Source organism: Pseudomonas sp. B7 (genome assembly GCF_016735645.1).
GTDB classification, from domain to species: Bacteria; Pseudomonadota; Gammaproteobacteria; order Pseudomonadales; family Pseudomonadaceae; genus Aquipseudomonas; species Aquipseudomonas glycinae.
The window spans coordinates 1-57,671 of sequence record NZ_JAERRE010000016.1; the positions used below are offsets into that span (position 1 = coordinate 1).

General features: G+C 60.7%; 47 protein-coding genes (1 of these 47 running past the window's edge). 30 read left to right on the forward strand and 17 right to left on the reverse strand.

What is annotated here, in order from left to right; all coding sequences use genetic code 11:
• Window positions 1–282: 282 nt before the first annotated feature.
• Window positions 283–2,175 carry a penicillin-binding protein 2 gene (mrdA, locus tag JKA62_RS27220; RefSeq protein WP_011335218.1) on the forward strand — a complete coding sequence of 631 codons (1,893 nt, stop codon included), beginning with the start codon at window positions 283–285 and terminating at the stop codon, window positions 2,173–2,175.
• A gap of 12 nt (window positions 2,176–2,187) precedes the next feature.
• Here mrdA and JKA62_RS27225 read toward each other — a convergent pair whose 3' ends face one another.
• Complete coding sequence (locus JKA62_RS27225; protein WP_011335217.1) at window positions 2,188–3,147, reverse strand: LysR family transcriptional regulator; 960 nt, start codon at window positions 3,145–3,147, stop codon at window positions 2,188–2,190.
• A gap of 144 nt (window positions 3,148–3,291) precedes the next feature.
• On the opposite strand from JKA62_RS27225, the gene JKA62_RS27230 reads away from it, so the two are divergent.
• From JKA62_RS27230 to JKA62_RS27240, 3 genes are read left to right on the forward strand one after another with little or no spacing between them, the layout of a single operon-like run.
• Window positions 3,292–4,593 (forward strand): MFS transporter, encoded by a 1,302-nt coding sequence (locus JKA62_RS27230; RefSeq protein ID WP_011335216.1) that lies wholly within the window; start codon window positions 3,292–3,294, stop codon window positions 4,591–4,593.
• Entirely contained in the window at window positions 4,590–5,345 is a 756-nt protein-coding gene (locus tag JKA62_RS27235) for a class II aldolase/adducin family protein (protein ID WP_011335215.1), read from the forward strand. The genes JKA62_RS27230 and JKA62_RS27235 overlap by 4 nt, the downstream gene beginning before the upstream one ends.
• Entirely contained in the window at window positions 5,342–6,271 is a 930-nt protein-coding gene (locus JKA62_RS27240) for a 2-hydroxyacid dehydrogenase (protein WP_011335214.1), read from the forward strand. The genes JKA62_RS27235 and JKA62_RS27240 overlap by 4 nt, the downstream gene beginning before the upstream one ends.
• Here JKA62_RS27240 and JKA62_RS27245 read toward each other — a convergent pair.
• The gene (locus JKA62_RS27245) at window positions 6,265–7,200 is read right to left on the reverse strand and encodes a LysR family transcriptional regulator (RefSeq protein WP_011335213.1); all 936 of its coding nucleotides are present in this window, start codon (window positions 7,198–7,200) and stop codon (window positions 6,265–6,267) included. The genes JKA62_RS27240 and JKA62_RS27245 overlap by 7 nt on opposite strands.
• A 161-nt stretch (window positions 7,201–7,361) precedes the next feature.
• Here JKA62_RS27245 and JKA62_RS27250 point away from each other — a divergent pair, with 161 nt between their 5' ends.
• Genes JKA62_RS27250 through JKA62_RS27260 form a run of 3 tightly spaced genes read left to right on the forward strand, consistent with a single transcriptional unit; the run spans window position 7,362 to window position 10,962 of the window.
• Complete coding sequence (locus JKA62_RS27250; protein ID WP_011335212.1) at window positions 7,362–8,672, forward strand: MFS transporter; 1,311 nt, start codon at window positions 7,362–7,364, stop codon at window positions 8,670–8,672.
• 22 nt (window positions 8,673–8,694) lie between these two features.
• Complete coding sequence (locus tag JKA62_RS27255; RefSeq protein WP_011335211.1) at window positions 8,695–9,933, forward strand: Zn-dependent hydrolase; 1,239 nt, start codon at window positions 8,695–8,697, stop codon at window positions 9,931–9,933.
• 3 nt (window positions 9,934–9,936) lie between these two features.
• Window positions 9,937–10,962: a histone deacetylase family protein gene (locus tag JKA62_RS27260; RefSeq protein ID WP_011335210.1), complete on the forward strand. Its 1,026-nt coding sequence runs from the start codon at window positions 9,937–9,939 to the stop codon at window positions 10,960–10,962.
• 139 nt (window positions 10,963–11,101) lie between these two features.
• Here the strand turns inward: JKA62_RS27260 and JKA62_RS27265 are convergent, their stop codons facing one another.
• Window positions 11,102–11,506: a lysozyme inhibitor LprI family protein gene (locus JKA62_RS27265; protein ID WP_011335209.1), complete on the reverse strand. Its 405-nt coding sequence runs from the start codon at window positions 11,504–11,506 to the stop codon at window positions 11,102–11,104.
• A gap of 55 nt (window positions 11,507–11,561) precedes the next feature.
• Window positions 11,562–12,482, reverse strand: coding sequence for an ADP-ribosylglycohydrolase family protein (locus JKA62_RS27270; protein ID WP_011335208.1), 921 nt, complete (start codon window positions 12,480–12,482; stop codon window positions 11,562–11,564).
• 196 nt (window positions 12,483–12,678) lie between these two features.
• Here JKA62_RS27270 and JKA62_RS27275 point away from each other — a divergent pair, with 196 nt between their 5' ends.
• Together JKA62_RS27275 and JKA62_RS27280 are read left to right on the forward strand one after the other, a co-directional pair.
• On the forward strand, window positions 12,679–13,167 hold the full coding sequence (locus JKA62_RS27275; RefSeq protein WP_007953087.1) for an SRPBCC family protein: 489 nt from the start codon (window positions 12,679–12,681) through the stop codon (window positions 13,165–13,167).
• Window positions 13,160–13,975 (forward strand): aminoglycoside phosphotransferase family protein, encoded by an 816-nt coding sequence (locus JKA62_RS27280; RefSeq protein WP_201820400.1) that lies wholly within the window; start codon window positions 13,160–13,162, stop codon window positions 13,973–13,975. The genes JKA62_RS27275 and JKA62_RS27280 overlap by 8 nt, the downstream gene beginning before the upstream one ends.
• Before the next feature lie 289 nt (window positions 13,976–14,264).
• Here the strand turns inward: JKA62_RS27280 and acnA are convergent, their stop codons facing one another.
• Entirely contained in the window at window positions 14,265–17,006 is a 2,742-nt protein-coding gene (acnA, locus tag JKA62_RS27285) for an aconitate hydratase AcnA (RefSeq protein ID WP_011335206.1), read from the reverse strand.
• 221 nt (window positions 17,007–17,227) lie between these two features.
• Between acnA and rlmM the strand changes: the two genes are divergently transcribed.
• Together rlmM and tusA are read left to right on the forward strand one after the other, a co-directional pair.
• Window positions 17,228–18,301, forward strand: a complete 1,074-nt coding sequence (gene rlmM, locus JKA62_RS27290; RefSeq protein ID WP_041475377.1) for a 23S rRNA (cytidine(2498)-2'-O)-methyltransferase RlmM — start codon at window positions 17,228–17,230, stop codon at window positions 18,299–18,301.
• A 65-nt stretch (window positions 18,302–18,366) separates the two neighbouring features.
• On the forward strand, window positions 18,367–18,618 hold the full coding sequence (gene tusA, locus JKA62_RS27295) for a sulfurtransferase TusA (protein ID WP_011335204.1): 252 nt from the start codon (window positions 18,367–18,369) through the stop codon (window positions 18,616–18,618).
• A 50-nt stretch (window positions 18,619–18,668) separates the two neighbouring features.
• Here the strand turns inward: tusA and JKA62_RS27300 are convergent, their stop codons facing one another.
• A complete protein-coding gene (locus JKA62_RS27300) occupies window positions 18,669–20,078 on the reverse strand; it encodes an MATE family efflux transporter (protein ID WP_041475594.1) in 1,410 nt (469 codons plus the stop codon).
• Window positions 20,079–20,256: 178 nt separating this feature from the next.
• Between JKA62_RS27300 and pdxB the strand changes: the two genes are divergently transcribed.
• On the forward strand, window positions 20,257–21,399 hold the full coding sequence (gene pdxB / locus JKA62_RS27305; protein ID WP_011335202.1) for a 4-phosphoerythronate dehydrogenase PdxB: 1,143 nt from the start codon (window positions 20,257–20,259) through the stop codon (window positions 21,397–21,399).
• Window positions 21,400–21,456: 57 nt separating this feature from the next.
• Here the strand turns inward: pdxB and JKA62_RS27310 are convergent, their stop codons facing one another.
• A complete protein-coding gene (locus tag JKA62_RS27310; RefSeq protein WP_041475376.1) occupies window positions 21,457–21,636 on the reverse strand; it encodes a PA1571 family protein in 180 nt (59 codons plus the stop codon).
• Window positions 21,637–21,895: 259 nt separating this feature from the next.
• Between JKA62_RS27310 and JKA62_RS27315 the strand changes: the two genes are divergently transcribed.
• A complete protein-coding gene (locus JKA62_RS27315; RefSeq protein WP_011335200.1) occupies window positions 21,896–23,689 on the forward strand; it encodes an ABC transporter transmembrane domain-containing protein in 1,794 nt (597 codons plus the stop codon).
• A gap of 93 nt (window positions 23,690–23,782) precedes the next feature.
• Here JKA62_RS27315 and JKA62_RS27320 read toward each other — a convergent pair whose 3' ends face one another.
• Window positions 23,783–25,711, reverse strand: coding sequence for a transglycosylase SLT domain-containing protein (locus tag JKA62_RS27320; protein ID WP_041475375.1), 1,929 nt, complete (start codon window positions 25,709–25,711; stop codon window positions 23,783–23,785).
• A 215-nt stretch (window positions 25,712–25,926) separates the two neighbouring features.
• On the opposite strand from JKA62_RS27320, the gene JKA62_RS27325 reads away from it, so the two are divergent.
• Window positions 25,927–27,849: an ATP-binding cassette domain-containing protein gene (locus JKA62_RS27325; protein ID WP_011335198.1), complete on the forward strand. Its 1,923-nt coding sequence runs from the start codon at window positions 25,927–25,929 to the stop codon at window positions 27,847–27,849.
• A 75-nt stretch (window positions 27,850–27,924) separates the two neighbouring features.
• Here the strand turns inward: JKA62_RS27325 and JKA62_RS27330 are convergent, their stop codons facing one another.
• Window positions 27,925–28,362 (reverse strand): universal stress protein, encoded by a 438-nt coding sequence (locus JKA62_RS27330; RefSeq protein WP_011335197.1) that lies wholly within the window; start codon window positions 28,360–28,362, stop codon window positions 27,925–27,927.
• 103 nt (window positions 28,363–28,465) lie between these two features.
• Here JKA62_RS27330 and JKA62_RS27335 point away from each other — a divergent pair, with 103 nt between their 5' ends.
• From JKA62_RS27335 to JKA62_RS27365, 7 genes are all read left to right on the forward strand, one after another.
• On the forward strand, window positions 28,466–28,903 hold the full coding sequence (locus JKA62_RS27335; protein WP_011335196.1) for a hypothetical protein: 438 nt from the start codon (window positions 28,466–28,468) through the stop codon (window positions 28,901–28,903).
• 541 nt (window positions 28,904–29,444) lie between these two features.
• A complete protein-coding gene (gene fadB, locus JKA62_RS27340; RefSeq protein ID WP_007953061.1) occupies window positions 29,445–31,592 on the forward strand; it encodes a fatty acid oxidation complex subunit alpha FadB in 2,148 nt (715 codons plus the stop codon).
• Between the two features lie 29 nt (window positions 31,593–31,621).
• Window positions 31,622–32,797, forward strand: coding sequence for an acetyl-CoA C-acyltransferase FadA (gene fadA / locus JKA62_RS27345; RefSeq protein WP_007953060.1), 1,176 nt, complete (start codon window positions 31,622–31,624; stop codon window positions 32,795–32,797).
• 99 nt (window positions 32,798–32,896) lie between these two features.
• A complete protein-coding gene (locus JKA62_RS27350; RefSeq protein ID WP_007953059.1) occupies window positions 32,897–33,133 on the forward strand; it encodes a DUF1653 domain-containing protein in 237 nt (78 codons plus the stop codon).
• Between the two features lie 114 nt (window positions 33,134–33,247).
• The gene (gene topA, locus JKA62_RS27355) at window positions 33,248–35,878 is read left to right on the forward strand and encodes a type I DNA topoisomerase (protein ID WP_007953057.1); all 2,631 of its coding nucleotides are present in this window, start codon (window positions 33,248–33,250) and stop codon (window positions 35,876–35,878) included.
• 171 nt (window positions 35,879–36,049) lie between these two features.
• The gene (locus tag JKA62_RS27360) at window positions 36,050–36,574 is read left to right on the forward strand and encodes a DUF6586 family protein (protein ID WP_011335194.1); all 525 of its coding nucleotides are present in this window, start codon (window positions 36,050–36,052) and stop codon (window positions 36,572–36,574) included.
• A gap of 106 nt (window positions 36,575–36,680) precedes the next feature.
• Window positions 36,681–36,914, forward strand: coding sequence for a hypothetical protein (locus JKA62_RS27365; protein ID WP_007953047.1), 234 nt, complete (start codon window positions 36,681–36,683; stop codon window positions 36,912–36,914).
• A gap of 86 nt (window positions 36,915–37,000) precedes the next feature.
• Here the strand turns inward: JKA62_RS27365 and sulA are convergent, their stop codons facing one another.
• Window positions 37,001–37,474, reverse strand: coding sequence for an SOS-induced cell division inhibitor SulA (gene sulA / locus JKA62_RS27370; RefSeq protein ID WP_011335193.1), 474 nt, complete (start codon window positions 37,472–37,474; stop codon window positions 37,001–37,003).
• A 10-nt stretch (window positions 37,475–37,484) separates the two neighbouring features.
• Window positions 37,485–38,093 (reverse strand): transcriptional repressor LexA, encoded by a 609-nt coding sequence (gene lexA / locus JKA62_RS27375; protein WP_007953044.1) that lies wholly within the window; start codon window positions 38,091–38,093, stop codon window positions 37,485–37,487.
• A gap of 230 nt (window positions 38,094–38,323) precedes the next feature.
• Here lexA and JKA62_RS27380 point away from each other — a divergent pair, with 230 nt between their 5' ends.
• The 3 genes from JKA62_RS27380 to JKA62_RS27390 all read left to right on the forward strand — a co-directional run bounded on the left by JKA62_RS27380 (window position 38,324) and on the right by JKA62_RS27390 (window position 40,950).
• Complete coding sequence (locus tag JKA62_RS27380) at window positions 38,324–39,031, forward strand: TetR/AcrR family transcriptional regulator (RefSeq protein WP_011335192.1); 708 nt, start codon at window positions 38,324–38,326, stop codon at window positions 39,029–39,031.
• Between the two features lie 170 nt (window positions 39,032–39,201).
• On the forward strand, window positions 39,202–40,200 hold the full coding sequence (nagZ, locus tag JKA62_RS27385) for a beta-N-acetylhexosaminidase (RefSeq protein ID WP_181457897.1): 999 nt from the start codon (window positions 39,202–39,204) through the stop codon (window positions 40,198–40,200).
• A 12-nt stretch (window positions 40,201–40,212) separates the two neighbouring features.
• A complete protein-coding gene (locus tag JKA62_RS27390; RefSeq protein ID WP_011335190.1) occupies window positions 40,213–40,950 on the forward strand; it encodes an S-methyl-5'-thioinosine phosphorylase in 738 nt (245 codons plus the stop codon).
• Between the two features lie 42 nt (window positions 40,951–40,992).
• Here JKA62_RS27390 and JKA62_RS27395 read toward each other — a convergent pair whose 3' ends face one another.
• From JKA62_RS27395 to mfd, 3 genes are read right to left on the reverse strand one after another with little or no spacing between them, the layout of a single operon-like run.
• The gene (locus JKA62_RS27395; protein ID WP_201820403.1) at window positions 40,993–43,683 is read right to left on the reverse strand and encodes a DEAD/DEAH box helicase; all 2,691 of its coding nucleotides are present in this window, start codon (window positions 43,681–43,683) and stop codon (window positions 40,993–40,995) included.
• Window positions 43,684–43,694: 11 nt separating this feature from the next.
• Window positions 43,695–44,261, reverse strand: coding sequence for a CsiV family protein (locus JKA62_RS27400; RefSeq protein WP_007953029.1), 567 nt, complete (start codon window positions 44,259–44,261; stop codon window positions 43,695–43,697).
• Between the two features lie 10 nt (window positions 44,262–44,271).
• Window positions 44,272–47,721 (reverse strand): transcription-repair coupling factor, encoded by a 3,450-nt coding sequence (mfd, locus tag JKA62_RS27405; protein WP_011335188.1) that lies wholly within the window; start codon window positions 47,719–47,721, stop codon window positions 44,272–44,274.
• Window positions 47,722–48,075: 354 nt separating this feature from the next.
• Between mfd and JKA62_RS27410 the strand changes: the two genes are divergently transcribed.
• Entirely contained in the window at window positions 48,076–49,539 is a 1,464-nt protein-coding gene (locus tag JKA62_RS27410) for a glyceraldehyde-3-phosphate dehydrogenase (protein ID WP_011335187.1), read from the forward strand.
• A gap of 65 nt (window positions 49,540–49,604) precedes the next feature.
• On the opposite strand, the gene JKA62_RS27415 is transcribed toward JKA62_RS27410, so the two are convergent.
• Window positions 49,605–50,897 carry an MFS transporter gene (locus tag JKA62_RS27415; protein ID WP_011335186.1) on the reverse strand — a complete coding sequence of 431 codons (1,293 nt, stop codon included), beginning with the start codon at window positions 50,895–50,897 and terminating at the stop codon, window positions 49,605–49,607.
• Between the two features lie 53 nt (window positions 50,898–50,950).
• On the opposite strand from JKA62_RS27415, the gene JKA62_RS27420 reads away from it, so the two are divergent.
• Both JKA62_RS27420 and sthA read left to right on the forward strand, forming a co-directional pair.
• Window positions 50,951–52,000 carry an FAD:protein FMN transferase gene (locus JKA62_RS27420; RefSeq protein WP_011335185.1) on the forward strand — a complete coding sequence of 350 codons (1,050 nt, stop codon included), beginning with the start codon at window positions 50,951–50,953 and terminating at the stop codon, window positions 51,998–52,000.
• A gap of 197 nt (window positions 52,001–52,197) precedes the next feature.
• Window positions 52,198–53,592 (forward strand): Si-specific NAD(P)(+) transhydrogenase, encoded by a 1,395-nt coding sequence (gene sthA, locus JKA62_RS27425; protein WP_007953019.1) that lies wholly within the window; start codon window positions 52,198–52,200, stop codon window positions 53,590–53,592.
• A gap of 42 nt (window positions 53,593–53,634) precedes the next feature.
• Here sthA and JKA62_RS27430 read toward each other — a convergent pair whose 3' ends face one another.
• Together JKA62_RS27430 and JKA62_RS27435 are read right to left on the reverse strand one after the other, a co-directional pair.
• Window positions 53,635–54,357 carry a glycerophosphodiester phosphodiesterase gene (locus tag JKA62_RS27430; protein ID WP_064381085.1) on the reverse strand — a complete coding sequence of 241 codons (723 nt, stop codon included), beginning with the start codon at window positions 54,355–54,357 and terminating at the stop codon, window positions 53,635–53,637.
• 14 nt (window positions 54,358–54,371) lie between these two features.
• Window positions 54,372–54,953, reverse strand: coding sequence for a PilZ domain-containing protein (locus JKA62_RS27435; protein WP_011335183.1), 582 nt, complete (start codon window positions 54,951–54,953; stop codon window positions 54,372–54,374).
• A 94-nt stretch (window positions 54,954–55,047) separates the two neighbouring features.
• Here JKA62_RS27435 and JKA62_RS27440 point away from each other — a divergent pair, with 94 nt between their 5' ends.
• The 3 genes from JKA62_RS27440 to JKA62_RS27450 form a co-directional block, all read left to right on the forward strand.
• Window positions 55,048–56,298 (forward strand): lipoprotein-releasing ABC transporter permease subunit, encoded by a 1,251-nt coding sequence (locus JKA62_RS27440; protein WP_011335182.1) that lies wholly within the window; start codon window positions 55,048–55,050, stop codon window positions 56,296–56,298.
• A gap of 7 nt (window positions 56,299–56,305) precedes the next feature.
• Window positions 56,306–56,989, forward strand: coding sequence for a lipoprotein-releasing ABC transporter ATP-binding protein LolD (gene lolD, locus JKA62_RS27445; RefSeq protein WP_162831788.1), 684 nt, complete (start codon window positions 56,306–56,308; stop codon window positions 56,987–56,989).
• A 63-nt stretch (window positions 56,990–57,052) separates the two neighbouring features.
• On the forward strand, window positions 57,053–57,671 hold the 5' portion of the coding sequence (locus tag JKA62_RS27450) for a lipoprotein-releasing ABC transporter permease subunit (protein WP_011335181.1). The gene runs 626 nt beyond the window's last position; 619 of the gene's 1,245 nt are visible here — the first part of the coding sequence; its start codon is at window positions 57,053–57,055; the stop codon falls past the right edge of the window.

Here is a 57,671-nt window from a genome sequence, read left to right on the forward strand (position 1 = left end):
AAGTGAAACGATGCATCGCCGATGGTAGTGTGGGGTTTCCCCATGTGAGAGTAGGTCATCGTCAAGATTAAATTCCGAAACCCCAATTGCGAAAGCAGTTGGGGTTTTGTTTTGCCCGCAGGAAAGTGCCTGGAGAAACCTCCAGCCGTCTCGACCGGAACCATTGGGGAAATCCTTCTGAAATGACCGCCCGGTTTTTGGTATGGTGCAGCTCGTTTTTTAACGGACTGATGTCATGCCCAAGGATCGGCGCTTATTTTTTGTCAAAGAGTGGCTGCAGAAATGCCTGAACCCATCCCTATCAAGGACCACGAAAAAGAAACGCGGCTGGTCAACAAACGCCTGATCGCCTGTGCCTTGTTCGTTTTCGCCATCAGTTGTGCCCTGGTGGTACGCCTGTACATCCTGCAAGTCGTCGAGTTCGATTACCACTCGACCATCTCTGAAAACAATCGCGTCCATGTCCTGCCGATCCCGCCGACACGCGGCCTGATTTACGATCGCAACGGCGTGTTGCTGGCCGATAATCGTCCCAGCTACAACCTGACCATCACCCGCGAACGGGCGACTGACGTCAATCAAGAGCTGGATGAAGTCATCAACCTCCTGCACCTGCCCGCCGAAGACCGCGCAGTCTTTGACAAAGCCATGAAGCAGTCGCGTCATCCGTTTACACCCGTAACGCTGTTCTATGAGCTAACCGAAGAACAGATCGCCGTGCTGGCAGTTAACGAGTTCCGTCTACCGGGCCTGGATGTCGAGCCACAATTCGTTCGTAACTACCCGTTGGGTGCGCACTTCGCACACTCGATCGGTTACGTTGGCCGTATCAACGAAAAAGAATCCAAAACCCTCGACTCCGTCGAATACCGTGGCACCCAATCCATCGGCAAGACGGGTATCGAACGCTTCTACGAGCCACAGCTGCACGGCCACGTCGGTTACGAGGAGGTAGAGACCAACGCACAAGGTCGAGTACTACGGGTCCTGAAACACACCGATCCAATACCAGGCAAAAACATTGTCCTGAGCCTCGACGTCAAACTCCAGGAAGCCGCCGAAGCCGCACTGGGCGACCGTCGCGGCTCGGTCGTTGCACTGGACCCCTCTACCGGCGAAGTGCTGGCCATGGTCAGCAACCCGAGCTTCGACCCCAATCTGTTCGTGACCGGTATCAGCTCCAAGGAATATTCCGCGCTGCGCGACTCCATCGACCGTCCGCTATTCAACCGCGTGCTGCGCGGTCTGTATGCACCCGGTTCGACGATCAAGCCGGAAGTGGCCATCGCTGGCCTCGACGCCGGTGTCGTCACTCCACAAACCCGAGTCTTCGATCCGGGCTACTACCAACTGCCGGATTTCGACCACAAGTATCGCAACTGGAACCACAGCGGCGACGGTTGGGTAGACATGGATGCAGCGATCATGCGGTCCAACGACACCTACTTCTACGACCTGGCGCACAAGCTCGGCATCGATCGCCTTCACGACTACATGGCGATGTTCGGCCTTGGCGAGAAAGTCTCGCTCGACATGTTCGAGGAGTCACCGGGCTTGATGCCGTCCCAGGCGTGGAAGCGCGCCACCCGGCGTCAGGCCTGGTTCCCCGGCGAAACCGTGATCCTCGGCATAGGCCAGGGCTATATGCAAGTCACGCCGCTGCAACTGGCTCAAGCCACCGCACTGATCGCCAACAAGGGCGTCTGGAACCGTCCGCACCTGGCCAAGACCGTCGACGGTGTGGCGCCGGTGGACGAGCACCCGATGCCGAACATCCTGCTCAAGGATCCGCGTGACTGGGAGCAGGTCAACCACGGCATGCAGATGGTGATGCACGATGCCCGCGGCATTGCTCGTGCGGCAGCGGCCGGTGCGCAATACCGCATCGCCGGCAAGAGTGGTACGGCGCAAGTGGTGGCGATCAAGCAGGGTGAGCGCTACAACCGCGAGAAAACCCTCGAACGTCACCGTGACAACGCCTTGTTCGTTGGCTTTGCGCCCGCCGAACATCCGAAAATCGCGATCTCGGTAATGATCGAAAACGGCGAGGCTGGTGGCCGAGTCGCAGGTCCGGTGGTGCGGCAGATCATGGACGCCTGGCTACTCGACCAGGACGGTCACCTCAAGCCGCAATACGCGGCGCCGACCAAAGCGCCGGGCGATCCTCACGTGTAACCCGCTAAAGCTTCACAGCACAGGCTCACGCAAGCTGAGCATGTGCTGGAAGCTGTCGAGGAATACCGTTTCCGCCTGAGTCATCTTCTGCTCGCGGTTCCACAGCAGCTGAATATCGAAATCCACCACCCCATCCTCCGGCGGCAAGCGCCACAGCAAACCCTGTTCGACATCCCGTCGCACCAGGTGAATCGGCAAGCAACCAATCCCGAACCCCGCACAGATCAGGCGATAAATCTCTTCGAAACTGGTGGAGGAAGCAACGATCTTGCCGGTAAACCCCTGCTGGTCACGAAACAGCGTCAATGGCGAAAGATTGCCACCGAGCTGATCGCTGGTGAAGCTGACGAAGTTCTCCGCCGCCAGTTGCTCCAGCGTCAGATTCTGCTGCCCGAACAATCGATGTCGCTGTCCGCAAAAGTACGCATAGCGCTCACGAAACAGTACCCGTTGCTCCAACCTTGGTTGGGGCAATCGACACAGTCCGACCCCCACCGTAGCAGTCTTTTGCAGCAATGAACTGATGATGTTCGAGCTGCCCATCACCTCGACTTCCAGCTCGATTTTCGGGTGAGTTTCGTGGAAGTCCGCAAGAAACTCATCGTAATGCCGCGCCTGAACGCCACTGACGGTGAGGATACGGATCTTGCCCACCACGTCGTCATGGCGATTCTCGACCACGGTGCCCAGACGGGAAATATCCCCATAGATGTCCGCCGCAATCCGCAGGACTTCCTCCCCGGTTTCCGTCAGATCAAAGCGCCGTCCGCTGCGCGCAATCAACACACAATCCAGTTGTTCCTCGAGACGTTTCAACGCCTGGCTGACGGCTGATTGGGTGATGTGCAATCGCGCAGCAGCACGGCTCATGCTGCCTTCCTGACCGATCACCAGATACGTGCGCAGCAGGTTCCAGTCCAGCCGGTCATTGAGAAAACGCCGACCGACCCAAGGATTAGCAGTAGAAGTCATGTAGTAGTCACGCTAATAGTAAAGATAAGTTTTTGAAAATTGACTAATCCTGTCACGGAAGCGATAAAGCCCACAAGCGCCACAGAGCGCGACCGTCAGCCGCCTCGATACCTGCCCAAAACTATAAATACACAGGGTTCTTGCATGCACACCACCGCTCAGCCGCGTCGCGCCGCGGCCGCTGCCTTCATTGGCACGACCATCGAGTTTTACGATTTCTACATCTACGCCACCGCCGCCGCACTGGTGCTCGGGCAAGTGTTCTTTCCCAGCAGCGATCCGGTGACCAGCACACTCGCGGCGTTCGGCAGTTTCGCCGTCGGCTTCATCGCCCGCCCGATGGCCGGCATGGTGTTCGGACATCTGGGTGATCGCCTCGGTCGCAAGAAAATGCTGCTGGTGACCATGGCACTGATGGGCCTCGCCACCGCCGGTATTGGTCTATTGCCGAGCTACGCCAGCGTCGGCATCTGGGCGCCGATCGGGTTGATCGTATTACGCCTGATCCAGGGCATCTCCGTCGGCGGCGAGTGGGGCGGGGCGGTGTTGATGGCCAGCGAACACGCCCCGGCCAAACGCAAAACCTTTTACGCCTCGTTCGCCCAGCTCGGCAGCCCGGCGGGTTTGCTGCTGGCGTTGATCGCGTTTCGACTGGTGACGTCGCTGTCCCCGGAAGACTTCCTCGCCTGGGGATGGCGTCTGCCGTTTCTTGCCAGCGGCGTGCTGATGATGGTCGGTCTGATGATCCGTTCCGGGGTGCATGAATCGCCGGAATTCGCCAAGGCCAAAGACAACAACGAAACCGCCAAATACCCGGTGAAAGACGTGATCCGTCAGTGCTGGCGGCAGATCCTGTTTGCTGCCGCCGCCGTCACCATCGGCTCGGCCGGGTTCTTCTTCACCAACACCTTCATGATCACCTACGTCACCCAATATCAGGGCATCCCAAGGGCGACCATTCTCGACAGCCTGTTCCTGGTGACGATCATTCAATTGCTCTCGCAACCGTTGTCGGCACTGCTCGCCGAGCGCATCGGCGAGGGCCGATTCCTGATGCTGGTGGCGTTGCTGTGCACGGTCACGCCGTACCCGATGTTCCTGCTGGTCGGCACTCAGAACATTCTGTTGATGACCCTCGGCATCGCCGTCGCGGTGGTGATTCTCTCGGCCCTGTACGCGGTGATCGCCGGGTACATGACCCAGGCCTTCCCGGTGCATCTGCGCTATTCGGGCATCTCCATCGCTTACCAACTGAGCTGCGCAGTAGCCGGCGGCACCACGCCGCTGATCGGTACGCTGCTGGCCAGCAAGTTCTCCGGGCAGTGGCTGCCATTGGCGGTGTTCTTCACGTTGCTGTCGGCCCTGTCTCTGATCGGTGTCTGTGGCCTCGCACGTCTGCGGGCCAACCCGGTCACCCTTCATACCAACAAAGAGGTGTATTCGTGAGTAAGCCCGCCCACATTGACCCGATCGAATGGCAAGCCCGTTGCGAGCTCGCGGCGCTGTACCGCCTGATCGCGCACTTTCGCATGACCGACCTGATCGACACCCACATCACGCTGCGGATTCCGGGGCCGGAGCATCATTTCCTGATCAATCGCTACGGGGTGATTTTCGACCGCATGCGCGCTTCCGATCTGGTGCGCATCGATCAGGACGGACGCATCGTCGACCCTGAATACGCCGGGCATCGGGTCAACGCTGCCGGCTTCGTGATCCACTCGGCGATCCACATGGCGCGCCCGGATCTGAACTGTGTGATCCACACTCACACCGCCGCCGGCATGGCCGTCGCTGCGCAGAAACAAGGCCTGCTGCCGATCAGTCAGCACGCGCTGAAGTTCTACGGAAAACTCGCTTACCACACCTACGAAGGCATCGCCTTGTCGCTGGATGAGCGCGAGCGGTTGATCGCCGACCTCGGCCCGCATCGGGCGATGATCCTGCGCAATCACGGTTTGCTGGTCGGTGGTTCTGGGGTGGCCCAGGCGTTCCAGGAAATCCACTTTCTGGAGCGCGCCTGCCAGGCCCAGGTGCAAGCGCTGGCCGGCGGTTGCGAGCTGCATTTCCCGTCGCCGGAAGTCTGCGCCCACACCGCCGAACAGTTCGACCGCGATGAGCAGGACAACATCATCGACCTGGCCTGGGAGGCCGCACTGACCCTGATCGAATCCCAGCGCGAGTCCTATCTGTCATGAACACCGTTGCACTGATGTCCCGCGATACGCTATTGCTCAAACAATTGCAGGAAGCCTTTGCTCGCCGTGCGCCGCAGCTTTCGGCGGTGCTGGCTGACGATCCCCGGGCGGTGAATGCGCAGATCGCAGCGTGCTGGTTTCCGTTGTCGGACAGCCTCGCCGCGTTGCCCAATCTGCAAGTGATTCACTCGGTCGCCGCCGGCATCGATCACCTGGAGCACGATCCGTCATGCCCGGATCTGCCGGTGTGCCGGGTGGTCGATCCCGGCCACCGCCAAGGTATGACCGAGTACGTACGCTGGGCGGTGATTCATTTTCATCGCGGCTTCGATCAAGTGCTGGAGCAACAACGCCAACAGCATTGGGAGCGACCGCTGCAACGCCCGGCCCATGAGTTCCGGATCGGTGTGATGGGGCTCGGCTCGCTCGGCAGCGCGATCGTCCAAGACCTGGCCAGTGCCGGTTACGACGTGCGGGGCTGGGCGCGGAGTAGCAAGAATTTGCCGGGCGTGCAGACCTACGCCGGCATCGACGCCTTCAATCCGTTCCTCGAAGGCGTGGAGTTGCTGATCAACCTGTTGCCACTGACTCACGAGACGCGCGGCATCCTTAATCGCCAGACGTTCGAGCGTCTGGGCAATGGCGCGGCACTGGTCAACGTCGGACGCGGCGGTCATTTGAATATCGACGATCTGCAACAAGCGCTGGCCCGTGGAAAACTGCGCGGTGCGCTGCTCGATGTCTTCGAACAGGAACCGCTGCCCGCCGATCATCCGTTGTGGAAAACTCCGGGCGTGACCATCACCCCGCACATGGCTTCGGCGGCGTCTCATGACTGCATTGCGGAGCAGATCGCCGAGAACTTCCGCCGTCTGAATGCCGGTGAGCCTTTGCTCAACAGCGCGGATCGGCTACTCGGTTACTGATCCGCCAGACAGGCCTGCAAGCGTTCGATGAACAGCGTCTCGGCGCGGCTCATGCGCTGCTCGCGATTCCACAGCAGATGAATGTCGACATCGGCAATCCCCTCGTGGGGCGGCAGGCGCCAGAGCAATCCGGCCTCGACGTCCGCCGCCACCACATGCTCCGGCAAACAACCGATACCGAACCCGGCGATCACCAGTCGCCGCACCTCTTCCAGGCTTGGCGAGGAGGCAACGATGCGTCCGCTGAAGCCCTGTTGATCGCGAAAAATCGTCAGCGGCGAGAGCATGCCGCCAATCTGGTCGCTGGTGAAACTGACGAAGTTCTCACGCTGCAGATCGCCTTCGCCGATGTCCTGTCGGCCAAACAGCGCGTGGTGTTTGCCACAGAAAAACGCATAGCGTTGACGCAGAAACAGACGCTGTTCCAGACGCGGTTGCGGGCGGCGATTGAGGCTCAGGCCGAGGGTCGCGGTTTTCTCCTGAAGGGCGCTGACGATGTCCGAACTGCGCATCACGTCGACCTCCAGATCGACCCGTGGATACAGCCTATGGAAGTCGGCGAGGAAGTCATCGAAGCGATCGGAAAAGATCCGACTGATGATCAGCAGTCGCACCTTGCCGATCACTTCGTCGGCCGGTTGCTCCAGCAGGCTGCTGACCTGGGACATCTGCCCGTAGATCTCGCCGGCCAGTTCGAAGATCTGCTCGCCGACTTCGGTAAGGGCAAAGCGCGGGCCGCGCCGGGCGATCAGCTGGCGACCCAGTTGCTCCTCAAGACGCTTGAGCGCCTGGCTCACCGCCGGTTGCGTCAGGTGCAGACGCGCGGCGGCGCGGCTGATGCTCAGCTCCTGACCGATCACCCGAAAGGTGCGCAACAGGTTCCAGTCGAGGCGGTCGTTGAGCAGGCGCTGGACGTCGCGTTCGGCCATGGGATTTCTCGATTATAAGGAAGGGTAATACTCGGAATAATAAATAGAAAATTGACTAATCATAGCCCCGGGACGATAAATCACCCCACGACAGGCGCCGCCAGAGCGCCTTGGATTTACGTTTTCCTCCTGCCAAAAAAACAATCAAAGGAGCCCGACCCATGAAGCCCCACGCTTCGAACCAGCCGCGCCGTGCGGCGGCCGCAGCCTTCATCGGCACCATGATCGAGTGGTACGACTTTTACATCTACGCCACCGCCGCCGCGCTGGTGTTCGGCGCGCTGTTCTTTCCCTCCGACGATCCGCTGTTCAGCACCATGGCCGCGTTCGGCACCTTCGCCGTGGGCTTCTTTGCCCGGCCATTGGGCGGGATCATTTTCGGTCATATCGGCGACCGCATCGGCCGCAAGAAATCCCTGATCATCACGCTGTTGATGATGGGCGTGGTCACGGTGTGCATCGGTCTGCTGCCGACCTACGCGCAGATCGGCGCGACGGCTCCGGTGCTGCTGATTCTGCTGCGTATCGTCCAGGGCATCGCCGTCGGTGGCGAGTGGGGCGGGGCGGTGTTGATGGCTGGCGAACATGCGCCGAAGGGCCGGCGCAATTTCTTCGCTTCGTTCGCGCAACTGGGCAGTCCGGCGGGTTTGATTCTGTCGCTGCTGGCCTTCAGCGCGGTGACCCGTTTGCCGGAAGAAGACCTGATGAGCTGGGGCTGGCGCCTGCCGTTTCTCGCCAGTGCGCTGTTGCTGCTGGTGGGCCTGGCGATCCGACTGGGCGTGAACGAATCGCCGGAATTCCTCGCCAGCCGCGAGCAGGCCAGCAAGCAAATCAAGAATGAACAAGCGCCGGTGATGGAAGTGTTGCGCACCGCGTGGCGTCCGCTGTTGCTGTGCATCGGTGCCAACACGCTGGGCATCGCCGGGGTGTATTTCACCAACACCTTCATGATCGCCTACACCACTCAGCAACTGGCACTGCCGCGTTCGTTGATTCTCGAATGCCTGTTCTTCGTCGCGATCATCCAGTTCTGCGTCCAGCCGCTGGCCGCGTGGACGGCGGAGAAGATCGGCGCGACGCGTTTCCTGTGCCTGGTGTCGCTGCTGGCGATGGCCTCGCCGTACCCGATGTTCGTGCTGGTCAGTTCGGCCCAGGCGCCGCTGATCATCCTCGGCATCGCGCTGGCGGTGGTGTGCATGGCCTCGTTCTACGCAGTGATCGCCGGCTACGTCAGCGGCATGTTCGAGACCCGCGTGCGCTACACCGCGATCTCGCTGGCCTATCAGATTTGCGGCGCGGTGGCCGGTGGGCTGACGCCGCTGATCGGCACGATGCTGGCGCACAAATTTACCGGGCAGTGGTGGCCGATGGCGGTGTTCTACAGCCTGATCGCCGGCATTTCGCTGGTCTGCGTGCTGTCTCTCGCTCGTCGTCACGCCAACGTCCATCGCGCGGAAATGGCCCGTGCCTGACCCGGAATCTCAGGAGAACCTCATGTTGAAAATCAATGGCGAACGCCTGTGGGCGAGCCTGATGGCCATGGCCGAAATCGGTGCGACAGCCCGAGGCGGCAGCTGCCGTCTGGCATTGAGCGACGAAGACAAGGCCGGTCGCGAACTGTTCGCCCACTGGTGCCGCGAAGCCGGCATGACCCTGAGCGTGGACGCCATCGGCAACCTGTTCGCCCGTCGCGCCGGCACCGATTCGGACGCCGCGCCGGTGATGATGGGCAGCCACCTCGACACCCAGCCCGAAGGCGGGCGTTTCGATGGCGTCTACGGTGTACTCGCCGGTCTGGAAGTGGTGCGTTGCCTAAACGACCAGAACATCCAGACCCGCAAACCGCTGGAAGTGGCGGTGTGGACCAACGAAGAAGGCGCGCGCTTCACCCCGGCCATGTTCGGCTCGGCGGTGTTCACCGGGATCATGGATCTGAACGCCGCGCTGACGGTACGCGATATCGATGGCATCAGCGTCGCCGATGCTTTGCAGCGTACCGGTTACGCCGGTGAGCGTCCGTTGGGCGGCGCGGTGGACGCGTATTTTGAAGCGCACATCGAACAAGGCCCGATCCTCGAAGACAACGCCAAAAGCATCGGCGTGGTCACGGGCGGTCAGGCGATCCGCTGGCTCGACGTGCGCGTGGAAGGCATGGCTGCCCACGCCGGTACCACGCCGATGCCGCTGCGCAAAGATGCGCTGTACGGCGTGGCGCGGATGATTCAGGCGATTGAAGGTCTGGCGGCGGATTTTGCCCCCGAAGGTCTGACCACGGTCGGCGAGTTGAGCATCAATAAATCCTCGCGCAACACCATTCCGGGGCTGGTGAATTTCACCGTCGATCTGCGTCATCACCGCGACGACGCCATTGCCGCCATGGAGCAACAGGTCCGCGCCCGGTTGCAGGCCATCGCCGATGGCCGAGGCCTGAACCTGACGATCACCCAGCACTGGAACAGCCCGGCCACGCCGTTCGACGCCGAATGCGTGGCAGCCGTGCAAGAAGCGGTGGATGCGCTGGGCTACGCTCAGCAGTCGATTGTCAGCGGCGCCGGGCATGACGCGATTCACCTCGCGCGCTACTGCCCGACGGCGATGGTATTCATCCCGTGTGTTGGCGGCCTGAGCCACAACGAAGCCGAAGACGTGTTGCCCGAAGACGTGAAGCAGGGCACCGATGTATTGCTCAACGCCGTGCTGGCCCGCGCCGGTCGAATCGAACAGGAAGCCTGAACCATGCGCAGTTTTTTCCACCCCGAACAATTGCTCCACCATCCACGCAGCTATTACTCGCGCGGGCAGATGCGTACGCCGCAGGAAGTTCCCGAGCGTGCGCAACGTCTGGTGCAGGCCGCCCACGGTCTGGGCTTCAGTGTCGAGCAACCCGCCGATGCCGGTCTCGCGCCGTTGCTGGCGGTGCATGGCGCGCCGTATCTGACCTTTCTTCAGGAAGCGCACGCACGCTGGAAGGAAATCCCCGAAGACTGGGGCGATGAAGTGATGTCGAACATTTTCGTCCGCGAGCCCAACGCTTTGCGCGGCATTCTCGCCCAAGCGGCGCGCTATCTGGCGGACGGCAGTTGCCCGGTCGGCGAGCAGACCTGGCGCTCGGCCTACTGGTCGGCGCAAAGCGCAGTGGCCGGGGCGCAGGCGTTGATTGATGGCGAGCCGGCAGCCTACGCCCTGTGCCGTCCGCCGGGGCATCATGCCCGGGCCGAAGCGGCGGGCGGTTTCTGCTACGTGAACAACGCAGCGGTGGCGGCGCAGGTGCTGCGCGACAAGTTTGAAAAAGTCGCGGTACTCGACACCGACATGCACCACGGCCAGGGCATTCAGGAGATTTTCTACGACCGCGATGACGTGCTCTACGTCTCGGTGCATGGCGATCCGACCAACTTCTATCCGGGCGTCGCCGGGTTCGCCGACGAACGTGGCAGCGGCGCGGGGGAGGGCTTCAACCTCAACCTGCCGATGGCCCATGGTTCAAGCGAAGCGGATTTCCTTGGGCAACTGGAAGTCGCTTTGGCTGCCGTGCGCGAGTTCGGCGCTGAGGTGCTGGTGCTGTCGTTGGGCTTCGATATCTATGAGCTGGACCCGCAAAGCAAGGTCGCTGTGACCCGCGAAGGTTTTGCAGCACTGGGCGAGCGGATCCGCAGCCTGGACCTGCCATGCCTGATCGTGCAGGAGGGCGGCTATCACCTGGAAAGTCTCGAAGACAACGCACGGGCGTTTTTCGTGAATGCTGAGGTGTGGCAGATCTGAAATTGATGTGATCCGACAGGTCGCCATCGCTGACAAGTCAGCTCCCACAGGGGTTTGTGCAGTTGCAGTTTTTTGTGATCGACACAAAAACTGTGGGAGCTGGCTTGCCAGCGATGAGGCCTTCAATAACTCTGGAAGATCAGGCTCCGGGCACCGGGCAGCTCATGTCACCTTCCTCACACTTCAAATACTGCTTGAGCGCCTCGGTTCGCGTCTTTGTCACTGAGGTGATGCAATTGTTGTAGATCAACGGATAAACACTCCCGCCTGCCACCCCGGATGCCGAAAACTTGCACTCGGTATCGCGAAAGCCGATCCACGCCCGTTGCGCGCTCACCAGCAGTTTCTTGCCATCAGGGTTGTCCTTCAACCGAGCGGTAATCTGCTGATAAACCGTATTCAACTCCTTGTCCGCCGCCTTGTTTTCCTGCGCGGCGCACTGGTTCATGGTGGCCTGATCGCTGGCATTAGCGCAGTCCACGGCAGCGTGAGCAACGGAAGTGAAAAGAAAAGGCGTCAGGGCCAGAAGCAGGCGTGGGGACATGAGTCATCTCGCTTTGATGAATGAACGTGCCGGGCAGTTTAGCGACTTCATGGCGCTAAGAAGGTGTGCGATGTCTGGATGCGTTGAGCAACCGTTCGGCAGTCGCGGCGATCTCTTCTCCGTCATGCAGCTTTTCCAGCCACCCGGACGGGATTCCCTGCACACCATAATGGGCGCCGGCCAACTGGCCGACGATGGCGGCCGTGGTGTCTGCGTCATCGCCCAGATTGGCCGCTCGCAGGACGGCTGCGGCAAAACTGTCGGTGTGGTGGAAGCACCATAACGCCGCTTCCAGGGATTCGACGCAGTAACCGCTGCCGCGAATGTCGCGCTCGGTCTTGTGCAGGTACTCGCCCTGGGCAATCGCCGCCACCTTGGGCTGACTGAAGGCTGTTGGCGGCAGGGTGCGCAGTTGCGCTTTCGATGCGCCTTCCAGGGCCTTGCCGAGCAGTTCGGCAAACAGCTGGCAGCATTCGATGGCCTCAGGCGCCGCGTGTGTGGTGCGTGAACTCTCGGCGGCGAATCGCCTGATTTTCCGGGCATCGGGGAAATAAAACAGAACCACGGGGACCAGGCGCATCAACGAGCCGTTTCCGGCGCTGTAGGGATCGGTGGCGCCGGCAAACGGCTCTCCAGTGTGTTGATAGCGATCCAGCGCCTGACTCACGGTCATGCCGATATCGAAGCATTCGCCGGTCGAACTCAGATAACCCCATTGCCACCAGTTCAGATAGCGACCCATCTGGTCAGCGGCGTCGAAGCCGTTTTTGTTAAGCAGACTTTCCGCCAGGCACAACGCCATCGAGGTGTCGTCGGTCCATTGTCCGGGCTTCAGGCGAAACGGCCCGCCACCGGCCATGTCGGTCAGGGGCTGGAAGCTGCCGCGAGGCTGGAATTCGACGCTGGTTCCCACGGCATCGCCGCAGGCCAGGCCGAGCAGGGCGCCACGGTAACGTTCGGGGAGGGAGGGCTGCATGATGACGTCCTTGTGTCGTTCAGTTCGCTGCGAACGTTATCAGTTTCGCAACGCTGATCCGTGCGCATTCTGACGAACCGGCGCCGCAAAATACTGCCGGATATTTCAATCAGAGCCGACCTTTGCACTGGATTGATACAACTTCGGATTGGACATGTGGTCATACAAGCCTACTGTTCAAAACAGGAGGTGACGTATGAAACCAGTACCCAACAGCTTTGAACGCAAGATCATGCTCAGGTCGCCGCGCTCCCATGTCTGGCGCGCCCTGGTCGATGCCGAGGCGTTCGGCCAGTGGTTCGGCGTTGCGCTGGAGGGCCGGCGGTTTATCGCCGGCGAATGGACGCAGGGGCAGGTCACTTACCCCGGTTATGAACATGTGCTCTGGAACGTGCTGGTGGAGCGGGTCGAGCCGCAGCAGCTGTTCTCATTTCGCTGGCACCCGTACGCGGTGAACCCGAAAATCGACTACTCCCAGGAACCGACCACGCTGGTCAAATTCGAACTGCAGGACTACGAGAACGGCACGCTGCTGAAGGTCTCCGAATCAGGCTTTGCGCACATCCCCGACGTGCGCCAGAAAGAGGCCTACTACATGGACAGTCGGGGCTGGGAGGAACAGTTGAGTCGACTTGAGCACTTCCTCACGGAGAGCGACCGGGCCCGTGAGCGTGAAGGTGGCTGATCTCGACCTGTTCGCGCCGTGGCTGGGACGCTGGGCGCTGGCGCCGGACGGCGAGCCGATCATCACCCCGGGCAGCCGCCTGTTGCCGGTGCGTCAGGACGATACTCCGGCGATGCTGAAAGTCGCGGTGGACGACGAAGAAAAGTACGGCAACCTGCTGATGACCTGGTGGGACGGCGACGGCGCCGCCCGGGTGCTTGCCCATCACGACGAAGGCCTGTTGCTGGAGCGGGCGATGGGCCAGCGTTCGTTGATGCACATGGCGCTCAACGGCGAGGACGACGAGGCCTCGCGGATCATGTGCCGATCCTTGGCCCGGCTGCACGCACCGCGTCTGACGCCGCCACCGCCGTTGGTGGAACTCGCGCCGTGGTTCGCATTATTACGAGTGGCGGCGACCCGATACGGCGGCCAATACGCCGAATGCCTGCAAACCGCCCAGACCTTGCTTGCCGAGCCGCATGACGTAGTGGTGCTGCACGGCGACATGCACCACGACAACGTCCTCGATTTCGGCCCACGGGGCTGGCTGGCCATCGACCCCAAGCGGGTGCAGGGCGAGCGCGGTTATGACTACGCCAACCTGATCTGCAACCCGGAATTGCAGACGGCCACCGATCCGGAGCGCTTTCGGCACCAAGTCAATGTGATCTGCGAAGCAGCGGCAATTGAACGCAAGCGCCTGCTGCAATGGGTACTGGCCTTCGCCGGACTGTCTGCCGCGTGGTTCATGGAAGATGACGAGCGAAAAGCCGCCAACGGACAGCTGAAAGTCGCGCAACTGGCGGCTTCTGCACTTGATGCCTGACACGCCTAAGGGTTTTCGGAAGGCCTGCTATGGCGAATGTCTTACACGCGCTGGTAGCTTTTTCGACTATTGCCGATTGGATCCAGAGCGTAATCTAGCCTCATCAACTGAAGCACAGGGAGTGTTTCAGGATCACGGATGATCGACCATTAGCAAGGATCGCTGCCGACAGGGAGTCGATAATGGTCTTGGGAAAAACCCGCTTCGGCGGGTTTTTTTTCGCCCGCAGAAAAGTGCCGTGCCCAAACAGAAACACCGCCAATCGGCGGTGTTTCTGCATCTGCAGGTTTTACGAAGCAATCAACTGGCGCAACACGTAATGCAGAATCCCGCCGGACTTGAAGTACTCCACCTCGTTCAAGGTGTCGATGCGGCACAGCACTTCGATTTTCTCCTGACGCCCGTTTTCACGGGTGATGACCAGGGTCAGGTTCATCCGTGGCGTCAGCTCGACACCGCTCAGGCCCTGAATATCCAGGGTTTCCTTGCCGGTGAGGTTCAGGCTCTTGCGGTTCTGATCGAGCTTGAACTGCAACGGCAGCACGCCCATGCCCACCAGGTTGGAACGGTGGATGCGCTCGAAGCTTTCGGCGATCACCGCTTTAACGCCCAGCAGGTTGGTGCCCTTGGCAGCCCAGTCACGGCTGGAACCGGTGCCGTATTCTTGCCCGGCAATCACCACCAGCGGCGTGCCTGAGGCTTGATAACGCATGGCCGCGTCGTAGATCGCCAGTTTCTCGCCGGTCGGAATGTAGATCGTGTTGCCACCTTCTTCGCCGCCGAGCATTTCGTTGCGGATACGGATGTTGGCAAACGTGCCGCGCATCATCACTTCGTGGTTGCCCCGGCGTGAGCCGTAGGAGTTGAAGTCCCGTGGCTCGACGCCTTGCTCGCGCAAGTAACGTCCGGCCGGGCTGTCGGCCTTGATGTTGCCGGCGGGGGAGATGTGGTCGGTGGTCACCGAATCGCCCAGCAAAGCCAGCACTCGAGCACCTTTCACATCGGCGATCACCGGCAAAGGCCCGGCAATGTCATCGAAGAACGGCGGATGCTGGATGTAGGTCGAATCCGCTTGCCAGACATAGGTCGCCGCTTGCGGGACTTCGATGGCTTGCCACTGTTCGTCGCCGGCAAACACTTCGGCGTATTCCTTGTGGAACATCGCCGTATTGACCTGATTTACCGCGTCGGCGATTTCCTTGCTGCTCGGCCAGATGTCTCGCAGGTAAACCGGATTGCCCTGCTGGTCGTTACCCAGCGGCTCGCTGCTGATGTCGGTGCGCACACTGCCGGCCAGGGCGTAAGCGACGACCAGCGGTGGCGAGGCCAGCCAGTTGGTTTTCACCAGCGGATGCACCCGGCCTTCGAAGTTGCGGTTGCCGGACAGTACCGAAGCCACGGTCAGGTCGGCTTTCTGGATGGCTTTTTCGATCGGTTCCGGCAGCGGCCCGGAGTTGCCGATACAAGTGGTGCAGCCATAGCCGACCAGCGAAAAACCGAGCTGATCGAGGTACTGCGTCAATCCGGCGGCCTTGTAGTAATCGGTGACGACTTTCGAACCCGGAGCCAGCGAACTCTTCACCCACGGCTTGCGGGTCAGGCCTTTTTCCACGGCTTTTTTCGCCAGCAGCCCAGCCGCCATCATCACACTCGGGTTGGAGGTGTTGGTGCAGGAGGTGATCGCGGCAATCACCACCGCGCCGTTTTTCAGGCGATAGGTGTGGCCGTCGTACTCGTAGTCCGTTTCGCCGACCAGATCGGCATTGCCCACCGCCACGCCACCACCGCCTTCGCTTTCCAGACGTCCTTCTTCTTTGCTGGTAGGTTTGAACTGCAAGTCGAGGAAGTCACTGAACGCCTGGCCGACATTCGGCAGCGAGACACGGTCCTGCGGACGTTTAGGCCCGGCGAGGCTGGCTTCGACGCTGCCCATGTCCAGCGCCAGGCTGTCGGTGAACACCGGTTCCTGACCGGGCAGGCGCCACAGGCCCTGAGCCTTGGTGTACGCCTCGACCAGTTTCACCACTTCAGGCGGGCGGCCGGACAGGCGCAAGTAGTCGAGGGTCACGTCATCCACCGGGAAGAAACCGCAGGTCGCGCCATATTCCGGGGCCATGTTGGCGATGGTCGCGCGGTCGGCCAGCGGCAGGTCGGCGAGGCCGTCGCCATAGAACTCGACGAATTTGCCGACCACGCCTTTCTTGCGCAGCATCTGGGTCACGGTCAGCACCAGATCGGTGGCGGTGATGCCTTCCTTGAGCTTGCCAGTGAGTTTGAAACCGATCACTTCCGGAATCAGCATCGACACCGGTTGCCCGAGCATGGCGGCTTCCGCTTCGATCCCGCCGACGCCCCAGCCAAGTACGCCGAGGCCGTTGATCATGGTGGTGTGGGAGTCGGTGCCGACCAGCGTGTCGGGGAAGGCATAGGTGCGGCCGTCTTCGTCCTTGGTCCACACCGTGCGGCCGAGGTATTCGAGGTTGACTTGGTGGCAGATCCCGGTGCCCGGCGGCACCACGCTGAAGTTATCGAAGGCGCTCTGGCCCCAGCGCAGGAAAGCATAGCGTTCGCCGTTGCGCTGCATTTCGATGTCGACGTTCTGTTCGAAGGCGCTGGCGCTGGCGAATTTGTCGACCATCACCGAGTGGTCGATCACCAGATCCACTGGCGACAGCGGGTTGATTCGCTGCGGATCACCGCCGGCCTTGGCCATGGCGGCGCGCATCGCGGCCAGATCGACCACGGCCGGTACGCCGGTAAAGTCCTGCATCAGCACGCGGGCAGGGCGGTACTGGATTTCGCGGTCGGAGCGGCGCTCCTTGAGCCACGCGGCAAGCGCCTTGAGGTCGGCGCCGGTGACGGTTTTTTCATCTTCCCAGCGCAGCAGGTTTTCCAGCAGGACTTTCAGCGACATCGGCAGCTTGTCAAGATCGCCCAAGGTCTTGGCGGCATCCGGCAGGCTGAAATAGTGGTAAGTCTTGTCATCGACTTTGAGGGTTTTCAGAGAATTCAGACTATCGAGGGACGGCATTACGATCACTCCTTTGAGTCCGCACGGCTACGGACTGAGGGGACGGGCAGAGCTATCAACGTAGCCCTGTTTTCAGTAGCTGGCTAATAACTGGACTCTATGGGCAAGTCCAAGGTTCCGACATGGGCTATCATGCGCCGGTTTTCGTGACAGGCTTTGCTTCAATGCAGGTCTGGGCATCGCGCAGGGGATGAATGATCGCCCTCTGCCCAGGAGTAAGAATGAACACCCTATTCATGCATTGCCGGCCAGGCTTCGAAGGCGAAGTCTGCTCGGAGATTTCCGACCTCGCCGCCCGACTGAATGTGGCCGGCTACGCCAAGGCCAAACCGGCCACCGCTTGCGCCGAGTTCGTCTGCACCGAAGAAGACGGTGCCGAGCGCCTGATGCGCGGTCAGCGTTTCGCCGAGCTGATCTTCCCGCGCCAATGGGCGCGCGGGTTTTTCATCGATCTGCCGGAAAACGACCGTATCAGCGTGATCCTCGCTCACATGAGTGAATTCCCGGTGTGCGGCAGCCTGTGGCTGGAAGTCGTCGACACCAACGACGGCAAGGAGCTGTCGAACTTCTGCAAGAAATTCGAAGGCCCGCTGCGCAAGGCCCTGACCGGTGCCGGCAAACTGGTGGAGGACACCAGCAAGCCGCGTCTGCTGCTGACCTTCAAGAGCGGCCGTGAGGTGTTTCTCGGTCTGGCCGACGCCGGTAACTCGGCGATGTGGCCGATGGGCATTCCGCGCCTGAAGTTCCCGCGTGAGGCGCCGAGCCGTTCGACCCTGAAACTGGAAGAAGCCTGGCACCACTTCATCCCCCGCGACCAGTGGGAAGATCGCCTGCACAGCGACATGACCGGCGTGGATCTCGGCGCGGCGCCGGGCGGCTGGACCTGGCAGCTGGTCAATCGCGGCATGCTGGTGACTGCTATCGACAACGGCCCGATGGCCGAAAGCCTGATGGACACCGGTCTGGTGCAGCACCTGATGGCTGACGGCTTCACCTTCAAGCCCAAGCAGCCGGTGGACTGGATGGTTTGCGACATCGTCGAGAAACCGGCGCGCAATGCCGCGATGCTCGAAGAGTGGATCGGCGAGGGGCATTGCCGGGAAGCGGTGGTCAACCTCAAGTTGCCGATGAAGCAGCGTTACGCCGAAGTGAAGCGCCTGCTCGAACGCATCGCCGATGGTTTCAAGGCCCGTGGGATCAAGGTCGACATCGGCTGCAAGCAGCTTTACCACGACCGCGAGGAAGTGACCTGCCATTTGCGCCGCCTTGACGTGAAGAAAGCCAAAGCCCGCTGAGCGCACGACAGGTGACCGAAGACCCAGCATTGGGCGACAATGCCGGCCAGTTTCAGGAGTGAATCATGAGTGAAATGATCAATACGCCGGTCGACGGCACCCTTGACGCCACGGGCCTCAACTGCCCGGAGCCGGTGATGATGCTGCACCAGCACATCCGTGATTTGGTGCCTGGCGGCCTGCTCAAGGTGATCGCCACCGACCCGTCGACCCGCCGCGACATCCCCAAGTTCTGCGTGTTTCTCGACCATGAACTGGTAGGGCAACACGAAGAAGCCGGGACCTATCTGTACTGGATTCGCAAGAAGTCCGGTTGATCGGAAGGCAAAAAAAAGACCTGCATGTGCAGGTCATTTTTTATGGCCGGTCAGCCCATCGAACGGCTGATGCGAATGCGTTTGCGTGCACTGCGCGTCAGGCGGATCGACAGCATCAGCGCCGCGCAGCTCAGGCCGACGATCAGGCCTTCCCACAAGCCGCTCGGGCCGCGTGGCTCGCCGAGCCAGTCGGTCAGGCCGAGGGCGTAACCCACCGGCAGGCCGATGCCCCAATAGGCGAACAGGGTCAGAATCATCGTCACGCGAGTGTCCTGATAACCGCGCAGGGCGCCGGCGGCGGTGACCTGAATCGCGTCGGAAAACTGGAACAGCGCCGAATACACGATCAGCATCGCGGCGATGTGAATCACCATCGGATCCGACGTGTAGATCGCCGCAATGTGCTCGCGCATCAGCAGCATCATGCTCGCCGACAGGCAGGCGTAAGCCAGCGCAGTGCCCATGCCGACACCCGCCGCGAAACGTGCTTCGCGAGGTTCTTCACGGCCCAGGGCCTGACCGACCCGCACGGTCACGGCCATGCCCAGCGAGTACGGAATCATGAACACCAGCGAGCTGACGTTCAGCGCGATCTGGTGCCCGGCCACCACGGTGGCGCCGAGGCTGCCGATCAGCAGCGCGATCACCGCGAAGATGCTCGACTCGGCAAACACCGCGACGCCGATCGGCAGACCGATAGCCAGCAAACGCTTGATCACCGCCCATTGCGGCCAGTCGAAACGGCTGAACAGTTCGCTCGACTTGTAGGCCGGTGCCCAGCGCTCATAACCGGCCAGACCCAGTGCCATCACCCACATCACGATCGCCGTGGCCCAGCCGCAACCGACGCCGCCCATGGCCGGTACGCCAAAGTGGCCATAAATGAACACGTAGTTGAGCGGAATGTTCAGCGCCAGGCCGCACAGGCCCAGCACCATCGCCGGGCGGGTGCGACCGAGGCCGTCACTGGTGCAGCGCAGCACATGGTAGAACGCCACGGCCGGCAGACCGCTGGCGATGCCGTGCAGGTACTGCATGCATGGGCCGATCAGCTCCGGATCGACTTTCATCAAATGCAGGATCGGTTCGGCGCTGAACAGCATGGTGGTCGCCATCAGGCCCACCACCAGTGCCAGCCACAGGGCCTGACGCACGATCGGGCCGATCTCGCTGTGGGTGCCGGCGCCAAAGCGCTGGGCGACTTTAGGCGTGGTCGCCAGCAAAGTGCCGGTCATCAGCAGGAACACCGGCACCCAGATCGAGTTGCCCAGCGCCACGGCCGCCAGATCCTTGGGCCCGACGCGCCCGGCCATCACCGCATCGACGAAGCCCATGGCGGTGGTTGCCAGCTGCGCGATCATGATCGGCAGGGCCAGGCCGAGCAGATTCTTCAGCTCCAGGCGAACCCGGGCAGGGCGGTTGAGGGAAACGGCAGCAGGGCGGTCAGTCACGGAATTCACAGGCAAAGCGTCCAAGGGGTTGATGCGCAAGGCCGGGCATTCTACGCCGCTGACGTTATGGTCAGGAAAAATCCTCTGTTGCGGATTTGTAATCGCCGCGCCTCATCAAGAAATCAAAGCCTGCTGGCTCATCGCAGTCCCAACGCCTACACTGCCGATCCGCCCAAGGAGCCCCGCCATGCTGATTGTTGCCGACGAAAATATCCCGCTGCTCGATGCCTTTTTTGCCGGTTTCGGTGAGATTCGCCGAGTACCGGGCCGTTCCATCGACCGGGCCACGGTCGAACAGGCCGATGTATTGCTGGTGCGCTCGGTGACCAACGTCAACCGCGCACTGCTTGAAGGCAGCAAGGTGCGTTTTGTCGGCACCTGCACCATCGGCACCGATCATCTGGATCTCGATTACTTCAATGAGGCCGGGATCACCTGGTCCAGCGCGCCCGGCTGCAATGCCCGGGGCGTGGTCGATTACGTGCTCGGCAGCCTGATGACCCTGGCTGAAATCGAAGGCGTCGATTTGCGTGAACGCACTTACGGTGTGATCGGGGCCGGTGAAGTGGGCGGTCGCCTGATCAAGGTGCTCAAAGGCCTGGGCTGGAACGTGAAAGTCTGCGATCCGCCGCGTCAGGCGGCCGAGGGCGGCGACTATGTCAGCCTGGAGCAGATCATCGCGCAGTGCGACGTGATCAGCCTGCACACCCCGCTGACCCGCAGCGGTGACGGTGCGACCTGGCATTTGTTCGACGAGCAGCGTTTGCAGCAGCTCAAGCCCGGCGCCTGGTTGATCAACGCGGCTCGCGGTCCGGTGGTGGATAACACCGCGTTGCGCGAAGTGCTGCTGGAGCGTGAAGACCTGCAAGCAGTGCTCGATGTCTGGGAGGCCGAGCCGCAAGTCGATGTTTCTCTGGCCGAGCTCTGCGTGTTGGCGACGCCGCACATCGCCGGTTACAGCCTCGACGGCAAGCAGCGCGGCACCGCGCAGATCTATCAGGCTTACTGCGACTTTATCGGTGAGCCCGCCAGCATTCAGCTCGGCGATCTGCTGCCGGCGCCGTGGTTGTCGGAAGTTTCCCTGCATGCCGACAGCGATCCAGCCTGGGCGCTGGCGATGTTGTGCCGCGGTGTGTACGACCCGCGCCGGGACGACGCGGATTTCCGTCGCACGCTGCTGGGCAGCGTCGGTGAGCAACGTGCGGCGTTCGATGTGTTGCGCAAGCAGTATCCGTCGCGACGCGAGATCGAAGGTTTGAAGGTGCGGATCGAGGGCGATTCGCCGGCCCTGCGCCAGATCGTGGCCGCGCTGGGCGCTGTGGCGGTATAAACAGCGGGCAGAAAAAACCCGGCCTGCAGGGGCCGGGTCAGGAAGACTGTGGCGATATCACTTTTGTTCGGCAGGCTTGACCAATCGCTGTTCCAGTTCGCGGCAGGCTTGCTGGATCATGTCTTCAGTGATCGGCTTTTCGTTGCCATTTTCATCAATAATTGAACAACCCAGAGACTGATCTGGCTGTGTGCGGATCACTTGAATCTTGTCATCGCTGCTGTGTTGCAAGGACATGGCCTGTCTCCTCATCAGGTTGTGTGCCTAGATTAAAACCGTCAGGTGACCAGGCTGTGACAACTCCCTGCGGTCGGTCCGGAACGGCATCTCCACTCAAACAGAAATGACCGTCTGTCTCAACCCGGACCTTAGACCAATAGCGTCTAGGGGGTAGTCTTGCCGGTCATAATTAACCTGACTCATTGTGATTTGCAGAGTTCCACCCCATTTGAGTCTGTAGGCTGGCCCTATCCATCAGCACACGACGTGAACCTGAATGATCCCGATGCTTTCCTCGCGCCACCGCCGGGCCTTGCGCCTGACCAGTTCTTTCCTTGCCCCTTATCGCTGGCCGGCCTTTGGTGCGCTGCTGGCACTGATCGTCACGGCGGGCATCACCCTGTCGATGGGGCAGGGCATCAAGTTGCTGGTCGATCAAGGCTTCATGACTCAATCGCCGCACTTGCTCAATCAATCCATCGGCCTGTTCATGCTGTTGGTGCTCGGCCTCGCGGTCGGCACGTTTGCGCGGTTTTATCTGGTGTCCTGGATCGGTGAGCGCGTGGTGGCGGACATCCGTCGGCAGGTGTTCAACCATCTGGTGTACCTGCATCCCGGGTTTTACGAGGACAACCGCAGCTCGGAAATCCAGTCGCGGCTGACCGCTGACACCACGCTGCTGCAATCAGTGATCGGCTCGTCGCTGTCGCTGTTCCTGCGCAATTTGCTGATGGTCATTGGCGGTGTGGTGCTGCTGTTCATCACCAACCCCAAGCTCACCAGCATCGTGGTAATAGCACTGCCGCTGGTGATTGCGCCGATCCTGATTTTTGGCCGCCGCGTGCGTAACCTCTCCCGGCTGAGTCAGGACCGGATCGCCGACATTGGCAGTTACGTCTCGGAAACCCTCGGCCAGATCAAAACCGTGCAGGCCTACAACCATCAGGTGCAAGACGAACAGCGTTTCGCCAGCACCGTCGAGCAGGCATTCGAGACTGCGCGCAAACGGATTTTCCAGCGGGCCTGGCTGATCACGCTGGTAATCGTGCTGGTGCTCGGCGCCGTCGCGGTGATGTTGTGGGTCGGCGGCATGGACGTGATCGCCGGGCGGATTTCTGCCGGTGAACTGGCGGCGTTCGTGTTCTACAGCCTGATCGTCGGCAGTGCGTTTGGCACGTTGAGCGAAGTGATCGGAGAGTTGCAGCGAGCGGCTGGCGCCGCCGAGCGCATCGCCGAATTGCTGCGTTCGGAAAACATCATCCAGCCACCGACCACAGGATTGGTGACGCTGCCGGAGCGGGTCAAAGGCGAGCTGGAGTTGCAGGATGTACGTTTTTCCTACCCTTCGCGTCCCGATAGCCTCGCCGTCGATGGCTTGAGTCTGACGATCAACGCCGGGGAAACCCTCGCGCTCGTGGGACCGTCCGGCGCGGGCAAGTCCACGGTGTATGACTTGCTGCTGCGTTTCTACGATCCCCGGGAAGGGCGGATCCTGATCGATGGCGTACCGCTGACGAGCCTCGATCCGCTGGACCTGCGTCGCTGCTTCGCGCTGGTCTCGCAAACCCCGGCACTGTTCTTCGGCAGTGTCGAAGAGAACATTCGCTACGGCTGCCCGACCGCCACGCTGGAGCAGGTGCGGGAGGCGGCCAGAATCGCCCACGCCCACGACTTCATCGAACAGATGCCCGACGGCTACCAGACCCATCTGGGCGACGGTGGCCTCGGTCTGTCAGGCGGACAACGCCAGCGCCTGGCCATTGCCCGGGCGTTGCTGGTCGACGCGCCGATCCTGCTGCTCGACGAAGCCACCAGCGCCCTTGATGCCCAAAGCGAACACCTGATTCAGCAAGCACTGCCGAGCCTGATGCAAAACCGCACCACGCTGGTCATTGCCCACCGGTTGGCGACGGTGAAAAACGCCGACCGGATTGCGGTGATGGATCAGGGCAAACTGGTGGCGATCGGTACGCATCAGGAGTTGATCGCCAGTAATCCGCTGTATGCGCGGTTGGCGGCGTTGCAGTTCAGTGATGGTCGTCAGGTTTCAACCGACCCTGTAACCGACTAAGTAATCGACCTAGTAGAACGCCATAAAAAATGCCCGCATCTCTCGATGCGGGCATTTTTGTTTACGTCGATCTATCGGCGAAACACGCCCCGATCACTGATCGTCGAAATACCGCTCATGCCAATCCACCAGCGGTTGCGGCGAATTGAGTTTCTGGCCGTAGATCACCGAGTAGGACAGCACGTTCTGCACGTACTGGCGGGTTTCGTCGAACGGGATGCTTTCCACCCACACGTCGAAGCTCAGATGGTCGGCGCCACGCAGCCACTGGCGCACGCGGCCGGGGCCGGCGTTGTAGGCGGCGGAGGCGAGCACGCGGTTGCCGTTGAACTGGCTGTGCACCTGGCTCAGGTAAGCGGCGCCGAGCTGGATGTTTTTATCCGGATCCAGCACCTGCTGTGGCGAGGCCAGCGGAATGCTGAACTTGCGCGCGGTTTCCTTGGCGGTGCCGGGCATCAGTTGCATCAGGCCGCTGGCGCCGACGCTGGAACGGGCGTCGTCCATGAATGCACTTTCCTGACGGGTGATGGCGAACACCCAGCTCGAATGCAGGCCGCGCACCTTGGCTTCGCGCACCAGAGTGTCGCGGTGGGCCATCGGGAAACGGATGTCCAGATCATCCCAGTACTGCGCCTGACTGATGGTGCGGATGGCCGGGAAGTACCATCTCAGGTCGTAGGCCAGTTTCGCCTGGGCGACCATTTCGTCGCGGCTGAAATGCCGGCTGACGTGATACCACTCGCGGCGGCCATCGACGATCTGCCCACGGGCGTGGAACTCCAGCGCACGACGCACGCCCGGGGTGTTGCGCACCTTGTTGATCAGCGCCTGACTGAGCACCAGCGGCTTGTTGTTCAGCGAGTACGGCGATTGCGAGCGGTCGGCGGCGAGGAAGCCGTAGAAATCCCGTTCCCGCGACAGATTCTTGTACAGCGTCTGCGCTTCCGGGTTTTGCGGTTGCGCCAGTTCCAGGCTGCGGGCCTGCCAGTAGCGCCAGCGGTTGGTAGTGGCCAGATCCTGCGGGAGACGGCGGGTCAGTTGGTAGGCGTCGTCCCAGCGCGCCAGACGCAGCAGCAGCCGCAGGCGCCATTCGGACACGGTGTTGTCGCGCAGTTCCGGGTCGTACTTGGTCATCACGTCCAGCGCGCGGCTGTCGAAGCGCCGGGCGAGGGTCAGGCCGATTTCCCGGGCGATCGCGACTTTTTCATCGCGGGAGAAATGCATGCTGCTGGCATAACCGTCGAGCAGGGCCATGGCCTTGTCCGGGTCCTGACGCGCGAGGCGGCGCAGGCCGAGGCTGACCACGTCCGACATCGGTTCATCGGCCGGCATGAACCGCGAAGGCTGATTGAGCAGTTCCGGTTTCTGCGCCACGTCCACCAGCAGGCGGCCGCGCGGGGCGAGGGTGGTCAGGCCGTTGACCAGGCTGTTGGCCAGCGGATAGTTGCGGTGTTGGGCGGCGAGTTTGGCGCGCTCCCAGCGTTTCTGTTCGGTCAACTGACCTTCGGCGGCCCACATGCCAAACAGCGCATCACAGGCGGCAGGCTGGGATTTGCCGGTCAGCCAGAGCTTCTCGGCGTTGGCGTAGCCCTCGGCCTTCTTGTTGTGGCTGATCTGGTATTGCGCGTGGAGGCAGTCAAGTTCAGTGAAATTCAGTTTCGGGTCGTAATACTTGACGAACGTCGCCCAATCGCCGCGATCGGCCAGCCAGCGCAGCCAGCGCAATTTCATCCAGTTGGCCTGCGGCAGGTCACCGTGCTCGGCGAGGAATTTCTCGATCTCCGCGTTGCTGGCGGTTTTCAGCCGCGCAGTCAGCTCGTCGTAGGCGAGGTACGGCTCCAGCGGATAATCGGCGAGAGCCTGGCTGTAACGGAAATACGGGCCGCTGTCGCCCTTGGCCAGGGCGCGCTTGGCTTCATCGTAATACTGGCGTTGGGTGGACAGGTCCACCGCCTGAGCGGATTGAACGGCAGCGGCGGAAAGCAGCAAACATGACAAAACACTGAAGAGGCGACTGCGCATGAGACATCCGGGCAGAGAAATCATGACAAGTGCCGGCTCAAAACCCGCACTGAATTGCCTGTAGCTTAGCCTTTTGCCAGCAAGGGGCGAAAGCTTTGCCGGCCTTGCAGCACAAGTTCGCAACAATTGTTGTGCAGAGTGCGTCAGCGGCGAAATTGCCGGCCTGTTCGGGCCCCGATTCAGGTAGAATGCGCGCCCGGTTTTTGGAGAAGCTCATGACCCTGCTCAAATTCAGCGATGTGTCCCTTGCATTCGGCGCGATGCCGTTGTTGGACAAGGTGTCCTGGCAGATCGCCCGTGGTGAGCGGGTGTGCATCATCGGCCGCAACGGCACTGGCAAATCCAGCATGATGAAACTGGTCAAGGGCGACCAGAAGCCTGATGACGGCTCGGTGTGGCGTGCCCCCGGTCTGAAAATCGGTGAATTGCCGCAGGAATTGCCTGTGGCCGACGAGCGGACAGTGTTCGACGTGGTTGCCGAAGGACTCGACGGCGTTGGCGCTTTGCTCGCCGAATACCATCACCTGAGCCAGAACATCGTCACCGATGCCGATCTGGACAAGCTGATGCATGTTCAGCACGACCTCGAAGCCCGCGATGGCTGGCGCTTGCAGACTTTGGTCGACAGCACCCTGAGTCGTCTGCAATTGCCGGCCGACAAGACCCTCGCCGAACTGTCCGGCGGCTGGCGTCGTCGCGTGCTGCTGGCGCAGGCGCTGGTGTCCGAGCCGGATCTGCTGCTGCTCGACGAGCCGACCAACCACCTGGACATCGGTGCGATTGCCTGGCTTGAAGAAGCGCTGAAGGATTTCCAGGGCGCCGTGCTGTTCATCACGCACGACCGTTCTTTCCTGCAAAACCTCGCCACCCGCATCCTTGAACTGGATCGCGGCGGCCTGATCGACTGGAACGGCGACTACGCCAGTTTCCTCGTCCATAAAGAAGCCGCACTGGCCGCCGAAGAAACCGCCAACGCGCTGTTCGACAAGCGTCTGGCCCAGGAAGAAGTGTGGATTCGTCAGGGCATCAAGGCCCGTCGCACCCGTAACGAAGGCCGCGTGCGTGCTCTGAAAGCCCTGCGCGTGGAGCGCAGTGAGCGTCGCGAGCGCACCGGCAAGGCCAACATCCAGCTGGAAACAGCGGAGAAGTCCGGCAAGCAGGTGATGGTGCTGGATAACGTGAGCTTCGCGCATCCGGGCGGTCCGTTCCTGATTCGCGATTTCTCCATGGTGCTGCAGCGCGGCGACCGGATCGGTCTGCTCGGCGCCAACGGTACCGGCAAAACCACTTTGCTGAAACTGATGCTCAGCGGTCTGCAACCGACCAGCGGCAAAGTGGAAGAGGGCACCAAGATCGACGTGGCCTACTTCGACCAGTTGCGCCATCAGCTGGATCTGGAAAAAACCGTGATCGACAACGTCGCCGAAGGTCGTGACTTCATCGATATCGACGGCCAGAGCCGCCACGTACTGAGCTACCTCGGCGACTTCCTGTTCAGCCCGCAGCGTGCCCGCACGCCGGTGAAGGCGTTGTCCGGTGGTGAGCGTGCACGTTTGCTGCTGGCCAAGCTGTTCAGCAAGCCTGCAAACCTGCTGGTACTCGACGAACCGACCAACGACCTCGACGTGGAAACCCTCGAGCTGCTCGAAGAAGTGCTGCTGACCTTCAACGGCACGGTGCTGATGGTCAGCCACGACCGGGCATTCCTCGACAACGTGGTTACCAGCACCTTGGTCTTCGAAGGTGAAGGCAAGGTTCGCGAATACGTCGGCGGCTATCAGGACTGGATCCGTCAGGGTGGTTCGCCGCGTCTGCTGGGCGTGACTGAAAGCAAATCCGGCAAGGCCGATCTGAATTCGGCGGTGGTGACTGCCGAACCGGCTCCGGTTGCCGCGCCGGTTGCTGCGGCCCCGGCTGCGAAGAAGAAACTGAGCTACAAGCTTCAGCGTGAGCTGGAAGCGTTGCCGGGCGACATCGACGCGAAGGAGCAGCAGATTGCTGCTGTCGAGGCTGAAATGGCCGAGGCCGGCTTCTATCAGCGTCCGCCGGCCGAGACGGCCAAGGTGATTGCTTCTCTGGAGCAGTTGCAGGCCGAGCTGGATGCGCTGGTGGAGCGTTGGGCTGAGCTGGACGCCTGATTGTTTCAAGGCATGAAAAAGCCCGGCATCCAGTAATGGGTGCCGGGCTTTTCAGCTTTTCACAAGCGAGTGGGATCAGCGTTTGACCAGGTGCACCGCCAGCACATCGCAAGGCGCGCCGTGCAGGACATCGTTGGCGGTCGAGCCCAATAGCAGCGCCAAACCGTGTCGGCCATGGCTGCCGACCACGATCAGGTCGCACTGCTGTTCCTTGGCGAAATGGTGGATTTCCTGACGCGGCTGGCCGTAGGTCAGGTGGCAGTTGGCGCCTTCGAGTTCGGTGTATTTGTGCTTCAGGCGTTCGAGGCGTTCCTTGGCCTGATCGAACTGCTGTTGTTGCAGTTGTGACAGATCCATCGGCACGTCACCGCCGAAGGCCATGGCCATCGGTTCGACGATATGCACCAGCGACAGCTTGGCGCCATTGCTCACCGACAGCTCTCGGGCGCGGTGGATCACAGGGTCGCACTCTTCGGTCAGATCTACGGCGACCAGGATATGGTGGTAGGGCATGAGGTGCTCCTCGTGAGGGATCAATATTGTTAAGTATGGCTGGTTTCAAGCGCATTGGTTCCAAAGTGACGCAATGGGCTCATGACAAAACGGGAGTAGAGATATGACGGTCTGGCTGGTGGTGTCAATCCTGCTGGTAGTGTTGAGTCCGCTGGCGTGGTTGCGTCCGTCCCGTGCCCAGAGTGGCCGGATAGCCTTGCGCACGGAGGCACGGCGCATCGGGCTGGCCATGCAACTGGCGCCTCAGGAATGGCCGCACTGGCTGAGCCAGGAGCCGCCAAACCCGTGCGCGCAATACCATCGGCCACGCCGTGGAAAGCAGCCGGCGTGCTGGACGTATTGGCAGAAATCCCCGGGGGTTTGGGTGAATCAGTGGCAGGAAGTCTGTGAGGATCCGCTGCTGCTCAATCATTTCGAAAAATTGCCGGGCAACGTTTTCAAGGTCGAGGCGGACAAGCAGATGATCGCGCTCTATTGGGGTGAGAAGGGTGACGCTTCGGTTTTGCTGGAAATTGATGCCACGCTGAAAGCGCTGGCATGACTCCCGGACTTTTCGCGCTGCAACGGTGCGAAACGTCCGGCAGACGCGCAATAAAAAGCCCGACATGATTCATCGGGCGGGGTTGGCCAGGCAGGCCGGAAATTCTTTTTTTGCGTTGGCCCGGAGTCATCCGGTCAGCAAACGTGCGCCTGTTTTCCTTCGTAGTCCAGCCAGCGTAGCCTGTTAAACAAGGCTTGCGGTGAATTAGGGCGACTTTTCTAACTATTAATCTTATGAATACCCTCACATGCAAGCGTGGGTGGCCGGGCTGCGTCCTACAGAAATGACCGCAAAGTCGCATTTCAACCCGTATTTAGGGCGATTGACAATTGTCGGAAATTCCGTGAAGGTGGCGTACCCAAATCAAACGGGCGTATGAATTGAGCGTTTGTATTGCAGACTGCTCCTACAGAATCCCGACTATCGCGTTGGCGGGTGTGCCGGGTGGATGGGTGTCAGCATCGACGAAAAAGCGTCCTGCCGAGCCATTTGCCTGCGTCCGACGTGTACTGTTCAGCTTCCATATCGTGGAGATCAGTTGATGATTTACGAAGGTAAAGCCATCACGGTTAAAGCTCTTGAAAGTGGCATCGTCGAATTGAAATTCGACCTCAAGGGTGAGTCCGTCAACAAGTTCAACCGTCTTACCCTGAACGAACTGCGTCAGGCCGTAGACACCATCAAGGCAGATGCTTCGATCAAGGGCGTGATCGTCAGCAGTGGCAAGGACGTTTTCATCGTCGGCGCCGACATCACCGAATTTGTCGACAACTTCAAGCTGCCGGATGCCGAGCTGGTTGCTGGCAATCTCGAAGCCAACAAGATCTTCAGCGATTTCGAAGACCTCAACGTTCCGACCGTCGCCGCGATCAATGGCATCGCTTTGGGCGGGGGGCTGGAAATGTGCCTGGCAGCGGACTACCGCGTCATGTCGACCAAGGCCAAGATCGGTCTGCCGGAAGTCAAGCTGGGCATCTACCCTGGCTTCGGTGGCACCGTGCGTCTGCCGCGCCTGATCGGTGCCGACAACGCCATCGAGTGGATTGCCGCCGGCAAGGAAAACCGTCCTGAAGACGCGCTGAAAGTCGGCGCCGTCGATGCCGTGGTTGCCCCTGAAAAACTGCAGGATGCCGCCCTTGAGCTGATCAAGCGCGCCGTCTCCGGCGAGTTCGATTACAAGGCCAAGCGTCAGCCTAAGCTGGAAAAGCTCAAGCTGAACGCCATTGAACAAATGATGGCTTTCGAAACCGCCAAAGGTTTCGTGGCTGGCCAGGCTGGCCCGAACTACCCGGCCCCGGTCGAAGCGATCAAGACCATCCAGAAAGCCGCGAACTTCGGTCGTGACAAGGCGCTGGAAGTCGAAGCCGCAGGTTTCGTGAAACTGGCCAAGACCTCTGCCGCGCAGAGCTTGATCGGTCTGTTCCTGAACGATCAGGAACTGAAGAAAAAGGCCAAGGCCTACGACGAAATCGCCAAGGACGTGAAGCAGGCCGCCGTACTGGGCGCCGGCATCATGGGTGGCGGTATCGCCTATCAGTCGGCTTCCAAAGGTACGCCGATCCTGATGAAGGACATCAACGAGCACGGCATCGAGCAAGGTCTGGCTGAAGCCGCCAAGCTGCTGGTCGGTCGCGTTGATAAAGGCCGCATGACCGCCGCGAAAATGGCTGAAGTGCTCAACGGCATTCGTCCGACCCTGTCCTACGGTGATTTCGGTCACGTCGACCTGGTCGTTGAAGCCGTGGTCGAGAATCCGAAGGTCAAGCAAGCCGTTCTGGCGGAAGTCGAAGACAAGGTCAAAGAGGACACCATCCTCGCGTCCAACACTTCGACCATTTCCATCAGCCTGCTGGCCAAGGCCCTCAAGCGTCCGGAAAACTTCGTCGGCATGCACTTCTTCAACCCGGTGCACATGATGCCGCTGGTGGAAGTGATCCGTGGCGAGAAGTCCAGCGAGCTGGCCATCGCCACCACCGTTGCCTACGCCAAGAAAATGGGCAAGAACCCGATCGTCGTCAACGACTGCCCGGGCTTCCTGGTCAACCGCGTACTGTTCCCGTACTTCGGCGGTTTCGCCAAACTGGTCAGTGCCGGTGTGGACTTCGTCCGTATCGACAAGATCATGGAAAAATTCGGCTGGCCGATGGGCCCGGCGTACCTGATGGACGTGGTCGGCATCGACACCGGTCACCACGGTCGTGACGTGATGGCTGAAGGCTTCCCGGACCGCATGAAGGACGACCGTCGTTCGGCCATCGACGTGCTTTACGAAGCCAAGCGTCTCGGTCAGAAGAACGGCAAGGGCTTCTATGCCTACGAGGCCGACAAGAAGGGCAAGCAGAAGAAAGTCGCCGATCCGTCGGTACTGGAAGTGCTCAAGCCGATCGTCTACGAGCAGCGCGAAGTCACTGACGAGGACATCATCAACTGGATGATGATCCCGCTGTGCCTGGAAACCGTGCGTTGCCTGGAAGACGGCATCGTCGAAACCGCCGCCGAAGCCGACATGGGTCTGGTCTACGGTATTGGTTTCCCTCCATTCCGTGGCGGTGCGCTGCGCTACATCGACTCGATCGGTGTTGCCGAGTTCGTTGCCCTGGCCGACCAGTACGCTGATTTGGGCGCGCTGTACCACCCGACCGCGAAGCTGCGTGAAATGGCCAAAAACGGCCAGAGCTTCTTCGGTTAAGCGCCCCCAACTAGAGTGAGAGTGAACTTATGAGCTTGAATCCTAGAGACGTCGTGATTGTCGACTTCGGTCGTACTCCGATGGGCCGCTCCAAGGGCGGCATGCACCGCAACACCCGCGCCGAAGACATGTCGGCACACCTGATCAGCAAACTGCTGGAACGCAACACCAAGGTCGATCCTGCCGAAGTCGAGGACGTGATCTGGGGCTGTGTGAACCAGACCCTGGAACAAGGCTGGAACATCGCGCGCATGGCGTCGCTGATGACCCAGATCCCGCACACCTCGGCCGGCCAGACTGTCAGCCGTCTGTGCGGCTCGTCGATGAGCGCGCTGCACACTGCTGCGCAAGCGATCATGACCGGCAACGGTGACGTGTTCGTGGTTGGCGGCGTCGAGCATATGGGTCACGTAAGCATGATGCACGGTGTCGATCCGAACCCGCACATGTCTCTGTACGCGGCGAAAGCCTCAGGCATGATGGGCCTGACCGCTGAAATGCTGGGCAAAATGCACGGCATCACTCGCGAACAGCAGGACGCCTTTGGCGTGCGTTCCCACCAGTTGGCCCACAAGGCGACTGTGGAAGGCAAGTTCAAGGACGAAATCATCCCGATGCAGGGTTACGACGAGAACGGTTTCCTGAAAACCTTCGACTACGACGAAACCATTCGTCCGGAAACCACCCTGGAAAGTCTGGCGGCTCTGAAGCCGGCGTTCAATCCAAAGGGCGGCACCGTGACCGCCGGTACTTCGTCGCAGATCACCGATGGTGCTTCGTGCATGATCGTGATGTCGGCGCAGCGTGCACAGGACCTGGGTATCCAGCCTCTGGCCGTGATTCGCTCGATGGCGGTAGCGGGTGTGGACCCGGCCATCATGGGCTATGGTCCGGTACCGGCTACTCAGAAAGCACTGAAACGTGCCGGCCTGGGTATCAACGATATCGACTTCTTCGAGCTCAATGAAGCGTTCGCCGCACAGGCCCTGCCAGTGCTGAAAGACCTGAAAGTGCTCGACAAGATGAATGAGAAGGTTAACCTGCACGGCGGCGCGATCGCCCTGGGTCACCCGTTCGGTTGCTCCGGTGCCCGTATTTCCGGCACTTTGCTGAACGTGATGAAGCAGAATGGCGGCACCTTCGGGGTGGCCACCATGTGCATTGGTCTCGGCCAAGGCATCTCCACCGTCTTCGAACGCGTTTAAGCGTCTCGTCGATGGAAGCCGGGGCCAAGTGCCCCGGTTTTTGTTTTTGCGGATTTATTTTTGTTTTTATTTTGAAAAAATTTGAGTGAGGGCCGAAGCATGCCGATACAACCTGGGCTCTACCAACATTACAAAGGTCCGCAGTACCGCGTATTCAGTGTCGCGCGGCATTCCGAGACCGAAGAAGAAGTGGTCTTTTACCAAGCCCTGTATGGTGATTACGGCTTTTGGGTACGTCCCTTGAGCATGTTCCTGGAGTCCGTCGAGGTTGACGGGGAGCAGGTCCCACGCTTTGCTTTGGTGCAAGCCGAACCGAGCCTTTTTTCGAAGCCGTAAGGCGAGTGTGCGCAAAACCCTGCGCTTGACCTCACCTTGTAGCCACTATATATAGCGGTGCCGCGTCAGGCGCCAACCGCCTTTCACTTCTAGAATTCAGGAATTTTCTGATCCATGGGCAAATCGCTGGTCATTGTGGAATCCCCGGCTAAGGCCAAGACCATCAACAAGTATCTGGGTAACCAATACGTGGTGAAGTCGAGTATCGGCCATATCCGAGACCTGCCCACCAGCGGTTCGGCTAGCGCCAGCAAGGAGCCTGCCGCCAAGCGCGGCAAGGCTGCTGCGGGCGAAGCGCCAGCGCTGTCGCCGAAAGAGAAGGCGCGCAAGCAGCTGGTCTCGCGCATGGGTGTCGATCCCGAGCACGGCTGGAAAGCCAAGTACGAGATCCTCCCAGGCAAGGAAAAGGTCATCGAAGAGCTGCGCCGGCTCGCCAAGGATGCTGACACCATCTATCTCGCAACCGACTTGGATCGCGAGGGGGAAGCCATTGCCTGGCACCTGCGCGAAGCCATCGGTGGTGACGACAGCCGCTACAAGCGCGTGGTGTTCAACGAAATCACCAAGAAGGCGATTCAGGAAGCCTTCTCGGAGCCGGGCGAACTCGACATCGATCGAGTGAACGCGCAGCAGGCCCGTCGTTTCCTCGACCGCGTTGTCGGCTACATGGTTTCGCCGCTGCTGTGGGCGAAGATCGCCCGTGGCCTGTCCGCCGGTCGCGTGCAATCGGTTGCCGTGAAGCTGGTGGTGGAGCGTGAGCGCGAGATCCGTGCGTTCAACCCGGAAGAGTACTGGGAAGTGCACGCCGACCTCGGCACCGCCAAAGGCTCGACCGTGCGTTTCGAAGTCGCTCGCGAGAAAGGCGAAGCGTTCAAGCCGCTGAACGAAGCGCAGGCCACGGCCGCGCTGGAGAAGCTCAAGTCCTCCAGCTACAGCATCGTCAAGCGTGAAGACAAACCGACCAGCAGCAAGCCGTCGGCACCGTTCATCACCTCCACACTGCAACAGGCCGCGAGCAACCGCCTGGGCTTCGGTGTGAAGAAAACCATGATGATGGCCCAGCGTCTGTACGAAGCCGGCTACATCACCTATATGCGTACCGACTCGACCAACCTCTCGGCTGATGCCGTAGCGATGGCGCGCGATTACATCGAAACCGAGTTCGGCAAGAAGTACCTGCCGGAGTCGCCGAACGTTTACAGCAGCAAGGAAGGCGCACAAGAGGCTCACGAAGCGATTCGTCCTTCCGACGCCAACACCACGCCAGCCAAGCTGGCCGGCATGGAGCGCGACGCTGAGCGCCTCTACGAGCTGATCTGGCGCCAGTTCCTGGCTTGCCAGATGCTGCCGGCGCAATACCTGTCGACCACCGTCAGCGTCGCTGCTGGCGACTTCGAGCTGCGCGCCAAGGGCCGCATCCTGAAGTTCGACGGTTACACCCGCGTGCTGCCGCAAATCACCAAGCCTGGCGACGATGACGTTCTGCCGGACATGGCGCAGGGCGACGTGATGAAGCTTATAAAGCTCGATCCGTCCCAGCACTTCACCAAGCCGCCGGCCCGTTATTCGGAAGCCAGCCTGGTGAAGGAAATGGAAAAGCGCGGCATCGGTCGTCCTTCGACCTACGCAGCGATCATCTCGACCATTCAGGATCGCGGCTACGTGACCCTGCACAATCGTCGTTTCTATTCGGAAAAGATGGGCGACATCGTTACCGAGCGTCTGTCGGAAAGCTTCTCGAATCTCATGGACTACGGCTTCACCGCCGGCATGGAAGAGAACCTCGATGACGTGGCCCAAGGCGAGCGCGACTGGAAAAACGTGCTGGACGAGTTCTACGGCGACTTCAAGAAAAAACTCGAAGTGGCTGAAAACCCAGAAGCTGGCATGCGTGCCAACCAGCCGGTGATGACCGACATTCCGTGCACCACTTGCGGCCGTCCAATGCAGATCCGTACTGCATCGACCGGCGTGTTCCTCGGCTGCTCCGGCTACAGCCTGCCGCCGAAAGAGCGCTGCAAGGCCACCGTCAACCTGGTGCCGGGCGATGAAATCGCGGCGGACGACGAGGGCGAGTCGGAATCCCTGGTACTGCGCGGCAAGCATCGCTGCCCGATCTGCAGCACGGCGATGGACGCTTACCTGCTCGACGAGAAGCGCAAGCTGCACATCTGCGGTAACAACCCGGATTGCGCCGGCTACGAGATCGAAGAGGGCAGCTACCGCATCAAGGGCTACGAAGGCCCGAGCCTGGAATGCGACAAGTGCGGCAGCGAGATGCAGCTCAAGACCGGCCGTTTCGGCAAGTTCTTCGGTTGCACCAATCCGACGTGCAAGAACACTCGCAAACTGCTGAAGAGCGGTGACGCGGCACCGCCGAAGATGGATCCGGTGAAGATGCCTGAGCTGAAATGCGAAAAGGTCAACGACACCTACATTCTGCGTGACGGTGCTTCCGGCCTGTTCCTGGCGGCTAGCCAGTTCCCGAAAAACCGCGAGACCCGTGCTCCGCTGGTGATTGAGATTCTGCCGCACAAGGATGAGATCGATCCGAAGTATCACTTCCTGTGCGAAGCGCCGCAGAAGGATCCGGATGGTCTGCCAGCCGTGATCCGCTACAGCCGCAAGACCAAGGAGCAATACGTTCAGACCGAAGTCGACGGCAAGCCGACTGGCTGGAAAGCATTCTTTGACGGTGGCAAATGGACGGTTGAAGACAAGCGTCCGGCGAAAGCCAAGGCTTGAGCAATCGCTGATCTGAAGGTGTCCTGACTGGGCATCTTCAATACAAAAGGCCGCATGACAACCTTCGGGTTTTCATGCGGCCTTTTTGTTTAATGCTTGCGGTTGGATTGGCTGATCCATGACACTGTCCGGCCTGTGTGAAGCAATTATTTCGTTGTGGAGAGTGCCAACATGGCCCACGAACTCTATACCCGTACCAATCAGAAGATCTATTTCGCGGGTTTGTCGCTGGAAGCGCTGGCCAGGGCCGAAGAGGGGCGGGCGATGAACTCGCTGGCGCTGATTCAGGCCGGGCGCGAATCCGCACTGTTTCATCTCTACGGTGCGTTGTTGGGGCTGTGTCATGAAATCGCCGGCTTCTATCGTCTGCCGCAAGCCAATGCGTCGCGGGCGGAAGTCTTGCTGACCCGCGAAGTGCTGGAGTCGATTGCCATTCCTGAGCTGGCGGAGATGATCGAGCTGGCAGGTAATCCGGAGACCTGGCTGTCCAAATTGCTGGCTGCGCACTCGGCGCTGTTTCAGCCGCCACGGGTGCCACACAAGCCGAAGGGTGATGTGACGCAGCCGTTGATTCAGGCGGTGAATCTGGATGAAGAAGAGGCGGTTGAAGAGCTGAGCCGCGAAGAGCTCGAGATCTGGCGGCAGAACCTCAAGGGGCTGGCGATCCGTTTCCGTGAAGGCTTGAACGAGTGCTGAGGAGCTGTGGACTGGCGGCGACGAGAGGCGTGCTGCTGGTCAAGATCCCGAGCGAAGCCTGAATGATGTCTATATAATCCCTGCCTTTCGTGGAGAACAGACCTATATGCCAACGTCCTTTCTAGAAATTGTCGAGCTACCAGACGGCCGAATCGAACTGCGCAGGGCCGAGGACGAGGGTTCTCTGGTGACTCTGGATTTCTCCGAGGATGCCAAGGCGTTTCTGCAGGGCCAGCACGTTGAAATTGCCAAAGCGATGTTGAGCGTCGGCGTGCAAATGGCGGGGCGTATGGTTGAAGGTGAATTCGATAAGGATGAGGGGCCGCGGGTTCTTCATTGATCCGCTGTCTGTCAGTTACTGCTCCAGATCGGCTTCTCTATCCCTGGAGAAGCCCTGCGCTTTATATGGCGCGCTTTGTTGCTGAATCACCCCAAACGAATGTTCAGGCTTTGAGCGTCCCCGGTGCGGGCGGCGCTGATCAGCTGTTGCCGTGACCCTGCGCTCAGTGGATTTAGCCACGTGACGACCGTGTGGCTGCGGCCCAGGCGTAATGCCTCACAGGCCAGTTGCTGCGTGCTTTGAGCGCCGCGCGGTTGCAACAGCAGGATGCGTTCTCGATTCAATCCAGCATCCCGCAACCAGGTCTGGGTCAGGCTTGCAGGCGGTGCAATCAGGGTCAGCCAGCGTGCGTCCTGATCTTCACTCAATTCGCGAAGAATCGGTGCCAGCAGGCTCAGGCAGTTCCCGGCCGCGCCGCGCAGTGACAGCTCGCTGAACGCTTCAGGTTCGGTATTCCACGGACGCTCGACGACATCCTTGAGGATGGGGGCGAGGGGTTGCGCCAGAAACGCTTCGAACAACGGCAATTGTGTTTGCTGAGGTGCGTGTGGGAACTGCATAAAGCCTCCTTTAGCGGCGGATAACGCCGACACTCAAGCCTTCGATCACCAGTTCCTGATCTTTCAGGTTGACTTCGATGGGGGCGAACTCGGGGTTTTCGGCAATCAGCCAGACTTTGCTGCCGTCACGCTTGAAGCGTTTGACGGTGACTTCGTCGCCGATCCGCGCAACCACGATCTGACCGTTGCGTGCCTCGCGAGTGGTATGAACCGCCAGCAGATCACCGTCGAAAATGCCGATGTCCTTCATGCTCATGCCATGAACGCGCAACAGGTAGTCGGCACGCGGATGAAAGAAGGCCGGGTTGATGTTGCAGGACTCTTCGATGTGTTGTTGGGCGAGAATCGGCGCGCCGGCAGCTACTCGACCGATGATCGGCAGGGTGGATTCGTCGACCTTGGCTTCAAAACCGGGGATCCGAATGCCGCGCGAGGCGCCGGGAGTCATCTCGATCGCGCCTTTGCGGGCGAGTGCCTTGAGGTGCTCTTCGGCCGCATTGGGCGACTTGAAACCCAGTTCCTGAGCGATTTCCGCACGGGTCGGCGGGTAGCCGTTGTCTTCGAGGCAACGTTTGATAAAGGCCAGAATCTCGGCTTGGCGTGGCGTCAGTTTAAGCATATTGATCGCTCTGTCTTTTTATACAGTGACTGGGATTATATACAGTGAAGCGGTCTTGGCAATGATCGTTTTTTGCCATGCCGCCGGACGGTCAGTGACGACGCCGATTAATGTGGCGTCCTTGTTGTGGTTAAATATCTGACCGACCATTCCCAAAACGAACTGGCAGGCTTGACAAGGCATAGGCTGAAACGTATGTTTCAAACAAGTGTTTGTCAGGCGGAGTAGCCATGGCCCAGTCGGAAACCGTTGAACGCATTCTTGATGCTGCAGAACAGCTGTTCGCGGAAAAAGGTTTCGCTGAAACCTCATTGCGTCTGATCACCAGCAAGGCAGGGGTCAACCTCGCTGCGGTGAACTATCACTTCGGCTCGAAGAAGGCGCTGATCCAGGCGGTTTTCTCGCGCTTCCTCGGTCCGTTCTGCATCAGTCTCGACAAAGAGCTGGAGCGCCGCCAGGCCAAGCCAGAGAACAAGCCTTCGCTCGAAGAGCTGCTGGAAATCCTCGTCGAGCAAGCGCTGGTGGTACAACCTCGCAGCGGCAACGATCTGTCGATCTTCATGCGCTTGCTCGGTCTGGCCTTCAGCCAGAGCCAGGGCCACCTGCGGCGTTATCTGGAAGACATGTACGGCAAGGTATTCCGTCGCTACATGTTGCTGGTGAACGAAGCTGCCCCGCGCATTCCTCCGATCGAACTGTTCTGGCGCGTGCACTTCATGCTCGGTGCCGCAGCATTCAGCATGTCGGGTATCAAGGCCTTGCGCGCGATTGCCGAGACCGATTTCGGTGTCAACACCTCCATCGAGCAGGTAATGCGTCTGATGGTGCCGTTCCTGGCAGCCGGCATGCGTGCCGAAACCGGTGTCACCGACACGGTAATGGCCACCGCGCAGTTGCGGCCACGCAGCAAATCCGCGCCGGCACCTGCCAAGGTTTAACCGTCCATGGGTGGGCGCGGCAGCTGACATCCGCTAAGCTAGCCGCCCATGTCGACTCTCGTTCTGAACCCGTTTCTCATTGAAATCACCGACCCGCCGGACAATGCCCCAGGCGGTGATTTTGTGGGCGACGGGTTTTTCGTTTTCAAGGAATCTCTATGACTGCTGGCCTGCAAGGCTCGTTGATGGTGGACGTCGCCGGTACCTGGCTGACGGCCGAAGATCGCCAATTGTTGCGCCAGCCCGAAGTGGGCGGCCTGATCATCTTTGCCCGCAACATCGAGCATCCGCGCCAGGTGCGCGAGCTGAGCGCGGCGATCCGTGCCATTCGTCCGGACTTGCTGCTGGCGGTGGATCAGGAGGGCGGCCGCGTCCAGCGCCTGCGTCAGGGCTTCGTCCGTTTGCCAGCCATGCGCGCCATCGCTGACAACCCGAACGCCGAGTATCTCGCCGAACAATGCGGCTGGATCATGGCCACCGAAGTGCTGGCGGTCGGCCTCGACCTGAGCTTCGCGCCGGTGCTGGATCTGGATTACCAGCGCAGTGCCGTCGTCGGCACCCGCTCGTTCGAAGGTGACCCGGAGCGCGCCGCGCTACTCGCCGGTGCGTTCATCAAAGGCATGAACAACGCCGGCATGGCCGCCACCGGCAAGCATTTCCCTGGCCACGGCTGGGCGGAAGCCGACTCCCACGTCGCAATCCCCAACGACGAGCGCAGCCTTGAAGAGATCCGCGCCAACGACCTCGTGCCGTTCGCCAGACTCAGCAAGCAACTGGCCGCCGTCATGCCCGCCCACGTCATTTACCCGCAAGTCGATGCACAGCCCGCCGGTTTCTCCCGGCGCTGGTTGCAGGACATCCTGCGCGGCGAGCTGCAGTTTGACGGCGTGATCTTCAGCGATGACCTGTCGATGGCCGGCGCGCATGTAGTGGGCGACGCCGCCAGTCGTATCGAAGCGGCTCTCAGCGCCGGTTGCGACATGGGCCTGGTGTGCAACGACCGCGCCGCCGCTGAACTGGCCCTGAGCGCTACGCAGCGCATGAAGGTCAAGCCGTCGCCGCGTATCGCACGCATGCGCGGTCAGGCATTCGCCAACACCGAATACCGTCAGGATCCGCGCTGGCTGACCGCTGTCGGTGCGCTCAAAGACGCTCAACTGATCGATTAAGGATTTTTCGCTATGACGGTTTACGCAATCATCGGCGGCACCGGCCTGACCCAGTTGGAAGGCCTGAGCATTCGTCAGTCGCTGGCGGTGGATACGCCCTATGGCGCGCCATCGGCCGAGGTTCAGATTGGTGAGTACGCCGGCAAGGAAGTGCTGTTCCTCGCTCGCCACGGTCATCCGCATCGCTTTCCGCCGCACAAGGTCAACTACCGCGCCAACCTGTGGGCGTTGAAGCAGGCCGGAGCCGAATCGATCATTGCGGTCAACGCCGTGGGCGGGATTCATCCTGCAATGGGCACCGGACATTTCTGCGTGCCGCATCAGGTCGTGGACTACACCAGCGGTCGCGAGCACACCTATTTCGCCGATGACCTGGAACATGTCACACACATCGACTTCAGCTTTCCCTACAGCGAACCGCTGCGTCAGCAATTGATTGCTGCGTTGGCCGCCGAAGGTTGCGAGTACAGCGATCAGGGCGTTTACGCCTGCACCCAAGGCCCGCGTCTGGAAACCGTGGCCGAGATCGTGCGCCTGGAGCGTGACGGTTGCGACATCGTCGGCATGACCGGCATGCCGGAAGCGGCGCTGGCCCGCGAGCTGGATCTGAATTACGCCTGCCTGTCGTTGGTGGTGAACCCGGCGGCGGGCAAGACCACTGAAGTGATCACCATGGCCGAGATCGAGCAGGCGCTGCATGACGGGATGGGCAAGGTGAAATCGACGTTGGCGCGGGTGCTCAAGGGCTGAGTCTGGCTCCGCAATGACGTGACTGAACAAGCGCTGAGAATCTCAGCGCTTTTCAAACTTGTCCGGCAACGGCGCAAACAGCGCCTCGATATCATCACTCTGCAACTTCCAGTCCCCGGCCTTGCGCCCATCCAGCACGCCGGCCGCCAGGTCGGATTTCTCCCGCTGCAGAAGCTGAATTTTCTCCTCGACCGTGCCCCGGGCAATCATCTTGTAAACGAACACCGGCTTCTCCTGACCAATGCGATAGGCGCGGTCGGTTGCCTGATTCTCGGTCGCCGGGTTCCACCACGGATCGTAGTGAATCACCGTGTCCGCTTCTGTCAGGTTCAGGCCCACACCACCAGCCTTCAGGCTGATCAGAAAGATCTGACGCTTGCCGCTCTGGAATTCCTTCACCGGGGTGCGTCGGTCACGGGTCTGTCCCGTCAGAAGCGCATACGCGACATTGCGTTTTTTCAGCTCGTCCTCGATCAGTGTCAGCATCGAAGTGAACTGCGAAAACAGCAGAATCCGCCGACCTTCCTCAAACAGCTCCTCAAGCATTTCCATCAGGCTGTCGAGCTTGCCCGATGTGCTGCCGCGGGCGGGCAGGGTGGCGTCGTTGACCAGGCGCAAATCGCAGCAGACCTGGCGCAGTTTGAGCAACGCTTCAAGAATAATGATCTGACTGCGCGCCACACCTTTGCGAGTGATCTCGTCGCGAACCTTTTTATCCATGGCCAGGCGCATGGTTTCGTACACGTCGCGCTGCGCCTCGTTGAGATCGACCCAGTGAATGATCTCGGTTTTCGGTGGCAACTCAGTCGCGACCTGTTCCTTGGTGCGGCGTAGCAGGAACGGTTTGATCCGGCCGTTGAGGTGCTGAAGTCTGACTTCGCTGGCGCGTTTTTCGATCGGCACACGGTAATCGGCGTTGAAGCTTTTGATGTCGCCGAGCCAGCCGGGCAGCAGGAAGTGAAACAGCGACCACAGTTCGCCCAGGTGATTTTCCAGCGGCGTCCCGCTCAGGCACAGACGCTGACGCGCATTGAGTTCACGGGCGGCCTGGGCGGCTTTGCTGTTCGGGTTCTTGATGTACTGCGCCTCATCCAGCACCAGCACGTGCAGTGGCTGCTGGGCCAGACGTTCGACATCCTTGGGCAGCAATGCATAAGTGGTGAGGATCAGGTCGTAATCGGCCAGATGCTCGAAATGCTTTTTTCTGCTGGCACCGTACAGGGCGACAACCTTGAGTTGTGGCGTGAAGTGCGCCGCTTCGTCCAGCCAGTTGGGGATCAGGCTGGTAGGCATCACCACCATGCACGGTCGATCCAGTCGCCCTGCGTTTTTCTCGCTGAGAATGTGCGCCAGCGTCTGCAGGGTTTTACCCAGGCCCATGTCGTCCGCGAGAATCCCGCCGACCTCCAGTTGCCGCAACGACTGCATCCAGCTCAAGCCTTCGAGCTGATAAGGACGCAGCGTCGCATTCAGCCCCTTCGGTGCCTTGGCGCTGTAATCGCGGATGTCGCGCAAGCGTTGGGCGAAGCTGCGGATCTGCTCGCCACCTTCCCAGAGCAGGGGAATGCCTTCCAGCGAATTCAGGCGCGTGGCGTCGGCTTTGCTCAGGCGCAGGGTGGTTTCGCCCGGCTCCTGCAAATAAAACTCGCCCAAGGTCGCCAGCACCGGTTTCAGCCGGCCGAGGGGCAGGGCGACTTGCAGCGGCCCGTGCTCGCTGTTGCGTTGCGGGATGTTCACCAGAATCAGTTCATCGTCGCGACGGCGGGCGAGACGTTCCGGGTTGAGTATTTCCGTGTGCGAACGCATCAGGTTGAGCAGGATCGGCAACAGGCTCAGGCGCTCACCGTTAACGATGATCCCCAGCTCCAGATCGAACCAGTCGCGCTCCGGCGTTTGCTCGACGGTGGCGTACCAGTCGTCGACGGCGGTCAGGTCGAAACCGAACTCATCGTCGACCAACAGCTCCCAGCCCTGGGTGCGCAGCTTCGGCAGATCGTTGAGGGTGAACGTCAGCCAAGCGCTGTCGTTGACCATCTCGTAAAGTTCGCCGGCGCTTTCCGGCAGGGCCTTGCTCTGCCGGGTGGCAATGCGGAAGCCGAGAATTCGCAGTTGCTCGCGGTAGCTCTGTTCGACGTCCGGGTGGCGCTTGACCCGCAGGGTCTGGGCTTCCTGGCGAATCAGAATGTCGCTGTTTTTCTGCCCGCTGACGTATTCGTCGAGGTAGCTGAAGGACAGCGCCGCACGGTGCTGGATGTAACGCTGCATCTTGCCGTTGCGCGGCTCGAACGCGCTGAACTCGACGCTGGCCAGCCACAGGCGCGGCACTGGCTGCACATTGTCCACCAGCACTTGCGGCGGCGCTTTCGGGCTGCGGTTTTCCAGCACGGCCTGGAGTTTTTCCAGCAGTTCGGCGTCTTTGGCAGCAGCGGGGTATTCGAGGGTTTCCTGCACTTGCAGCAACACCGCCGCGCAATGTTTGCAGTTGCTGTGCACCGGGCAGGTGCATGTGGCGTCGACCATCAGCAACGTGCCTTTGGCCGACTCACGCAGATGAATCGTCTGACGGTAGACGTTACCGCCAGAGCCTTCGCAGCTGGCGGTAATGGTCGCGTCGCCGACCTGCACGAATCGCACCCGGTTTTCCAGCGCGTAGCGACGGCCACGCTCCAGGCTTTGTTCCTTGAATCGGCTGACCCAGGAGGAGGCCAGCGGTTTACTCAGTGGCGGGGGCATAAGGACTTCGATCAGTCCGGAACGACTTCAGGCGCTTCCCGAGGCGCGGGCGCCGTCAGTGAAGTGATCTTGATCAGCAGGGCCAGATGGCCGTTGTCGAGGTAGTTGAGTTGGCCATTTTTGGTGTGGCTGTCCTGTTTCAGGCGCTCGCTGGCTGTGACCATGCCGTTGGCGTCGATCTGGTTGACCCAGAAGTCGGCGTTCACGTCGGTGAAGCGCCCGAGCTTCATTTCAATCGTGCCTTCGATCGGGAACTGGCCGAACTGCTCCTGACCTTCGCTGACCGCCACTTTGGCAGGCGTCTCGCCCAGCGTCTGCTGCCAGGCTTTGTGCATCAGCACGCTGTATTCGCCGCTGGCGGTGAGTTTGGTCACAACATCGTTCAGCGCCGGGGTGCGTTTGCTGTCATCGCCCAGGCGTTGCGCGCCGGCCGCCCAGTCTTCCGGTGCGGCGCGGCTGACAATCGCCGGCACGGCGTTCTGGCGTACCAGAATCATTTCGACCTGATACAGGTCATCGGCAAACGCCGTCGGTGCTACGAGCGTCAGTAGCAAAGTCAGAGAGCGAAACAGGCGCATGCGGCGTCCTTCAAGCAGTTTTCGGGATGAGGCGTTCGAACAACGCCTCCACAGTATTAAAGCGCTCTTCCGGGCGCTCCATCGGCACCTGGAACTTGAACATCGTGGCGCCTTCGAATTTGTAGCGTTTTGGCTGGCTCTGGATCAGTTTGATCAGGGTCATCGGATCGACCGGCGTCTGCGCCGCGAACTCGATACGGCCACCTTGCGGGCCGCCATCGACTTTCTTGATGCCCAGCTGCTCGGCCTGCAATTTAAGCGCCGTGATGCGCACCAGATTTTTGGTCGGCTCCGGCAGCAGACCAAAGCGGTCGATCATTTCCACTTGCAGATCCTTCAGACCTTCCTCGTCGGTGGCCGAAGCGATGCGTTTGTACAGGATCAGGCGTGCGTGAACGTCCGGCAGGTAATCTTCCGGAATCAGCGCCGGCACCCGCAGGTTGACTTCCGGGCCACCGCCGAGCGGTTGGTCGAGGTTCGGCTGTTCGCCCTTGCGGATCGACTTCACCGCGCGCTCGAGCATTTCCATGTACAGCGTGAATCCAACGGCCTGAATCTGCCCGCTCTGACCGTCGCCCAGCAATTCGCCGGCGCCACGGATTTCCAGATCGTTGGTGGCCAGCACGAAACCGGCACCCAGATCCTGAGTATTGGCAATCGCCTCCAGACGTTTTTCCGCGTCACCAGTAATTTGCTGGCGTGGCGGGGTCAGCAGGTAGGCGTAAGCCTGGTGGTGACTACGACCAACACGACCGCGCAACTGGTGCAACTGCGCCAGACCGAACTTGTCGGCGCGCTCGATGATGATGGTGTTGGCGCTCGGCACATCGATGCCGGTCTCGATGATGGTCGAGGCGATCAGCACGTTGAAGCGTTTGTGATAGAAATCGCTCATCACCTGTTCGAGTTCGCGTTCGCGCATCTGCCCGTGGCCGATGCCGATCCGCGCTTCCGGCACCAGTTCGGCCAGCTCGGCGGCGCACTTCTCGATGGTCTTCACGTCGTTGTGCAGGTAGTAAACCTGACCGCCACGCAGCAGCTCACGCAGCAAAGCCTCTTTGACCGTGCTCTTGTTCTGCTCCATGACGAAGGTGCGCACGGAGAGGCGTCGCGCCGGCGGCGTGGCGATGATTGACAGGTCGCGCATGCCCGACACCGCCATGTTCAGCGTGCGCGGAATCGGCGTGGCGGTCAGCGTAAGAATGTCGACTTCGCTGCGCAGGGCCTTGAGCTGTTCCTTCTGACGGACACCGAAACGGTGCTCTTCGTCGATGATCACCAGACCGAGGTTTTTGATCTTGACGTCGTCCTGCAGCAACTTGTGAGTGCCGATGACGATGTCGATATTGCCTTCGGCCAGTTGGGCGACCGCTGCGTTCACTTCCTTCGCCGACTTGAAGCGGCTCATCACTTCCACGGTCACCGGCCAGTCGGCGAAGCGGTCGCGGAAACTGTTGTAGTGCTGCTGGGCGAGCAGGGTGGTCGGCACCAGGATCGCCACTTGCTTGCCGCCGTGCACGGCGATGAACGCGGCGCGCATGGCCACTTCGGTCTTGCCGAAACCAACGTCGCCGCAGACCAGGCGATCCATCGGTTTCGGCGAAAGCATGTCCTCGCGCACGGCTTCGATGGTGGATTGCTGGTCTGGGGTTTCTTCGAACGGGAAGCCGGCGCTGAAGGTCGCGTAATCGGCCTTTGGATCGGCAAACGCATAACCTTCGCGTGCGGCGCGGCGGGCGTAGATGTCGAGCAATTCGGCAGCCACGTCGCGCACTTGCTCGGCAGCCTTGCGCTTGGCTTTCTGCCAGGTTTCGGAGCCGAGGCGGTGCAGCGGGGCCAGCGCATCGTCGCTGCCGGTGTAGCGGGCGATCAGGTGCAGGTTGGCCACCGGCACGTAGAGCTTGGCGTTCTCGGCGTATTCAAGGGTCAGGAATTCGGCAGCCTGATTGTCGATTTCCAGAATCGTCAGGCCGAGATAACGGCCGACGCCGTGATCGATGTGCACCACCGGCGCGCCTTCACGCAGTTCGGTGAGGTTCTTGATCACCGCATCGTTGTTGGCGTCGGCGCGTTTTTCGCGACGGCGACGCTGCATCACGCGCTGGCCGAACAGCGGACTTTCCGCGACCAGTGCCAGCGCCGGGTCGTCGAGCATCAGGCCTTCGTCGAGCGGGGCGATGGTGATCGCCAGGCGATCCTTGCTTGCGACAAAGTCCGGCCAGCTGTCGACGGTTTTCGGCCGTAGCTTCAGGCGATCCAGCAACTCCAGCAGCACCTCGCGACGACCGGCGGATTCGGCGGTGAACAGCACGCGTCCGGGGAATTCGTCGAGGAATGCCGACAGCGCGGCCAGCGGCTGGGTAGCCTTGGCCTCGATCGCGAGATTCGGCAGTGCCTGCGCCGGGAAACGCTCGCGGCCTGCACCGGACTCAACATCCTGCTGACTGGCGACCACACGCGGCCAGTTCTTCAGGCGGGCAAAGCAGTCCTCCACCGGCAGGAACAGTTCGGCCGGCGGCAATAAAGGACGCGAAGGGTCGACGCGGCGCTCTTCATAACGGTTGCGCACGTCGTTCCAGAAGTTTTCCGCCGCCTGCTCGATACCCGGCAGCGAGAACACCTGGGTGTCCTGCGGCAGGTAATCGAACAGCGTCGAGGTTTCTTCGAAGAACAGCGGCAGGTAGTACTCGATACCGGCCGGTGTGATGCCGCTGCTCAGGTCCTGAAAGATCGGGCAGCGACGGAAGTCGACGTCGAAACGCTCGCGAAAACGCGCCTTGAAGCGGGTGACCGCGTCTTTCTGCAGCGGGAATTCCTTAGCCGGCAGAAGCTTGACTGAATCGACCTTGTCGATGGAGCGCTGGTTTTCCGGATCAAAGGTACGCAGGGTTTCGATTTCGTCGTCGAACAGGTCGATGCGATAGGGCAGTTTGCTGCCCATCGGGAACAGGTCGATCAGTGCGCCACGTACGGTGAACTCGCCGTGCTCGTAGACCGTGTCGACGTAGCGATAGCCACTGGCTTCGAGCCGCGAGCGCATTTGCTCGACGTCGAGCTTCTGACCGACATCCAGCACCAGGCTGCTGCCGAGCAGGAATTTGGTCGGCGCCAGACGATGCAGGGCGGTGGTGATCGGCACCACCAGCACGCCGTGCTCCAGCTCCGGCAGCCTATAAAGGCTGGCGATGCGCTGGGAGATGATGTCCTGGTGCGGCGAAAACAGGTCGTAGGGCAGGGTTTCCCAGTCCGGGAAATGCAGCACCGGCAAATCCGGGGCGAAGAAACTCAGCTCCTGCTCCAGCCGTTCGGCACTCTGGCTGTCGGCGGTCAAAAGCAGCGTGAAGCGCTTGGCAGCGCTGGCAGCCTCGGCAATCGCCAGGCTCAGGGCGGCACCGGGGAGGTTGCCCCAGTGCTGTTTACCTGCCGCGGCAGGGAGAAGCGGTAGACGCAGAACAGGCACGGAAGGTTGAGCTCCAGGCGTTGCGACAAAGTCGGTAATTGTAGCGGCGTCCGGTGCCGCCTGTCAGTTGCAGGATGCGTCTATCTGCGCTGTTTGAGAAAAATGTAGTGGTAACCATAAAAACCAGCGCTTTTTTTACGGTTATGTAGTGCCAAAAGTCGGTGGTGTTACGGAGGGTTACAGACATCGTCTAACAGTCGTCGAAAAACTGACTGCGCTGGAAGCCCCGGTTTTACTGGGCTGGCGGAGAGCGTTATTTTTTTGGACGGATTTTTGTTACCGATTGCGCGACAAGCGCGCATTGCTACAAGAGGTTCTCGGCGGCATAATGTAGCCCCTTTTTTCTGCCCCTACATGTGGAAGGTTACCGTGACTCAGAAGCCCGACCAGTGTCTTGGTGAATGGATCGACCGTGAAGCACTCGCAGAAGCGATGATTCCGCTTATCGGTCAGCTCTACCGCAACAACAACGTGGTGAGCTCGATCTATGGCCGCAGCCTGATCAACCAGTCTGTCATCGCGATTCTCAAAGCTCACCGCTTTGCTCGCCACCGTTCTGCCGACGACAGCGAACTCTCCGTCCACGAAACATTCCCACTGCTCAAGGCCATGAGCGAGCTCAAGCTCGGCGCGGCCTCGGTAGATCTGGGCAAACTGGCGTACAAATTCCGCAACGAAGGCAACGGCCGCACCGCCGAGCAGTTCGTCCGCGAAGAAATGGCTGACGTGGTTGGCCAGCAAAACGCTTCGGCCCGCAAAGGCACCGACGTTGTTCTGTACGGCTTCGGTCGTATCGGCCGTCTGCTGGCGCGCATCCTGATCGAGAAAACCGGTGGCGGCGACGGCCTGCGTCTGCGTGCCATCGTGGTGCGCAAGGGCGCCGAAAACGACCTGACCAAGCGCGCCAGCCTGCTGCGTCGCGATTCGGTACATGGTTCGTTCAACGGCACCATCACCATCGACGAAGAAAACAACACCATCACCGCCAACGGCAACCTGATCCAGGTTATCTACGCGAAGAACCCTACCGAAGTGGATTACACCCAGTACGGCATCAAAGATGCGCTGCTGGTGGACAACACCGGTGTATGGCGTGATGCCGATGGCCTGGGCCAGCACCTGGCGTGCCCGGGTATCGACCGCGTGGTTCTGACTGCGCCTGGCAAGGGCAAGCTGAAGAACATCGTTCACGGTATCAACCACAACGAAATCACTGCTGACGACAAGATCGTGTCCGCCGCTTCCTGCACCACCAACGCCATCGTGCCGGTGCTGAAAGCCGTGAATGACAAGTTCGGCATCATCAACGGTCACGTCGAAACCGTTCACTCGTACACCAACGACCAGAACCTGATCGACAACTTCCACAAGGGCGATCGCCGTGGCCGTAGCGCCGCGCTGAACATGGTGATCACCGAGACCGGTGCTGCCACCGCTGCTGCCAAGGCCCTGCCTGAGCTTGCTGGCAAGCTGACCGGTAACGCGATCCGTGTTCCGACGCCGAACGTGTCGATGGCCATTCTCAACCTGAACCTCGAGAAAGCCGCCACCCGTGAAGAGATGAACGAGTACCTGCGCTACATGGCGCTGCACTCCGATCTGCACAAGCAAATCGACTTCGTCAATTCGCAGGAAGTGGTTTCGACCGACTTCGTGGGCTCGCGTCACGCCGGTGTGGTCGACGCTGAAGCGACCATCGTTCAGGACAACCGCGTTGTTCTGTACGTCTGGTACGACAACGAGTTCGGTTACAGCTGCCAGGTGGTTCGCGTAATGGAAGACATGGCCGGTGTAAACCCGCCAGCGTTCCCGCGCTAAGCCTTAGCTGCAAATGAAAACGCCCCGACTCTGGTCGGGGCGTTTTTGTTTGTGCGCGATTTGCCTTAGCGGGGGATGGCGGCTTGTGCCGTGCGCAGTTCGTGCCTGTTGCCACGAAACAGCACCAGCGTGGCGATCACGCCCAATACCGCTGCACCACTGAGCCAGATCCCCGGTGCCGCCTTGTTGTCCAGCACATGGATCAGATAAGTGCAGGCCGCCGGGGTAAAGCCACCAAAGGTGGCGGTCGCCAGGCTGTAGGCCAGCGAGAAGCCAGTCGTACGAACTTCTACCGGCATGATTTCGGTGAGTGCCACCACCATTGCCCCGTTGTACGAGCCGTACAGGAACGACAGCCACAGCTCGACGATCAGCAAATGGCTGAAGCTCGGGTTCGCCACCAGCCACGACAGCGCCGGGTAAGCGGTCAGGATCGCCAGAATCGTCGCCGCCAGCAGTAGGGGTTTACGCCCGACCTTGTCAGACACCGCGCCCATCACCGGCAACCAGAAGAAGTTCGACAGACCGATGCACACGGTCACCAGCAACGCATCGAAGTCCGACAGGTGCAATTCCGCCTTGCCGAACGTCGGTGTGTAGGCCGTGATCAGGTAGAACGACACCGTGGTCATGACCACCAGCGCCATGCCGGCGATGACGATGCCAAAGTTCTGACCGATCGAGCGGACAATTTCCTGCAGGGTAGGGCGATGTTTGCGCGCCTGGAACTCCGGGGTTTCCTCCAGCGAGCGGCGGATGACGAAAATCACCGGGACGATCATGCAGCCGATCAGGAACGGCACCCGCCAGCCCCATTCGCCCATCTGCTCAGGGCTCAGCCAATGGTTGAGGGCGACACCGAGCAGGCCGGCGAACACCACGGCCGCCTGCTGGCTGGCGGACTGCCAACTGACGAAAAAGCCCTTGCGGCCCGGCGTGGCGATTTCCGCCAGGTACACCGACACACCGCCTAATTCGACGCCAGCCGAGAAGCCTTGCAGCAAGCGGCCGAACAGCACGATCAGCGGCGCGGCAACCCCAAGGGTGGCGTAGCCCGGCACGCAGGCAATCAGCACGGTGCCGGCCGCCATCAGGGCCAATGTGATGATCAGGCCCTGGCGTCGGCCGTGACGGTCTATGTAGGCGCCGAGAAAAATCGCCCCCAGCGGACGCATCAGGAAACCTGCGCCGAAAGTGGCCAGAGAAAGCATCAGGGAAGCGAAGGCGCTGTCGGTGGGAAAGAAGGTCTTGGCAATGGCCGTGGCGTAGAAACCGTAGACCATGAAGTCGAACATCTCGAGAAAGTTGCCGCTGACAACGCGAAAAATCGCCTTGCCTTTGCCGGTCGTTGAGGACATGGGTAGGTACTCACTCTAAATCTTGTAAGAAAGCGTTGCGCTCGTAGCCCATAATGGCCGGCGCGGTTTTGCGGGGAGATGAAGAATTGTTAACTGGACGGTGGGGGATTCTCGTGCTGCTGGGCTGGGTTTTGGCCGGCTGTGGCAACGGCGATTCCCTTGAGACTTTCGGTGGCCCGACGATGGGCAGCACCTATTCGATCAAGTACGTGCGCCACGCCCATCTGCCTGCCCCCCAGACGGTGCGTATCGAAGTGGAAAAAATCCTCGCGGACGTCGACCGGCAGATGTCGACTTACCGCGCAGACTCCGATATCTCGCGCTTCAATGCATTGCCGGCTGATCGCTGTCAGGTCATGCCCGCACCGATCCTTGAATTGATCCGCGTGGGCGAACAGCTGTCGCAACAAAGCGAAGGCTCCTACGACCTCACGGTTGAGCCGCTGATGAATCTGTGGGGTTTCGGCCCGCAGGGGCGTGAAGAAAAAGTCCCGGATGCGGCGGCGCTGGCCAAAGTGCGCCAACGAGTCGGTCATCAACACCTGCACATCGACGGCGACCGGTTATGCAAGGATGCGGCGGTCGAGGTGGACGTCAACAGCATTGCCGCCGGGTACGCGGTTGACACCATTACCGCGCGGCTCGAGGCTCTGGGCATCCATGACTATCTCGCGGAAGCCACCGGCGAGCTCAAGGCTTCCGGCAAGAAGCTTGATGGTTCGCCGTGGCGTATCGCTCTGGAAGAACCGCAAGACGATCAGCAGGTGGCAGAGCGCGTCATTAATGTGGATGGCTACGGCCTGTCCACCTCCGGCGACTATCGCAACTATTTTCAGCAGGATGGCCGTCGCTATTCCCACACCTTCGATGCCCGGACCGGTGCGCCGGTCCTACACGATCTGGCGTCGGTCACGGTAATTCATCCTTCAGCGCTGATGGCCGATGGACTATCGACGCTGTTGCTGATTCTCGGGCCTGAAAGAGCTTGGGACTATGCCGAAAAACACGACATTGGTGCATTCTTTGTGATTCGTGCCGATACAGGTTTCGTCACACGCACCAGTCACGCTTTTGAACGGCTCAGTGGCGCAAAAGTTGACTGAGAACAGTACGAAAGCTGGCGTTGTAGTGCAGGCAAAAGTAGCCTACGACGCGACCAAGGGTTAATGTGCGCGGCGTTGACGCTTCTATAGACTGTGTCCGGGTTTTCTACTGGCCCCCAATTGTTCCTTCGCGCCGTCGTTCGGCGTGATTTAGCCGCCGGTGCTGCTGGCACCGCGGCCTGTTCTGAGGAGTACGCATGGCTGTCTACAACTACGACGTGGTGGTGCTGGGTTCCGGCCCAGCGGGAGAAGGCGCGGCAATGAACGCCGCCAAAGCAGGGCGCAAGGTGGCGATGGTCGATAGCCGTCGCCAGGTCGGCGGCAACTGCACCCACCTGGGCACCATCCCGTCCAAGGCCCTGCGTCACTCGGTGCGGCAGATCATGCAGTTCAACACCAATCCGATGTTCCGTGCGATCGGCGAGCCGCGCTGGTTCTCCTTCCCGGATGTGTTGAAAAGCGCCGAGAAAGTCATCTCCAAGCAAGTCGCTTCGCGTACCGGCTACTACGCCCGTAACCGCGTCGACGTGTTTTTCGGCACCGGCAGCTTTGCCGACGAGCAAACCATCGAAGTGGTCTGCGCCAACGGCGTGGTCGAAAAACTGGTGGCCAAGCACATCATCATCGCCACCGGTTCGCGTCCTTATCGCCCGGCGGACATCGATTTCCACCACCCGCGTATCTACGATAGCGACACTATCCTCAGCCTCGGCCACACCCCGCGCAAACTGATCGTTTACGGCGCCGGCGTGATCGGTTGCGAATACGCTTCTATCTTCAGTGGTCTGGGCGTGCTGGTCGAGCTGGTGGACAACCGCGGCCAGTTGCTGAGCTTCCTCGACTCGGAAATCTCCCAGGCGTTGAGCTACCACTTCAGCAACAACAACATCACCGTGCGTCACAACGAAGAATATGACCGCGTCGAAGGCGTGGACAACGGCGTGATCCTGCACCTGAAGTCCGGCAAGAAGATCAAGGCCGATGCCTTGCTCTGGTGCAACGGCCGTACCGGTAACACCGATCAGTTGGGTCTGGAAAACATCGGGGTCAAGGTCAACAGCCGTGGCCAGATCGAAGTCGACGAGAATTACCGTACCTGCGTGCAGAACATCTATGGCGCCGGTGACGTGATCGGCTGGCCGAGCCTGGCCAGTGCCGCCCACGACCAGGGCCGTTCGGCCGCTGGCAGCATCGTCGACAATGGCAGCTGGCGCTTCGTGAATGACGTGCCGACCGGCATCTACACCATTCCGGAGATCAGCTCGATCGGCAAGAACGAGCAGGAACTGACCCAGGCCAAAGTGCCGTACGAAGTGGGCAAGGCATTCTTCAAGAGCATGGCGCGGGCACAGATCGCCGGCGAGCCGCAAGGCATGCTGAAGATCCTGTTCCACCGTGAAACCCTGGAAGTGCTGGGCGTTCACTGCTTCGGTTATCAGGCGTCGGAGATCGTGCACATCGGTCAGGCGATCATGAACCAGCCGGGCGAACTGAACACTCTGAAGTACTTCGTCAACACGACGTTCAACTACCCGACCATGGCCGAAGCCTATCGGGTAGCGGCGTACGACGGCCTCAACCGGCTTTTTTGACGGGCTCCGGCCGGTGGCCTGAGCCGGCCGGGGAGACCGATTTCAGCCATTCCCGAGGGTGGCAGTGGCCAAACCGGGAAAGTCTGTAATCAGGCTGTCAACGCCGAAGTCGGCGAGTCTGCGCATCAGTGCAGGCTCGTTGACGGTCCACACCGACACATGCAGCCCCTGGCGCTGCGCCTTTTGCAGGCGTTCCGGCGTACACAGCGTCCAGTTCAACGCCAGAATCTCGCAACCGTAGCTTTGTGCGACCTTCAACGGGTCGAGCCAGGCGTATTCGGCCACCAGGCCGCGTGATACGTCGGGCACCAGATCCAGTGCAGCCTTCAATACTTCCCGCGAACTCGAGGTGATCGTCACCTTGTCGAGCAGCCCGTGCCTGACCGCCATTTCACGGATCGCCAGCACGGTGGTCGCGGCGCGGGTGCGCGAAGCGCTTTTGACTTCCAGCTGCCAGTGCTCGAAATCGCACTTTTCGAACAGTTCTTCCAGGGTCGGAATCGGGCACGGCTTGATCCAGCCCGGACCGCCCTTGCGCGCATCGTAGGTCACCAGCTCGGCGGCGGTGTGCTCGACTACCTTGCCGCGCCGGTCGGTGGTGCGCTTGAGGGTCGGGTCGTGGATGACCATCAGCTCGCCGTCCTTGGACAGGTGCAGGTCCAGCTCGCAACGGCGAACGCCGTGCTTGAGACATTCCTGAAAACTGCTCAGGGTGTTTTCCGGTGCTTCGCCCTTGGCGCCGCGGTGGCCGTAGATAAGGGTCACGGTTCTTCCTTAATTTAGATGCCTGATTCGTTCTGTTCGCGGGCCAGGCGTCGTTCCTGGGCCTGCTTCTGCAAGATATAGCGGGCGAGCAACTGGCGCTGGGCGTCGGTCAGGTGTTCGAACTCGGTGCCGACGTCGTAGCCGTCGCCCTTGCGGTCGCAATGGGTCACGCGGGCACGCAACAACAGGCCAAGCGCCTGAGGCATCAGCACCAGTTTTACCGACAGGTGGGCGCCGCTGGCGATCGGGGTAGGGTGCTGAAAGTCGATGCCGCCCTCGGAGATGATCACCGGTTGCGGCTCGCCGATATGGCCGAGCACGGTCAGGGCGACCACCTGGCTGAGCAGGTCGATGCGTTTGTTCTGGGATTTCAGGAACGCCGCGATGGCGCGGTCGCGTTCACTGATCTGGCGCAGCAGGTGCTGCGACTCGAATTCGCTCAGGTGCAGTTCGCTGAGCAGGTTGAACAGTGGAGAAGCATCCTGCAACACTTCCTGGCCTGCGGCTTCGGGAGCGGACAGGGGCCGAATTTCCAGTGCGATCGTGTCCTCGATACGGTAGTATTCGCGGCGATCTTCTTCATCTAATGTCGACATGGCGAACCCATGGTAGCGGCGGTGGTCTGAGTGTAAAGCTGGTTATCGACCCCCGCCACAAGGACGTTCCTTTTCCCTCCGAACAAGCCCCGACATGTTCAGACCTCTCTTCGTATTTATCGGCACGCGTTATACCCGTGCAAAGCGTCGCAATCATTTTGTGTCATTCATTTCCCTGACTTCGATGATCGGGCTCGCCCTTGGCGTGGTCGTGATGATCGTGGTGCTGTCGGTGATGAACGGCTTCGATCATGAGATGCGCACCCGCGTGCTGGGCATGGTGCCCCACGCGACCATCGAGTCCGGTGAAGCCATCAACGACTGGCCGAGCCTGGCCGCCAAGGTCAAGCAGAACCCGCAGGTGGCGGCCGTCGCGCCTTTCACCCAGATGCAGGGGTTGCTGACCAACAACGGCCAGGTGTCCAAGGTGTTGCTCAATGCCATCGACCCTGCGCTGGAGCGCAACGTCTCGATCATCGACAACTTCATGAAGCAGGGCAAACTCGACGATCTGACGCCGGGCAGCTTCGGCATCGTGATCGGCGACAAGGCCGCGACCAAGCTCGGCGTAGGCATCGGTGACAAGATCACCTTCGTCGCACCGGAAGTCAGTGTGACCCCGGCCGGGATGTTCCCGCGCATGAAGCGCTTCACTGTGGTCGGCATCTTCCATGTCGGCGCCGGCGAGCTGGACGGCTATCTGGGCGTCACCAACCTGCAGGATCTGGCGAAGATGCACCGCTGGAAGCCTGATCAGGTACAGGGTCTGCGTCTGAAGTTCGACGATCTGTTCCAGGCGCCGCGTGAAGCGTGGAACATCGCCCAGCGCCTCGGCGAGGACCGTTACTACGCCCGCGACTGGACCCGTACCCACGGCAACCTGTATCAGGCGATCCGCATGGAAAAAGCCATGATCGGCCTGCTGTTGCTGCTGATCGTCGCCGTGGCGGCGTTCAACATCATTTCCACGCTGGTGATGGTGGTGAACGACAAGAAGGGCGACATCGCCATTCTGCGCACACTGGGCGCCACACCGGGCACGATCATGCGCACATTCATGGTGCAAGGCACGGTGATCGGCGTGGTCGGCACGGCCATCGGCGCCGTGGTCGGGATCTTCGCCGCGCTCAACGTCAGCGCCGCGATTTCGGCCCTCGAAGGCGTGATCGGACACAAATTCCTCAACGCCGACGTGTATTTCATCGATTACCTGCCGTCGCAGGTGCAGAGCCAGGACGTGGTCATGGTCTGCGCCGCTGCGTTGGTCCTGAGTTTCCTCGCCACCCTGTATCCAGCCTGGCGTGCCGCGCGCACCCAGCCGGCGGAGGCGCTACGTTATGAGTGAGTCGGGCATGAGTGAAAAAGCAATCTTGAGCTGCCGCAACCTGGGCAAATCCTACGAGGAAGGCCCGGAGTCGGTGGAAGTGCTGGCCAACCTGCAACTGGAACTGCATCCAGGCGAGCGGGTGGCGATCGTCGGCAAGTCCGGTTCGGGCAAAAGTACCTTGCTCAACCTGTTGGGCGGTCTCGACACGCCGACCAAGGGCGGTGTCTGGCTCGACGGTGAAGAACTGTCGGCGCTGAGCGAGAAAAAGCGTGGCCTGCTGCGTAACCGTGCCCTCGGGTTCGTGTACCAGTTCCACCACTTGCTGCCGGAATTCACCGCGCTGGAAAACGTCTGCATGCCGCTGCTGATCGGCAAGACCGCGATCCCGGAAGCCCGTCAGCGTGCCACGGCGTTGCTGGAGCGAGTGGGCCTGGGCCATCGCCTGGAACACAAACCGGCGGAGCTGTCCGGTGGCGAACGCCAGCGTGTGGCCATCGCCCGTGCGCTGGTCAACAATCCAGGACTGGTGATGCTCGACGAGCCGACCGGCAACCTAGACTCCCACACCGCTGAGGGCATTCAGGATCTGATGCTGGAACTCAGCACGTCGATGCGCACGGCGTTTCTGGTGGTGACTCACGACATGAACCTGGCTCGCCAGATGGACCGCGTCCTGCAGCTGCAGGAAGGTTGCCTGACCCCCATCTGACGGCTTGAAACCCGGTGCCTGAAAAGGCATCGGGTCTTTTATTTTTATACGGTGCCCCAGCGAATGTTCAGACCGTTATCGATCTTTATCGGCACGCGCTATACCCGCGCCAAGCGCCGCAATCGCTTTGTTTCGTTCATTTCGATGACCTCGATGATCGGCCTCGCCCTCGGCGTGCTGGCGATGATCGTGGTCCTGTCGGTGATGAACGGCTTCCAGCGCGAAATGAGCTCGCGCATCCTTGGCATGGTGCCTCACGCGACCATCGTCGGCGTCAAGCCGATCGACGACTGGCAGCCAGTCGCTGCCGCCGCGATGAAGAATCCGGAAGTGACCGCCGCCGTGCCGTTCACCGAGATGGAAGGCATGCTGTCCTACAAGGGCATGATGCAGCCGATCCAGATCAGCGGCGTCGATCCGGCTCAGGAAGGCAAGGTGTCGATCGTTGCCCAACATATTGTTCAAGGCCGTCTCGATGCCTTGAAACCGGGCGAATTCGGCGTAGTGCTCGGCGAAATCACCGCTCGGCGTTTCCGCCTCAACGTCGGCGACAAGATCACCCTGATCGTGCCGGAAGTCAGCACCGCACCGGGCGGCATCACCCCGCGCATGCAGCGTCTGAATGTGGTCGGCGTGTTCAAGGTCGGTGCCGAACTCGACGGTTCCATGGGCCTGATCCACG

Coding starts and splice junctions, on each gene's coding strand:
- mrdA (WP_011335218.1), top strand. CDS start 283: ATGCCTGAACCCATCCCTATCAAGGACCACGAAAAAGAAACGCGGCTG.
- JKA62_RS27225 (WP_011335217.1), bottom strand. CDS start 3,147: ATGACTTCTACTGCTAATCCTTGGGTCGGTCGGCGTTTTCTCAATGAC.
- JKA62_RS27230 (WP_011335216.1), top strand. CDS start 3,292: ATGCACACCACCGCTCAGCCGCGTCGCGCCGCGGCCGCTGCCTTCATT.
- JKA62_RS27240 (WP_011335214.1), top strand. CDS start 5,342: ATGAACACCGTTGCACTGATGTCCCGCGATACGCTATTGCTCAAACAA.
- JKA62_RS27245 (WP_011335213.1), bottom strand. CDS start 7,200: ATGGCCGAACGCGACGTCCAGCGCCTGCTCAACGACCGCCTCGACTGG.
- JKA62_RS27250 (WP_011335212.1), top strand. CDS start 7,362: ATGAAGCCCCACGCTTCGAACCAGCCGCGCCGTGCGGCGGCCGCAGCC.
- JKA62_RS27255 (WP_011335211.1), top strand. CDS start 8,695: ATGTTGAAAATCAATGGCGAACGCCTGTGGGCGAGCCTGATGGCCATG.
- JKA62_RS27260 (WP_011335210.1), top strand. CDS start 9,937: ATGCGCAGTTTTTTCCACCCCGAACAATTGCTCCACCATCCACGCAGC.
- JKA62_RS27265 (WP_011335209.1), bottom strand. CDS start 11,506: ATGTCCCCACGCCTGCTTCTGGCCCTGACGCCTTTTCTTTTCACTTCC.
- JKA62_RS27270 (WP_011335208.1), bottom strand. CDS start 12,482: ATGCAGCCCTCCCTCCCCGAACGTTACCGTGGCGCCCTGCTCGGCCTG.
- JKA62_RS27275 (WP_007953087.1), top strand. CDS start 12,679: ATGAAACCAGTACCCAACAGCTTTGAACGCAAGATCATGCTCAGGTCG.
- acnA (WP_011335206.1), bottom strand. CDS start 17,006: ATGCCGTCCCTCGATAGTCTGAATTCTCTGAAAACCCTCAAAGTCGAT.
- rlmM (WP_041475377.1), top strand. CDS start 17,228: ATGAACACCCTATTCATGCATTGCCGGCCAGGCTTCGAAGGCGAAGTC.
- tusA (WP_011335204.1), top strand. CDS start 18,367: ATGAGTGAAATGATCAATACGCCGGTCGACGGCACCCTTGACGCCACG.
- pdxB (WP_011335202.1), top strand. CDS start 20,257: ATGCTGATTGTTGCCGACGAAAATATCCCGCTGCTCGATGCCTTTTTT.
- JKA62_RS27310 (WP_041475376.1), bottom strand. CDS start 21,636: ATGTCCTTGCAACACAGCAGCGATGACAAGATTCAAGTGATCCGCACA.
- JKA62_RS27315 (WP_011335200.1), top strand. CDS start 21,896: ATGATCCCGATGCTTTCCTCGCGCCACCGCCGGGCCTTGCGCCTGACC.
- JKA62_RS27320 (WP_041475375.1), bottom strand. CDS start 25,711: ATGCGCAGTCGCCTCTTCAGTGTTTTGTCATGTTTGCTGCTTTCCGCC.
- JKA62_RS27325 (WP_011335198.1), top strand. CDS start 25,927: ATGACCCTGCTCAAATTCAGCGATGTGTCCCTTGCATTCGGCGCGATG.
- JKA62_RS27330 (WP_011335197.1), bottom strand. CDS start 28,362: ATGCCCTACCACCATATCCTGGTCGCCGTAGATCTGACCGAAGAGTGC.
- JKA62_RS27335 (WP_011335196.1), top strand. CDS start 28,466: ATGACGGTCTGGCTGGTGGTGTCAATCCTGCTGGTAGTGTTGAGTCCG.
- fadB (WP_007953061.1), top strand. CDS start 29,445: ATGATTTACGAAGGTAAAGCCATCACGGTTAAAGCTCTTGAAAGTGGC.
- fadA (WP_007953060.1), top strand. CDS start 31,622: ATGAGCTTGAATCCTAGAGACGTCGTGATTGTCGACTTCGGTCGTACT.
- JKA62_RS27350 (WP_007953059.1), top strand. CDS start 32,897: ATGCCGATACAACCTGGGCTCTACCAACATTACAAAGGTCCGCAGTAC.
- topA (WP_007953057.1), top strand. CDS start 33,248: ATGGGCAAATCGCTGGTCATTGTGGAATCCCCGGCTAAGGCCAAGACC.
- JKA62_RS27360 (WP_011335194.1), top strand. CDS start 36,050: ATGGCCCACGAACTCTATACCCGTACCAATCAGAAGATCTATTTCGCG.
- JKA62_RS27365 (WP_007953047.1), top strand. CDS start 36,681: ATGCCAACGTCCTTTCTAGAAATTGTCGAGCTACCAGACGGCCGAATC.
- sulA (WP_011335193.1), bottom strand. CDS start 37,474: ATGCAGTTCCCACACGCACCTCAGCAAACACAATTGCCGTTGTTCGAA.
- lexA (WP_007953044.1), bottom strand. CDS start 38,093: ATGCTTAAACTGACGCCACGCCAAGCCGAGATTCTGGCCTTTATCAAA.
- JKA62_RS27380 (WP_011335192.1), top strand. CDS start 38,324: ATGGCCCAGTCGGAAACCGTTGAACGCATTCTTGATGCTGCAGAACAG.
- JKA62_RS27390 (WP_011335190.1), top strand. CDS start 40,213: ATGACGGTTTACGCAATCATCGGCGGCACCGGCCTGACCCAGTTGGAA.
- JKA62_RS27395 (WP_201820403.1), bottom strand. CDS start 43,683: ATGCCCCCGCCACTGAGTAAACCGCTGGCCTCCTCCTGGGTCAGCCGA.
- JKA62_RS27400 (WP_007953029.1), bottom strand. CDS start 44,261: ATGCGCCTGTTTCGCTCTCTGACTTTGCTACTGACGCTCGTAGCACCG.
- JKA62_RS27410 (WP_011335187.1), top strand. CDS start 48,076: ATGTGGAAGGTTACCGTGACTCAGAAGCCCGACCAGTGTCTTGGTGAA.
- JKA62_RS27415 (WP_011335186.1), bottom strand. CDS start 50,897: ATGTCCTCAACGACCGGCAAAGGCAAGGCGATTTTTCGCGTTGTCAGC.
- JKA62_RS27420 (WP_011335185.1), top strand. CDS start 50,951: ATGGCCGGCGCGGTTTTGCGGGGAGATGAAGAATTGTTAACTGGACGG.
- sthA (WP_007953019.1), top strand. CDS start 52,198: ATGGCTGTCTACAACTACGACGTGGTGGTGCTGGGTTCCGGCCCAGCG.
- JKA62_RS27435 (WP_011335183.1), bottom strand. CDS start 54,953: ATGTCGACATTAGATGAAGAAGATCGCCGCGAATACTACCGTATCGAG.
- JKA62_RS27440 (WP_011335182.1), top strand. CDS start 55,048: ATGTTCAGACCTCTCTTCGTATTTATCGGCACGCGTTATACCCGTGCA.
- lolD (WP_162831788.1), top strand. CDS start 56,306: ATGAGTGAAAAAGCAATCTTGAGCTGCCGCAACCTGGGCAAATCCTAC.